This is a genomic window from Clostridioides mangenotii TR (genome assembly GCF_000498755.1).
In the GTDB taxonomy this organism is placed as follows: Bacteria; Bacillota; Clostridia; order Peptostreptococcales; family Peptostreptococcaceae; genus Metaclostridioides; species Metaclostridioides mangenotii_A.
This window is the reverse complement of the sequence record NZ_AXUS01000006.1, coordinates 57,672-115,342: the sequence shown is the minus strand read 5'-3', so window position 1 is coordinate 115,342 and position 57,671 is coordinate 57,672. Positions and strand designations below refer to the sequence as shown.

52 protein-coding genes, 2 pseudogenes and 1 other annotated feature (2 of these 55 cut by a window edge) are annotated in these 57,671 nt (G+C 31.4%); of the genes and pseudogenes, 11 read left to right on the top strand and 43 right to left on the bottom strand.

Annotation, left to right across the window (positions count from 1 at the left end):
- Positions 1 to 3,008: the 5' portion of a cell wall-binding repeat-containing protein gene (locus T473_RS17165; protein WP_024620880.1), read on the bottom strand. Its footprint begins 1,513 nt before the window's first position; the window shows 3,008 of its 4,521 coding nt (coding positions 1-3,008); its start codon is at positions 3,006 to 3,008; its stop codon lies off the left edge, out of view.
- 469 nt (positions 3,009 to 3,477) lie between these two features.
- On the opposite strand from T473_RS17165, the gene T473_RS0104775 reads away from it, so the two are divergent.
- On the top strand, positions 3,478 to 3,936 hold the full coding sequence (locus T473_RS0104775; protein WP_024620879.1) for a DUF2798 domain-containing protein: 459 nt from the start codon (positions 3,478 to 3,480) through the stop codon (positions 3,934 to 3,936).
- Positions 3,937 to 4,162: 226 nt separating this feature from the next.
- On the opposite strand, the gene T473_RS0104770 is transcribed toward T473_RS0104775, so the two are convergent.
- The 9 genes and pseudogenes from T473_RS0104770 to nadE form a co-directional block, all read right to left on the bottom strand.
- The gene (locus tag T473_RS0104770; RefSeq protein WP_024620878.1) at positions 4,163 to 4,951 is read right to left on the bottom strand and encodes an ABC transporter ATP-binding protein; all 789 of its coding nucleotides are present in this window, start codon (positions 4,949 to 4,951) and stop codon (positions 4,163 to 4,165) included.
- 20 nt (positions 4,952 to 4,971) lie between these two features.
- Positions 4,972 to 6,003 (bottom strand): FecCD family ABC transporter permease, encoded by a 1,032-nt coding sequence (locus T473_RS0104765; protein WP_024620877.1) that lies wholly within the window; start codon positions 6,001 to 6,003, stop codon positions 4,972 to 4,974.
- Positions 6,003 to 6,937 (bottom strand): annotated as a pseudogene (locus T473_RS16235) (FecCD family ABC transporter permease). The gene T473_RS0104765 and the pseudogene T473_RS16235 overlap by 1 nt, the downstream one beginning before the upstream one ends.
- Before the next feature lie 236 nt (positions 6,938 to 7,173).
- On the bottom strand, positions 7,174 to 8,139 hold the full coding sequence (locus T473_RS0104755) for an ABC transporter substrate-binding protein (protein WP_024620876.1): 966 nt from the start codon (positions 8,137 to 8,139) through the stop codon (positions 7,174 to 7,176).
- 69 nt (positions 8,140 to 8,208) lie between these two features.
- Positions 8,209 to 9,060, bottom strand: a complete 852-nt coding sequence (locus tag T473_RS0104750; RefSeq protein WP_024620875.1) for a helix-turn-helix domain-containing protein — start codon at positions 9,058 to 9,060, stop codon at positions 8,209 to 8,211.
- Positions 9,061 to 9,401: 341 nt separating this feature from the next.
- Positions 9,402 to 10,037, bottom strand: a complete 636-nt coding sequence (locus T473_RS0104745) for a CPBP family intramembrane glutamic endopeptidase (RefSeq protein WP_024620874.1) — start codon at positions 10,035 to 10,037, stop codon at positions 9,402 to 9,404.
- A 560-nt stretch (positions 10,038 to 10,597) separates the two neighbouring features.
- Positions 10,598 to 10,753 carry a hypothetical protein gene (locus T473_RS18845; RefSeq protein WP_200865877.1) on the bottom strand — a complete coding sequence of 52 codons (156 nt, stop codon included), beginning with the start codon at positions 10,751 to 10,753 and terminating at the stop codon, positions 10,598 to 10,600.
- 472 nt (positions 10,754 to 11,225) lie between these two features.
- Complete coding sequence (locus tag T473_RS0104735) at positions 11,226 to 11,945, bottom strand: YebC/PmpR family DNA-binding transcriptional regulator (protein WP_024620873.1); 720 nt, start codon at positions 11,943 to 11,945, stop codon at positions 11,226 to 11,228.
- Positions 11,946 to 12,042: 97 nt separating this feature from the next.
- Complete coding sequence (gene nadE, locus T473_RS0104730) at positions 12,043 to 12,798, bottom strand: NAD(+) synthase (RefSeq protein ID WP_024620872.1); 756 nt, start codon at positions 12,796 to 12,798, stop codon at positions 12,043 to 12,045.
- A gap of 175 nt (positions 12,799 to 12,973) precedes the next feature.
- Here nadE and T473_RS0104725 point away from each other — a divergent pair, with 175 nt between their 5' ends.
- Positions 12,974 to 13,351 (top strand): sulfite exporter TauE/SafE family protein, encoded by a 378-nt coding sequence (locus T473_RS0104725; protein WP_024620871.1) that lies wholly within the window; start codon positions 12,974 to 12,976, stop codon positions 13,349 to 13,351.
- Positions 13,352 to 13,708, top strand: a complete 357-nt coding sequence (locus T473_RS0104720) for a sulfite exporter TauE/SafE family protein (protein WP_024620870.1) — start codon at positions 13,352 to 13,354, stop codon at positions 13,706 to 13,708. It abuts the gene before it with no gap.
- Between the two features lie 149 nt (positions 13,709 to 13,857).
- Here T473_RS0104720 and T473_RS0104715 read toward each other — a convergent pair whose 3' ends face one another.
- The 4 genes from T473_RS0104715 to hflX form a co-directional block, all read right to left on the bottom strand.
- Positions 13,858 to 14,493 carry a YigZ family protein gene (locus tag T473_RS0104715; RefSeq protein ID WP_024620869.1) on the bottom strand — a complete coding sequence of 212 codons (636 nt, stop codon included), beginning with the start codon at positions 14,491 to 14,493 and terminating at the stop codon, positions 13,858 to 13,860.
- Between the two features lie 73 nt (positions 14,494 to 14,566).
- Entirely contained in the window at positions 14,567 to 15,007 is a 441-nt protein-coding gene (locus tag T473_RS0104710) for an NUDIX domain-containing protein (protein WP_024620868.1), read from the bottom strand.
- Between the two features lie 72 nt (positions 15,008 to 15,079).
- Positions 15,080 to 15,748, bottom strand: coding sequence for a HEAT repeat domain-containing protein (locus tag T473_RS0104705; protein WP_024620867.1), 669 nt, complete (start codon positions 15,746 to 15,748; stop codon positions 15,080 to 15,082).
- Between the two features lie 10 nt (positions 15,749 to 15,758).
- On the bottom strand, positions 15,759 to 17,060 hold the full coding sequence (gene hflX, locus T473_RS0104700; protein ID WP_024620866.1) for a GTPase HflX: 1,302 nt from the start codon (positions 17,058 to 17,060) through the stop codon (positions 15,759 to 15,761).
- 180 nt (positions 17,061 to 17,240) lie between these two features.
- On the opposite strand from hflX, the gene T473_RS0104695 reads away from it, so the two are divergent.
- Positions 17,241 to 17,531 (top strand): cysteine-rich small domain-containing protein, encoded by a 291-nt coding sequence (locus tag T473_RS0104695; protein WP_024620865.1) that lies wholly within the window; start codon positions 17,241 to 17,243, stop codon positions 17,529 to 17,531.
- Between the two features lie 624 nt (positions 17,532 to 18,155).
- Here the strand turns inward: T473_RS0104695 and T473_RS0104685 are convergent.
- The 7 genes and pseudogenes from T473_RS0104685 to T473_RS0104655 all read right to left on the bottom strand — a co-directional run bounded on the left by T473_RS0104685 (position 18,156) and on the right by T473_RS0104655 (position 27,695).
- Positions 18,156 to 18,791, bottom strand: a complete 636-nt coding sequence (locus T473_RS0104685; protein ID WP_024620864.1) for a TIGR01906 family membrane protein — start codon at positions 18,789 to 18,791, stop codon at positions 18,156 to 18,158.
- A 126-nt stretch (positions 18,792 to 18,917) separates the two neighbouring features.
- Positions 18,918 to 20,609, bottom strand: coding sequence for a MutS-related protein (locus T473_RS0104680; RefSeq protein ID WP_024620863.1), 1,692 nt, complete (start codon positions 20,607 to 20,609; stop codon positions 18,918 to 18,920).
- Between the two features lie 357 nt (positions 20,610 to 20,966).
- Positions 20,967 to 23,428, bottom strand: a pseudogene (locus T473_RS16230) (heavy metal translocating P-type ATPase).
- A gap of 16 nt (positions 23,429 to 23,444) precedes the next feature.
- Positions 23,445 to 23,891 carry a CopY/TcrY family copper transport repressor gene (locus T473_RS0104670; protein ID WP_024620862.1) on the bottom strand — a complete coding sequence of 149 codons (447 nt, stop codon included), beginning with the start codon at positions 23,889 to 23,891 and terminating at the stop codon, positions 23,445 to 23,447.
- Positions 23,892 to 24,511: 620 nt separating this feature from the next.
- Positions 24,512 to 25,195 (bottom strand): YcxB family protein, encoded by a 684-nt coding sequence (locus T473_RS0104665; protein WP_024620861.1) that lies wholly within the window; start codon positions 25,193 to 25,195, stop codon positions 24,512 to 24,514.
- A 25-nt stretch (positions 25,196 to 25,220) separates the two neighbouring features.
- Positions 25,221 to 26,771 (bottom strand): ABC-F family ATP-binding cassette domain-containing protein, encoded by a 1,551-nt coding sequence (locus tag T473_RS0104660; RefSeq protein WP_024620860.1) that lies wholly within the window; start codon positions 26,769 to 26,771, stop codon positions 25,221 to 25,223.
- Between the two features lie 174 nt (positions 26,772 to 26,945).
- Positions 26,946 to 27,695, bottom strand: coding sequence for an N-acetylmuramoyl-L-alanine amidase (locus tag T473_RS0104655; RefSeq protein ID WP_024620859.1), 750 nt, complete (start codon positions 27,693 to 27,695; stop codon positions 26,946 to 26,948).
- Between the two features lie 221 nt (positions 27,696 to 27,916).
- On the opposite strand from T473_RS0104655, the gene T473_RS0104650 reads away from it, so the two are divergent.
- On the top strand, positions 27,917 to 28,891 hold the full coding sequence (locus T473_RS0104650; protein ID WP_024620858.1) for a SpoIVB peptidase S55 domain-containing protein: 975 nt from the start codon (positions 27,917 to 27,919) through the stop codon (positions 28,889 to 28,891).
- Between the two features lie 376 nt (positions 28,892 to 29,267).
- On the opposite strand, the gene yunB is transcribed toward T473_RS0104650, so the two are convergent.
- The gene (gene yunB, locus T473_RS0104645; protein WP_024620857.1) at positions 29,268 to 29,987 is read right to left on the bottom strand and encodes a sporulation protein YunB; all 720 of its coding nucleotides are present in this window, start codon (positions 29,985 to 29,987) and stop codon (positions 29,268 to 29,270) included.
- A gap of 230 nt (positions 29,988 to 30,217) precedes the next feature.
- Here yunB and T473_RS0104640 point away from each other — a divergent pair, with 230 nt between their 5' ends.
- On the top strand, positions 30,218 to 32,899 hold the full coding sequence (locus T473_RS0104640; protein ID WP_024620856.1) for a transglycosylase domain-containing protein: 2,682 nt from the start codon (positions 30,218 to 30,220) through the stop codon (positions 32,897 to 32,899).
- Positions 32,900 to 33,236: 337 nt separating this feature from the next.
- Here the strand turns inward: T473_RS0104640 and T473_RS0104635 are convergent, their stop codons facing one another.
- The 8 genes from T473_RS0104635 to T473_RS0104600 form a co-directional block, all read right to left on the bottom strand.
- Positions 33,237 to 33,599, bottom strand: a complete 363-nt coding sequence (locus tag T473_RS0104635; protein ID WP_024620855.1) for a SpoVA/SpoVAEb family sporulation membrane protein — start codon at positions 33,597 to 33,599, stop codon at positions 33,237 to 33,239.
- A gap of 11 nt (positions 33,600 to 33,610) precedes the next feature.
- A complete protein-coding gene (gene spoVAD, locus T473_RS0104630) occupies positions 33,611 to 34,624 on the bottom strand; it encodes a stage V sporulation protein AD (RefSeq protein ID WP_024620854.1) in 1,014 nt (337 codons plus the stop codon).
- 102 nt (positions 34,625 to 34,726) lie between these two features.
- Entirely contained in the window at positions 34,727 to 35,203 is a 477-nt protein-coding gene (gene spoVAC, locus T473_RS0104625; protein WP_024620853.1) for a stage V sporulation protein AC, read from the bottom strand.
- A gap of 142 nt (positions 35,204 to 35,345) precedes the next feature.
- Positions 35,346 to 36,110, bottom strand: coding sequence for an RNA polymerase sporulation sigma factor SigF (sigF, locus tag T473_RS0104620; protein ID WP_024620852.1), 765 nt, complete (start codon positions 36,108 to 36,110; stop codon positions 35,346 to 35,348).
- Positions 36,111 to 36,140: 30 nt separating this feature from the next.
- Positions 36,141 to 36,563 (bottom strand): anti-sigma F factor, encoded by a 423-nt coding sequence (gene spoIIAB / locus T473_RS0104615; protein ID WP_024620851.1) that lies wholly within the window; start codon positions 36,561 to 36,563, stop codon positions 36,141 to 36,143.
- 13 nt (positions 36,564 to 36,576) lie between these two features.
- Positions 36,577 to 36,912: an anti-sigma F factor antagonist gene (gene spoIIAA, locus T473_RS0104610; protein ID WP_024620850.1), complete on the bottom strand. Its 336-nt coding sequence runs from the start codon at positions 36,910 to 36,912 to the stop codon at positions 36,577 to 36,579.
- A 211-nt stretch (positions 36,913 to 37,123) separates the two neighbouring features.
- Positions 37,124 to 38,821, bottom strand: coding sequence for a DEAD/DEAH box helicase (locus tag T473_RS0104605; RefSeq protein WP_024620849.1), 1,698 nt, complete (start codon positions 38,819 to 38,821; stop codon positions 37,124 to 37,126).
- An 89-nt stretch (positions 38,822 to 38,910) separates the two neighbouring features.
- Positions 38,911 to 39,906: a calcium/sodium antiporter gene (locus tag T473_RS0104600; protein WP_024620848.1), complete on the bottom strand. Its 996-nt coding sequence runs from the start codon at positions 39,904 to 39,906 to the stop codon at positions 38,911 to 38,913.
- A gap of 347 nt (positions 39,907 to 40,253) precedes the next feature.
- Between T473_RS0104600 and pflB the strand changes: the two genes are divergently transcribed.
- The 5 genes from pflB to T473_RS20080 all read left to right on the top strand — a co-directional run bounded on the left by pflB (position 40,254) and on the right by T473_RS20080 (position 44,880).
- Positions 40,254 to 42,485, top strand: coding sequence for a formate C-acetyltransferase (gene pflB, locus T473_RS0104595; RefSeq protein WP_024620847.1), 2,232 nt, complete (start codon positions 40,254 to 40,256; stop codon positions 42,483 to 42,485).
- Between the two features lie 2 nt (positions 42,486 to 42,487).
- Positions 42,488 to 43,222 (top strand): pyruvate formate-lyase-activating protein, encoded by a 735-nt coding sequence (gene pflA / locus T473_RS0104590; RefSeq protein ID WP_024620846.1) that lies wholly within the window; start codon positions 42,488 to 42,490, stop codon positions 43,220 to 43,222.
- 236 nt (positions 43,223 to 43,458) lie between these two features.
- Positions 43,459 to 44,184, top strand: coding sequence for a YmaF family protein (locus T473_RS18015; RefSeq protein ID WP_024620845.1), 726 nt, complete (start codon positions 43,459 to 43,461; stop codon positions 44,182 to 44,184).
- Positions 44,185 to 44,383: 199 nt separating this feature from the next.
- Positions 44,384 to 44,752: a YmaF family protein gene (locus tag T473_RS19635; RefSeq protein ID WP_330369373.1), complete on the top strand. Its 369-nt coding sequence runs from the start codon at positions 44,384 to 44,386 to the stop codon at positions 44,750 to 44,752.
- Positions 44,740 to 44,880, top strand: a complete 141-nt coding sequence (locus tag T473_RS20080) for a YmaF family protein (protein ID WP_416386992.1) — start codon at positions 44,740 to 44,742, stop codon at positions 44,878 to 44,880. The genes T473_RS19635 and T473_RS20080 overlap by 13 nt, the downstream gene beginning before the upstream one ends.
- Before the next feature lie 351 nt (positions 44,881 to 45,231).
- On the opposite strand, the gene thiI is transcribed toward T473_RS20080, so the two are convergent.
- The 13 genes from thiI to T473_RS0104520 form a co-directional block, all read right to left on the bottom strand.
- On the bottom strand, positions 45,232 to 46,404 hold the full coding sequence (gene thiI / locus T473_RS0104575; protein ID WP_024620844.1) for a tRNA uracil 4-sulfurtransferase ThiI: 1,173 nt from the start codon (positions 46,402 to 46,404) through the stop codon (positions 45,232 to 45,234).
- A gap of 119 nt (positions 46,405 to 46,523) precedes the next feature.
- Positions 46,524 to 47,672, bottom strand: coding sequence for a cysteine desulfurase family protein (locus T473_RS0104570; RefSeq protein ID WP_024620843.1), 1,149 nt, complete (start codon positions 47,670 to 47,672; stop codon positions 46,524 to 46,526).
- A gap of 818 nt (positions 47,673 to 48,490) precedes the next feature.
- Positions 48,491 to 49,216, bottom strand: coding sequence for an amino acid ABC transporter ATP-binding protein (locus tag T473_RS0104565; protein WP_024620842.1), 726 nt, complete (start codon positions 49,214 to 49,216; stop codon positions 48,491 to 48,493).
- 53 nt (positions 49,217 to 49,269) lie between these two features.
- On the bottom strand, positions 49,270 to 49,923 hold the full coding sequence (locus T473_RS0104560) for an amino acid ABC transporter permease (RefSeq protein WP_024620841.1): 654 nt from the start codon (positions 49,921 to 49,923) through the stop codon (positions 49,270 to 49,272).
- A gap of 27 nt (positions 49,924 to 49,950) precedes the next feature.
- Complete coding sequence (locus tag T473_RS0104555; protein WP_024620840.1) at positions 49,951 to 50,772, bottom strand: transporter substrate-binding domain-containing protein; 822 nt, start codon at positions 50,770 to 50,772, stop codon at positions 49,951 to 49,953.
- A gap of 204 nt (positions 50,773 to 50,976) precedes the next feature.
- Positions 50,977 to 51,186 (bottom strand) — a binding site (T-box leader).
- Positions 51,187 to 51,266: 80 nt separating this feature from the next.
- Entirely contained in the window at positions 51,267 to 51,650 is a 384-nt protein-coding gene (locus tag T473_RS19025) for a 3'-5' exonuclease (RefSeq protein WP_242825862.1), read from the bottom strand.
- A 14-nt stretch (positions 51,651 to 51,664) separates the two neighbouring features.
- The gene (locus T473_RS16220) at positions 51,665 to 53,134 is read right to left on the bottom strand and encodes an ATP-dependent helicase (protein WP_242825861.1); all 1,470 of its coding nucleotides are present in this window, start codon (positions 53,132 to 53,134) and stop codon (positions 51,665 to 51,667) included.
- A 184-nt stretch (positions 53,135 to 53,318) separates the two neighbouring features.
- Positions 53,319 to 53,711: a hypothetical protein gene (locus T473_RS0104545; RefSeq protein ID WP_024620839.1), complete on the bottom strand. Its 393-nt coding sequence runs from the start codon at positions 53,709 to 53,711 to the stop codon at positions 53,319 to 53,321.
- 357 nt (positions 53,712 to 54,068) lie between these two features.
- On the bottom strand, positions 54,069 to 54,611 hold the full coding sequence (locus tag T473_RS0104540) for a cysteine hydrolase family protein (RefSeq protein WP_024620838.1): 543 nt from the start codon (positions 54,609 to 54,611) through the stop codon (positions 54,069 to 54,071).
- Between the two features lie 156 nt (positions 54,612 to 54,767).
- Positions 54,768 to 55,409, bottom strand: a complete 642-nt coding sequence (locus tag T473_RS0104535) for a DUF5105 domain-containing protein (protein WP_024620837.1) — start codon at positions 55,407 to 55,409, stop codon at positions 54,768 to 54,770.
- A gap of 169 nt (positions 55,410 to 55,578) precedes the next feature.
- Positions 55,579 to 56,352, bottom strand: coding sequence for an HpcH/HpaI aldolase family protein (locus T473_RS0104530; protein ID WP_024620836.1), 774 nt, complete (start codon positions 56,350 to 56,352; stop codon positions 55,579 to 55,581).
- A gap of 53 nt (positions 56,353 to 56,405) precedes the next feature.
- The gene (locus T473_RS0104525; protein ID WP_024620835.1) at positions 56,406 to 57,110 is read right to left on the bottom strand and encodes a response regulator; all 705 of its coding nucleotides are present in this window, start codon (positions 57,108 to 57,110) and stop codon (positions 56,406 to 56,408) included.
- Positions 57,107 to 57,671, bottom strand: the 3' end of a protein-coding gene (locus T473_RS0104520; RefSeq protein ID WP_024620834.1) for a sensor histidine kinase. The gene runs 2,153 nt beyond the window's last position; the window shows 565 of its 2,718 coding nt (coding positions 2,154-2,718); its start codon lies off the right edge, out of view; its stop codon occupies positions 57,107 to 57,109. Before T473_RS0104520 ends, T473_RS0104525 begins: the two co-directional genes overlap by 4 nt.

Below are 57,671 nucleotides of genomic sequence, written 5' to 3'. Positions count from 1 at the left end.
AAAGTTATTACTATATTATCATCTACTTTTTCTATGGATGTCTTAGGTGCAAATTTCAGATTTTCTTGAGTATATGATTGCAGTTCACCTAACAGACCATCCTCTAATACATATTTTACGTTATAAGGCTTATTTACATAATCACCTGATTTTTTATTATAATACTCTTTAAATGTCATATATTCTCCACTTACTAACGCTTCATTAAGTGAATTTTTATAATTTTTATAATCTAATACTTTTTCTGATTCATGTATTAGTATTGCATCTTTTGTGACCTGTGACCACCAAGACAATACAGCCTTTGACTCATCTGTCTCCTGACCGATTTTTTCAAGTATCATAGCATTTGATAACAGATCGAAGTCATATATCAGATTAGCTCTAATAACAGTTCCTCCACCAGATTCGCCTCCACCTGTACCAGTGCTCGCACTTGTAATTGCATCTAAAGACTTAGTTTTACTACCGCTAGATTTTGAATTAAACCCTTTTCTACTTGCATCTTCTAAGATAAATTCTCTTTCAAAATTCTCATATCCATGTGCTTTAACTGTTATTTTATGCTTCCCTGGAGTTAATTTCTGTTTGCATTCATTTTCTAAAGTTACTAAATTCGATACTATGTGGTATTCTACTGAATCTCCCTGTAACTTTTCTCCATCCAATAAAACTTCATATATCGGATTTTCTATTGCATAGTTAAAATCTTCTAATTCAAATAGCAAGTCGCTATATGCTATATAATTATAGTTTGGCGATAAATTAATTTTTCCAGCTTCTTTAACTGTCTCAATTTGGATTTTTATATCATCATACCCTGTAGCCTTGATATTTATAATATGTTTACCATTCAACCCATCTATCGCAGTTGATGTACCCTTTATTATTATTTTTCCCTCATCTAAAGAGTACTGTAGCTTTGCAGAAGTGGATCCATTTGAATAAAACTTCTCTACACTATGTATTTTTTCTTTCCAATCAGCTGCATTTTCATGTGCAGTATCATAACTTATAACCACATCTTCGCCAATTTTAGTCTTTTGTGAAGTCAATTTTGGTATAGTGTTATTTGTATAGTCCTTTTCCCCTAAATCAAACGTTGTCTTTTTTGGATCAAATCTTACCTTTCCATATTTATCATAGTTTGTCTGATGATAATCGAATACGCTAATTGGCCCAGATGCTAGTACCTTATCCGGTGATTCATTATTTATAACTCTGCTTGACTTATCTTTGTCCTTATTAAATGTTACAGTGTCTACTATATCTTTAGATGAATTTTCTTGAGTTGCTTTTATATCTATTTTTTCTTTTGGATTTACCTCAAACTTTACTATAGTTCCTTCCGTATCAACAGCTGTAGGAGTTACTTCTTGCCCGTTTAAACTAAACTTTGTGCTATTTATATCTCCCTTTTTTAAGGATACTACTGCATATCCTGTTCCCTCTATATTTAACACTTTGCTTTTCGATTCATTTATAAGTGAATTTTCTGGTGTTACTGGCGGCTTTTCAGTATTTCCGCCTCCGCTATTATTTCCACTATTTGAGCTACTACCACCTGAACCAATAGTTGATGAATTATTTCCTTCAATTACTATTACCTGTGATCCTGTAGGTTTATTATTTACAGTTCCTTTGTTTACTATTTTTACATTGTCAGCATCGTTTACAATATTTTGTATTGTTCCATTATTAATTATAGTAATTCCTTTTGCTGATTCTCCTATTTTTACATCTGTTATACTACCGGTACTATTTATATTAAGCTTGCCAACTCTCTTAAGTGTTAAAGTATTCACTTTACCATTAACATTAATCTCAGTATTTGGCATATTTAACGATATTGATTTATTATTATTATTCTCTATATTTATTTTTATTGCTGCCTCTGTTTCTATAAGTAAATTTTCATCTGCGCCACTTTTAGGTTTAAAATTTACTATATCATTAGCATCACATTTTTTAATAGTTTTTTCTAACTCTTTTGCATCTTCTACAGTATAATTAATAGTATTTTGTGATAATTTTAACTCATCAAATGCAGTCTTGTTACTCCCACCACCTACTTGTGATATTGTTTCAAAACTCTTACTATTTAATACTTTCTTTTGGCTAGTTGATAATTTGTCAGAAACTATCACTACTGGTGATTCATTTTTAGAAGCTAATACCCCTACTGTTAATGCATCTATTAAATGGCCCTCATCTTTTATACCATCTTTTGTTACATAAGCATTTTTTAAATTAGTAGATTTATAAAATTCCTCTACTACTTTTGCATTAGTCTCATTTCTATTTTTACCACCTAACCTTACTGTATTTTGCAAACTATTCATTAAAGAATTTGATATTGCACTTTCTCCACCAATTACATAAGATCTTTTTATATCTTCATTTTTTACAAACTCTTCAACAACTGAACTTTTACTTGCTGACTCTGATAATAATATAGGAATATTTTTTTGTGCTGCCGCTGAACCAACACTTACTGCATCAGCTAAACCTTTATTTCCATTTACTAAAGCTATTTCAGATACATCTTTTATACTATCTAAATTTTTAGCCAATTCTAGTGATGTTTGATATCTATCAGTTCCTGATATTCTCACGATATTGCTTATTCCTGATGTCTTTATCTGAGCTTCTACATCTTTGCTTATCGAGCCTTCTCCACCTATTATGTATACTTTTTTTGCACTTAATCGTCTCAGTTCTGATTTCGTTCTATCATCTAATTTTTCTTTCTGAGTTAATAATATAGGTGCATTTTTAGCTTTTGCAAACGGCGTCGCACATAACGCATCAACTATAGAGCTTTCATTTACAATTATTACTTCATCAGATGTTTTCCATCCATTTTGACTTACTTTAACGGCAGTCTCCCATCTACTTTCACCAACTAAATTTTCTACCTTACTATCTGCATATGAAATATTAGTATTTACAGCCCCTCCGACTAAAGTCATAGTTAATAATAATGCTATTTTTTTTGGAATCTTCATATCTATGTCCCCCTTAATAAATATAGTTTATAACATACATTTCACACAATTGATATTGATTACCATTATCTTCCATTTGTAATATTATCATATTTCATTTACACTGTCTATCATTTTTGATATTAATTTTCATTATCATTTAATAATCAATGATTTATAAGTTTAAACGTTTATAAATCATACTTTTTAAATTTTTATAAATATTCTATACTTCAAATAATAATTAAATTTTTGCATTGTTATTATCATTTACTTTGACTTTTTCTCATTTATCTACATCTATTCTCTGTACACAGTATAGATTAACCTAATTTCAAATCTAATGTTTATTTATATATAAGCACACAAAAAACATCTTGTAATATTTTATTTAACTCATAATTATTAACTTTAGAAAATAAAACTTATGAAAAATTTTATTATATGGTAGAATGATGATTGTTCAAAAAATAAGAAGGAGTGTGTAATAATGCCACAAAATAAGAAAGAAGGTTTGTTTTTCACAACGATAGTTTGTTTTTGTATGGTTTTGGGGATGAGCTCATACAATCTATTGATACATAGCCAATTTACAGTTCAAAATTTAATAATAGGATTTATCCCTGGATTTATAGTTGCATTTTTTATCGATATAGTAATTGTTTCAAGTACTGCTAAAAAAATTGCATTTTCACTATCTATCAAAAAGGATAATAAAATCCATTTAGTCATTGCTATTTCGATATGTATGGTATTAGGAATGGTTACTTTTATGTCTATGTACGGAGTGATTATGCAATTTGGATTTACAAATAATTTTATGCAATTGTATATAGCTACATTTGCTAAAAATGTTGTAGCTGCATTACCGCTGCAATTGATTGTTGTTGGTCCTCTTTGTAGATTTATCTTGTCTAAAGTGCAGGTTAGACAAATTCTCTCAATATAGAAATGTTTACTTATGAAAAAAAACTAACACAATTACATAATTTATTTATTTATCTTACTCTCGCTAAAAAAATAAATAAAAGCCATAGAAATCCCTTATCTAAAGGACTTCTTTGGCTTTATTTTTTATTATCAATTCTTACTATTTAAAACAAAAGATTCTCTTTTATGTCTATCGTATACTCACATTTATTCAATATCTCTTTATATAATTTATTAATTCATTCCTATTCATTTGTTAGATCGTATGAAATGCATGAAGGTTTACCAGTTCGAGGATCTGTTGCAATCATAGCATCTATATTAAAAGTCTCTTTTAAAACCTCCTCAGTCATAACTTCTTTGGGAGTTCCGTGGTGAATAATCTGGCCATCTCTAATAGCTAGCATATAATCCGCAAATCTAGCTGCAAGATTTAAATCATGTAAAACCATAGCCACTGTGCACCCTTCCTCCCTGTTCAACCGATGTAAAAGCTTTAAAACTTCTAGTTGATATGATAAATCTAGGTATGTCGTAGGCTCGTCCAATAAAATCAAATCCGTCTGTTGTGCCAATGCCATTGCAATCCAAACTCTTTGGCGCTGACCTCCCGACAAACTATGGACCATTATGTTTTCTAATTCTGCAAGTTTAGTAGCTTTAAGCGCCCATGCAACTACTTTTTTATCCTCTGAGTCCAATTTTGAAAATCCTTTTTGATGAGGAAATCGTCCATATGACACTAATTCTCCGACAGTAAGTCCTCCTGGAGCTTGGGGTGACTGCGGTAATATCGCCATCTTCTTAGAAACTTCTTTGGTAGTCAAACTCGTTATATCATCTCCATATAAATGCACAATGCCACTCTTTGGTTTTAAAATACGCCCTATCGCTTTTAGTGCTGTAGATTTTCCACATCCATTTGGTCCGATAATTATAGTTATTTCTCCCTTTGGGATTTTTATATTTAAATCTTTAACTATCGTGATTTCATCATAAGCGATAGAAAGATTATTCGTTTCAATACTATACATCTATATCATCTCTTTCATTGTTATTTCCCTTTAATCAGTAGATAAAGTAGGTACGGAGCTCCAATAACTGCAACTGCGATCCCAGTTGGGATTTCTGTAGGTTGTAGTAAAACTCTTGCAATTGCATCCGCTCCAGATACCAATACAGCACCGGTGAGCGCACAAGTAGGAAGCAATATATTGTGTTTAGGTCCTACAATCTTTCGTGCCAAATGTGGTGCTAGTAGTCCTACAAAACTTATACTACCACTCACTGCAACACTTGATGCCGCTAATGCCACCGACGCTGCAAGTAGCCCTCGACGCTCTTTTTCAATATTTACACCAAGCCCTCTAGCTACATCGTTATCTAAATCCAATATATTTAATACATTGGATTTAGACATAACATATGGTATCAACAATAAAAGCCAAGGTAGAAGAGCCCATACAAATTTCCAATTACTTCCCCAAATACTTCCAGCTTGCCATGAAGCTACAAAATCAAACTGAGTTTCATCCAATTTAATCACTAAAACAGTTGTCAATGCAGAAATACCTGCCTGAACAGCAACTCCATTTAATACAAGATTAAACGAAGAACTTCTTCTTCTCTTTCTAAACGCTAGGAAGTAAATTAAAATCGCTGTAAGTCCAGCTCCGATTAATGATAAAAATGGAAGAGTGAATATAGAAAGAAAAGACTGAGATCCAAAGAACATAACATATAGGATGACCACTAAACCAGCCCCTGCATTTATACCTAACAGTCCTGGATCAGCAAGATCATTCTTTGATATATTTTGTATTATGCATCCAGACATTGCTAATCCAACACCAACAAGCATAGAAAGTACTATACGAGGCATTCTGAAACTAAATAAAATCAGCTTCTCCTTCTCTCCCCCTCCACCAAATAAAGTACTTAAAGTATCAAGTGGTGAAAGTTTTACATAACCTGTATTTAAGCTGACGACAATAATAAGTAGAAGTAAAATAGCAAACCCAATAATTACGCTGGTATGAAAAGCAATTTTTTTATCATATTCTTTATTTCTATTTTGCTTTATCATTAGTTCATACTCCTTTGTCTATTTGCCAGATATAAGAAAAATGGAACGCCAATTAGAGAAATAAGAGCCCCTACAGGTGTTTCGAAAGGTGGATTTATCATACGAGCACATAAATCCGCCAACACCATCAAAATTGATCCCAACACTGCCGATGCAGGTATTATCCTTCTATAGTCAATACCTACCAGAAACCGAGATATATGTGGGATTATAAGACCTACAAATCCTACAGCACCCACAACAGATACAGATGCTCCTGCAAGTATAAGTACGACAATGGAACAAATAACATTAGTAAGTACAACATTTAGACCTAATCCTTTTGCAACATCCTCCCCTAGACTCAGCATAGATATACGAGGTGATAGAATAACCGATCCTAATAAAGATGCTACAATACAAGGTGCCATTATTTTTATCTGACCCCAATTGGAGCCAGCAACTCCTCCAACCGTCCAAAACATCATGTTTTGAGCAACATCAAATGTAAGCCCTATCCCTTGGCTAAGAGAGGTTAATAGCGCATTGATAGCTACACCTGCTAAGACTAATCTTGCAGGTGTAGCTCCTGCCCTCCTCATATATACAACTCCATTTACTAGTAATGAGCCAAATGCTGCCCCTAAAAATGAAAGCATTATAATTTCTAAATAACCAACATCAGGATAAAATGCAAAACAAATTGATAAAGCAAACACTGCTCCGGCATTGATTCCCATAATACCGGCTCCGCCAATGGATTTTTTGTCATACCCTGCATTATAGCTCCTGAAACAGCAAAAGCTGAACCCACTAATGCACTTGCAATAACGCGTGGTAGCCTCAAGTCTACTATTGTTAAATGAATAGAATTATCACTGTCAAATGATAATAAAGCATCAAAAATAATATCAACGGATATATTTGTAGACCCCTTAGTTATCGAAAATAACATAATCAGTACCAATAAAATAGATCCGAATAAAACTATCATCCAATATATCATCAATTTATAATTTTTATCTCTATTAATTTCTTTACTATTCTTTACCCCTTGAATTGGCTGCTCTAAATCTTTAATTTCCTTCATTTGATAAACCGTCTCCTTTTACCCTTTTACAGCCTACACATGACTTATATATACTATTTTTCCTTTTATAACTTAGCTCCTAATATATTACTCTAAATGTATTACTCTTGGAACATATTTACTAGTTTTTCAGATGTTAATCTCATTGCAAGGGGCCCAAACGTATTTAATGAATCATCAAAGTAAACAACATTCCCATTTTTAACAGCGTCTAAATTATTCCAAACAGATGAATTTCCTTGAGTTTTTACGAATGTTTTAGCCGTTTCTTCAAAATCCTGGAAAATAATATAATCTGGATTCATCTCAGCAACAGCTTCTAATGACAATGTTTCATAATCATCTGGATATCCCTCTGGCTTACTTATTCCAAAAGTTTCGCAGTAGTTTTTATTTGCGCGCGTTATAAAAGATTTACCATCAGTACGGAAAAGTGCAACTGTTTTATCACTGTATTTGCTTATTTTTTCTTTAGATGAAGAAATTATCGATTCATTTTCTGTTATAAACTCATCTGCTTCTTTTTCTTTTCCTACAATCTCAGCACATGCAAGTATTTGATCTTGCCAAGAGAAAGTGTGGTCTATTTGAACCACTGGTGCAATAGCCGTCAATTGATCGTATATTTTATCCAAATTAATATGTCCTTTAAATGTTACAATAACATCTGGTTTAGATTCTAAAACAGCCTCTATATTTACTTCTCTAGCGCTACCTAAATCAATAATATCAGCTTTTTCACTATATCCTTGTAGCGTCTCCCACTCATCCAAAACCTTCATTGCATTCCCCGTTGTAGAGCCTGCAGATGCTGTAGGCGGTATCCCTAATGCTAAAAAGTGCTCTAAATACATAGTATGAAGGAGTGCAATTCTTTTAGGCTCCTCTTTGAGAACAACTTCATTTCCAGCTGAATCAGTAATTGTCCTAGGCCATGTAGATTCCTCGGTATTACTAGCATTTTTCCCTTCGTTATCCTCATTTGTTACTGAGGGTTTACCAGAGCAACCAGTCAATAAGCCTGTTACAATTATAATTGAGACTAACAGCCCCATTATCTTTTTCATTATACTTACCTCCTATAAATCTATATTTTGTCCTAATAGACGTTATAGATAAGTCTAACAAAATATATTTTATATTTGAATACAAGTATCCTGAAACTTATATGGATTATTCCTGAATTCTTTTCTAAATCCGCTTGGAGAAACCCCATATCTATTTTTAAAAATACGACTAAAATAAAGTGGGTCCGAATAACCAACACTTTCTGATACTCTAGCTATAGATGCATTACACGAAATAAGTAAACCCTTAGCGCGGTTCAAGCGATACTCTATAAGATAGTCTCCAGGTCCCATACCCGCATATTTATTAAAAACATAAAACAGCCTATTCTGATTGACATTATTTTGATCAGCCAATCCTCGAACAGTAAGTGAATCCATATAATTATCCCTAATATACGCAGATACACTATCAAATAAACCTCGTGCAGCATCTTCTCCCTTATTCGATCCACATACAAAAACCTCTTCCAATGCACATCGAAATAACATTTCTGCCTGAAAGGTCGATATAGTACTTCCTTTATTAAAGGCCCTCCACATTCTCCATAATATTTCTATAAGACGTGGACTTTGTCCTATGTTTAGCTCAAAATGCATATTTTGTAGATAAACATTTTTAGCATCAGCTGAATTAATATCGTACAGTACAGAAATGTACTCCCACTTGTCACTTCCGACAACTCTCTTATCAAGCCTCATATTGGCGCCCCCATGAATTACTTTTCCCGAACCTACTATGTATGAGGTACCGTTAAAGTGATACTGTGCCTGACCACTAATCGGAAAAATAAAACCTGGAAAAGGTGCTGATTGTTCTAATCCTGCCATTCCTGGCTCTATTTTATGATGGTATACACCTTTAATTTGAATAGAATTTTTAATATAATGTTCTACAAGTTCTTCTGCTTTTATTTTCATTTTCGCACTCCTTTAATCTAAACATTTCTAGCTATATAAACCAACTAAAATGTATCAAATATCTATTCCATTATATATATAACGATAATCATTATCAAGTTCTTCCTATTTGTAATTATAATTTTGTTATACTTTTGTATAAAATAAAAATATCTTTGATCTATATTTACATAATAATCACATGCTCAGAGATGTATATATTCTAACATTATAAACGTCTATATTATTGTAAAAGATTTGCATACCTCAATAATCCTTACCCCTAATCTCAAATACCTAATAGTTAATTAGAAAAAAGGTTACTATTTATCAAAAAAATAGTAACCTTAAAGTTTAATCAATTATTTCAATAAAATTGGCAAAAATGCAAATACATCAAAAACTATATGGACTGTTAAAGTAACCCAAATCGAATTACTTTTTTTAAATAGGTAATTTAATACTAATCTACTTGGTATAATGGTTACTAAACATTGTAATAAATTAAAATCATAAGAAAATAAATGCCATACTGCGAAGAGTATTGAACAAAATAATGTAGCTTGCCAAAATTCCCAATTCCACTTCTTCCATGCTCCATAAAGAATACTTATACTCAATAGTTCTTCACCTAAGAGCATGAATGGAATGTTTTTGATAACGTATGACCAAGATAATACTCCATTTATACTGTTTGCAGTATGACCGCCGGAAATAGTTGCCCAAAATATACTAGAAACTGTACCCACAATTATTAAAGTAGGAATCCCGACTAATAACCATTTGAAACTAAAATGCATAAACCATTCAAAAAACTTTGTTTTCAACATTAGATATGCGATTATTCCCATAATAACTGCATTGAAAAATGTACCTAAAATTTCGAGTAGAGTTAAATTGGAAATTACAATTGGTAAACTTTGATATAAAATACCAGTTATTATAGCACCCAAAATTAAGATAACCCCTTGCTTTTTATTACTAAGTGAATGGTTCATATTTTATTCCTCCTTTAATACAAATTAAATTAAAACAATATTTGATATGTCAGTATAACATAAAAAATATTTAAATAATATATTGTTTTGATTAAAGATAATAACCGACACCTAATATATACAGTTTCTATTTCACTATTAAGTATCATATTTTATATCGATTCTTGAAACCTCATACTACGTCAAATTAAAATCCTAAAGTGAATCTCTTCAAGCTCGGTCAGCTCAAGCTCTGTTTTACAATATGCAAAAAGCTTATTAAAGTTTTTTATCCTTTAATCGTCCTGAATAACCTTTATATCATAGATATACTCTCTATGTACATCATCTATAAGCACGCAAAAAACACCACCAAGCATATTTTTATAGTAACTCGCTATATAAACATACTTCAGAGGTGTCGTAACCAGCCATTTAACAACTAAATATTAGATTACCTTATAGTAGCTCTTAAACTAACCTTAAGAACCTTGCCTAATCTCTCCCATAATAAATAAAGTTAACCAGTCTATTCCATTATGTAATCAAGTTACTTAGCAACTCTCTTCCCAATTTGAAAGTTATCGAGCTCTAGGTCTACCAGTTGTATTACCTGTTCTTCTAGATACTCTTATACCTTCTTCATCCATTGGCATAACCCCTATAACTAGTATTTCCATTGCACTTTCATTTCCTTTTAGTATCTCTATTATTAGCTTTTCATCAATCTGTGCCAAATTCTCATCCCCCTTTCACTTATATAACGAGTTGCGTTTATAAAAGGTTTTATTTTTTTATAATATATTTTACTATTTACTTTAAAAGGCAGATTGCTCTGCTTTTTTGATTGCCTTTTGTATTCTTTTAATCTTTATATATTTATATCTAATTGCTTATAATCCAAAAACGGTGGGGATTTTAATTTGATAAATGTACTCTCTATAGATATAATCTATAATCACAAAAAACACCTCCAAATCATATTCACATACATTATGCAAACATGATTTGGAGGTGCCGTATATCTTAACTCTCCAACGTACGTCGCAATTAAAGGCATAAATATATACCTTAACTAAACTACCTGTACGTACATCAATACAATTTTAAACACTATCTCAAAAATATACCTTAACAATCGCTTATCTTACATAATTTATCAAAATACAAATCTTTGTGATTATTGCAACTACTAAGTAATATCGACTTCTACTCCATTTCCCAGTTATGGTAGATATCTTGAACATCGTCATCTTCTTCAAGCATCTCTATAAGTTTGTCCATAGCTTTAACTTGACCTTCTTCAGATAATTGAGAAGTCGTTTGAGGGATTAATTTTATATCCGCACTTAAGAATTCGTATCCTTTTGATTTTAATTCATCTCTTACAGCGTTAAAATCTTCTGGAGCTGTCACTACTTCATATCCTTCTTCTTCTGTTAGGAAGTCCTCTGCTCCTGCTTCTAGTGCTGCATCCATAAGTTCGTCTTCACTTACTTCGCCTCCAGATGCTATAAATATTTGACCTTTTTTATCGAACATAAATGAAACACAACCAGAAGTACCTAAATTACCACCGTTTTTATCAAAGTAGAATCTCACGTTTCCAGCTGTTCTATTTTTATTATCAGTTAAAGTGTCTACAATAACTGCTACTCCACCAGGTCCGTATCCCTCATAAACTATGTTTTCATAGTTTTCTCCAGCGCCAGCTCCTGCACCCTTTGCTATTGCTCTATCTATGTTATCATTCGGCATATTGTCTGCCTTAGCTTTATCAATAGCAGTTTTTAGAGTCGCATTGTACTCTGGATCTCCTCCGCCTTCTTTAGCTGCAACAGCTATAGCTCTAGCGTGTTTTGTAAATATTTTAGCTCTTTGGGCATCTTGCTTGCCTTTTCTGTTGATAATATTTCCTATACGTCCCATAATACCACTCCTTATACGTATAATTAATTATTCGAATCGTAAATATTGTATATTTAACTCCATTGTAGATTTTATCACATATCTTATTATTAGTAAATTAGAACTTAGGAGGTTTTGCAGGAGTAGTCCTTTTATGCTCGCTAGTGCTGTGTAACCTATTTATAATATCTAGGTCTTTTTGTGGAATTCCTTCTGTTTTTCCATCAACTATCGCATCTATTTTGTCATATGTTGTTCCCATTTCATTTTCATCAGTTTGACCCTCCCAAAGACCTGCTGATGGTTTTTTATTTATAAGGCTCTCTGGAACACCAAGTTCCACTGCCCACTCGTAAACTTCCGCTTTAGACAGATTTGCAATAGGAAGAATATCCACTCCACCGTCTCCGTACTTAGTGAAGTATCCAGTATATAGCTCAGCTGAATTGTCAGTTCCTACAACTAAATATCCTAGATTATTCGCAACAGCATAAATAGTGCTCATTCTAAGTCTAGCTCTTAAGTTTGCATCAGTAATTCTTAGGTAATCTTCCTTGAATAAATCGTTTTCTTTAAGACTTTCAACAACCATTTGTAAAATATTTTCTTGTGGATCAAGTAAATCTAATTCTAAATGTTTTATATCGCATCCGTTAATTACTTTTAAGGCATCTTCCATATCAACTGCACTATTTTTTATATCCATTATTACTCCTAATGAGTTCTGTGGACATGCCTTTTTTATCAAATAAGCAACCACAGCTGAATCTATTCCACCAGAAACTCCAACAATTAGGCCTTTAGAATGTGATTCCGATACTTTATCTTGAATCCATTTTACAGTACTGTCTATCTGTTCTTTTCTTGTGCTCATCTCTATTCTCCTCTATGATTATCATCTATTTTTATAGTCATATTATATCATAAATTTTGACAATCAATACTATGTATCATCGTTAATATGCTATCAAATAATCATTAATATTTTTATCTATACATAATAGTAATATAATTGTCACTTTTGGGCAATTTAAATAATAGGTGATTAAATGAAAAATATAAAAATTAAGGATACAGAATTTAACCTTAAAAATACACTTATAGGACTTTTTTCTGGATTTGTAAATGGGTTATTTGGTTCGGGAGGCGGAATTTTACTAGTTCCTATATTTAATAATCTAGTAAATACTGAGGAACATAAATCTCATGCCACAGCACTTGCAATAATTTTCTTTTTGACTACTACGAGCTCAATTTTTTATGTGTCGTCTGGAGTTTACGATACAAGCCTGACAATTAAAGTAGGTATCGGAAGTATTATAGGGGGTTATATAGGGGCAAAACTTCTTTGCAAGGTTAACGGTAAGTTTCTTAGAATTACTTTTGGATCAATTATGATTATTGCTGCTTTAAGGATGGTGTTTTAGATGATGTACAGTCTTATAGGTTTTTTTGCTGGAATTATCGGTGGTATGGGTCTTGGAGGAGGAACGATTTTAATTCCAGCATTAGTTCTTTTAGCCGGAATAGATACTAAAATTGCACAGAGCACAAACTTACTTGCATCAATTCCCATGACTATAGTTGCTCTTTTTATTCATATTAAAAATAAAAATGTAATGATAAAACTTGTTGTTCCTATAGCTTTATTCGGAATACTTGGAGCTATGTTTGGATCTTTGCTTTCTACCCATATTAAAGCAGCACTTTTAAAAAAATTATTCGGTATTTTTTTACTTATTGTTGGATTAATGGAAATAAAAAAAGGTTTTTCAAAAACATAAGTTTAAAGTTTATTGAATCTATTTCATACTTTTTGCTAATCTCTAAATTACTATAAAATAAAAAATAGAGTGAGTAAATACAGCTATATAATAAAATTATATATATAACTGTATATGCTCACTCTATTTATATCGGCTCACACGTCTACTTAATTATAACACCATTTCTCTGACAAGAAAAACTCTTCTCCTAGCACTATTTCACATTTATCGCTAGTTATATCCACAATTTTCGTAGTAAATCCTTCAACATCTTCAAGTTTTGAATATACAAGAATGTTTACATTATCCTCATATACGATATCTTTTATGTAAAATCCTAAATTCATTATCTCATTTTGAACTCGCCCTAATAATGTATAATCTAAACCGATCTTGACTTCTTGGTAAAGGACCTTATCTATAATTTTACCTGCTTCTAATCCTATTTTTGCTCCCTTTGTGTAAGCTCTAACAAGACCTCCTGCTCCTAATTTAACACCTCCGAAGTATCTAGTTACAACGATTACTACATCCCTCAGATCTTCTTTTTTTATAACCTCTAAGCTTGGTATTCCCGCTGTTCCCTGTGGCTCTCCATCGTCGCTATAACGTTGAATATTCATGTTTTCTCCAACAGTATAAGCCCATACATTGTGAGTAGCATCTTTATGCTTCTTTTTTATCTCATTTACAAATTCAATCGCTTCTTCTTCAGACTTTACAGGTTTTGCATACCCTATAAATCTTGACCTTTCTATTTCCACTTCATCCATTCCGTATTCGTGTAGAGTTTTGTAAGCCATAGTTAACTCCTATCTTCCATTTTACAAAATAAAAGAGAGGAATAGATCCCTCTCTTTTATTTTGTCTGTATTTTTAGTAAGCTATGTTCTCTTTTTCTGAGACTAGCCTTTTAAGATCTTTATATTTTTTATATGATATTTCAACTAATGCTTTTTCCTTATGGTGAGTAATCATTTCTAACGCATCTTTAAGCTTGTAAAATCCACCTTCACTAAATTCAGGAGCAAGTACACACTTCGTATCTTCCGCTTCCATTACATACCACATAATCGCGTTGCATACCTCTTGTTGTCTACTTCTTGAGAAAAATTCATACATTGTGTCACCAGCAACATCTACCATAAAAGCTGCGATTCCAGTTTCATGTTTAACCCTTTCGACAGCACTTTCATAAGGCAGACCTCCACCGTTGATTTTACCCTTTGGCAAAGTCCACTCTCCTCTGTCGTTTTTTAATAACAGTACTTTATTTGCGTAAAACACTACTCCACCTGCACAACGTCTAACTATCATTTCTAACCCCTCCCAAATAATTAATAGTCTTGATTTTAAGAGACACATTATGATTAGCATTAGTAAGTTATATTAAATTTTATGTTGTTCTAAGGTATTGATTGCTTCATCATATGCTCTCAATACATAATTTTTTTCTGAGTTTCTATTTAGCGACCTCAAACGTTTCAAAATCTTTAAGCTGAGTTCATCGCCAATTTCTGATAATGCTTTAGCTGAGTACTGTCTAGTCTGAGCGTTTGAATCGTAAAGACCCTTTTCTAAAAACTCTTTACTTTCTTTAGATCCTATCTTCCTAAGGGCTGAATAAGTTATTCTTCTAACATCTGAATGTCTATGATCTGTAAGGTGATGAAGCAAATTTAAAAACTTACTGTCTTTAAGTTCACCTGTCGCCCATATCAATGATATAAGATCCTCAGCATTTTTTTCTTCTGTGATTCTTTTAAAGAGCTTTCTCTTAAAGTATAACATTTTTTCATCATCTAAGCTATCCATAAAATCAAGTCTGCTAGATTTATCTAACTTCAAAAACTCATCAAGTATATCCTCTTTAACTTTGTCACTTTCCTTGTGAGATGCTCTAATCATCAGCTTTGCCTCTATTATTTGCTCTTTGACTTCTTCTTGTGATATGTTTCTAATTTTACTAATTTGTGGAACTGTCTTCGATTCTTTGTATAGAAGATATGTTATAAAAAAATCTTCTATTACATCTATATTCTCCCAAGATATTCTCACTTTTCATTACCTACTTCTCTAAAATATAACTTTGGTAAGTATTAAAATCTTTCTCATCTAAACTTACGTTTACTTCTATACCGCTATCAACATATTCGAAGTTGTCTATAGTGTATTTATTTTTAAGTTCACTGAATATATTAGCCTTATCATACGGAAGTAGTAAATTTACTTCATACATATCATCCATTAAAGCTTCTTCTATCATGTTCATCAATTTATCCATATTTATGCCTTGTCTTGCTGAAATATACACTACATCTGGTTGATTTTTTGGATATATATCTAGCTCTAATTTATCTACTTTATTGTATACAAGTATCTGTTTCTTATCTTCTATGTCCAATTCTTTAAGAACTTTATCAGTTGTCTTTTGTTGAATTTCAAAGCTTTCATTCGTAGCATCAATAACATGTAGTATTAAATCCGCATACTGAACCTCTTCAAGAGTCGCTTTAAATGCTTCAATCAGGTCGTGTGGGAGTTTACTTACAAACCCAACTGTATCGACAACTAAATATTCTTTTTTATTTGGCAAACTGGCTTTTCTAAGAGTTACATCTAGTGTTGCAAAGAGCATATTTTTTTGGAAAACTTCTTTATCTTGATGATAATCTTTATGTGTCTTTATTAATTCGTTAAGAAGAGTCGATTTTCCTGCATTAGTATACCCAACTAATGCAACAATTGGCGTTTTTGACTTCTTTCTCTGAATTCTCTGTGTTTCTCTATTTTTTCTGACAAGCTTAAGCTCATTTCTAATATCTGACTGTCTATTTAGTATATGTCTTTTATCTACTTCTAGCTTCTGCTCACCAGGGCCTCTTGTACCTATCCCAGCTCCAGTTCTACTCATTTGTCCTCCCATTCCATAAAGTCTAGGAACTCTGTATCTAAGTTGGGCCAATTCCACTTGAAGTTTACCTTCTTTACTCATCGCTCTCTGTGCAAATATATCTAGAATCAATGTAGTTCTGTCTATAATTTTAACTCCAACAGTATCTTCAATATTTCTTATCTGAGACCCAGATAGCTCGTCATTAAAAATAACAATAGTTGCTTCTAGAGACTTTGAGTAAGCCGCTATCTCCTCGATCTTTCCCTTTCCCATATAAAATGCTGCGTCTATAGATTGTTTATTTTGAATTAAACTCCCTACAACTTCCGCTCCTGCTGCTTTAGCAAGTTCTTCTAGCTCTTTCATAGAATCATTTATATCTATATCATCACTTCTTTTAAGATTTGTAGTCAAATTTAAACCTACAAGCAATGCCTTTTCGTGCTCTTTTTCTAATAACTCCATCTTTTCCATACATTCACCTCTCAGCATTCGTTATTCTTTTACTTATTTGATAATTATAACATTAGATTTATTGTTTTGAATATATATACATATATATCTTGAAATAATTATTGTATAATATTATTATCACCATTAATCGTTTTGCTATAAATCTATTTGGTATATTTTTAAAATAATTTAGGAGGAATTATGACTGATAATTATAAATTTTTTAATCACAAAGACTGTGAGTACTTTCCATGTCACAAAACAGATAAACCAGAAGAGTTTAACTGTCTATTTTGCTACTGTCCATTGTACGCTTTAGGTGAAAAATGTGGAGGTAATCCCAATTTTACAGAAAACGGAATAAAGGACTGTTCAAAATGTATGTTGCCACATAAAAAAAGTAATTACGAGTACATAATGAGCAAATTCCAAGATATTGTTAAAATTGCAAACAAAAAGTTTAGCTTTTTATTACAATCTTTGAATCCTTAATTTTTTATCTTTTTAATTACAATAATAAAAAATCTCTCCTTAATTACAAACTTAAATAAGGAGAGATTACCAAAAAGGGCGAAAAAATTGAACTAGCCATGACGATCTAGTCAATATATTAACCTACTCTCCTTAATTTAAGCATTACAAAATCAAACCTGTTGTATACCACAGATTTAATCCCTAATAATACTTTAAATTAATAAAATAGATTATATATTCATGACCTCAGTTCATCCCTTTCTCTTAACATATTGAATTTCAAACATATTATAGCAGATTTTTAACTATATGTCTAAGTTAATTTGTATTGGGCTTATTTTTTTAGTTAACTGTTAAATTTTATGCTAAATGTAAAAGTAAATACTTACAATGAAAAATTATTCTTGTTCAAAAAACTCTTTTGCGGACACTACTTCACCTTTTACACTGTTTAAAGAATTTTGTTCTAATTACAGTTCTTTTATGTAAGCATTTGAATTTCTAAGTCTACTCACTAAATTGTGCTCATCTCTATCGGCATGTTCAGCTGTTTTAAACGCTCTGTACACTTTCAATCGAACTGTAATCATTGTTTTTTTCTTCTCTTATTGCTATAACCATACATCCTGCTAAGAATAAAATTTAATTTTCTGATTTATTTTTAAGTGATTTATAAGATAAATATAGAAATATACTTGTAAATAATATGAGCGCTAATATCATCATTCCTGCATGAAAGAAAAACTGTTCTGGTAACATTGTAATCACAGGATCTAAGGCAGGATCAAATATCCAATAATTATTGTTAAATAATAGCTCATGGAAAATCACAAAACTTTTTTCAAAATTTATTAAAATAGGGATTGCTACTGCTATAGGCATTACTATCAAAGATATAGATGTTATTTTTAATATATCTATATTTTTATTCTTTATACTGATTATTATTCCGATTATACAAACTACTACACATACGTAGAATAAATTTAAAACATTTTGTATTATATCTCTAACTTCCTCGAAATGGATTTTTCCGAACTCAGATGATGGTAGAGTTGGCAATTCAAAACTACCTACTTTTTTATCGAGGTTGTAATCTATCAGGTAATTGTAGTTTAACTTTATATCGGCTTTAGTCATTCCAGACATCTCTTCTATCTTTAGTTTATCAATATCGTAGTAATAGAGTTCTTTAAAGCCGACAGTAACCCTTACAGCCGCTCCTATTATCAACAAGCTAAAAAATATAGAAAAAACTATATTTAAACCTTTTTTCAACTCTTTCACCATCCTTTCTACTGTATAATTATATCATAAAATATATCTTAGTTCTGGTGAAAGTTGTTCTGCAAACTTGTAACATTTAGTTCAATATTAACTTTATTTAATTTATAATTACCAAGGTTACCATTTACCAGTATTTACGAAGTCAGCAGCTCTATTTGAAGCTTTTTCAACAATATCAGCATCGTATCCCATAAAACTTAGCAACTTTATTGCATTTCTGCTCTGTGCCTTTCCTCTATGTAGTTTATAATCGAACTCAATATCTTTGTCCGTTATATTTTCTTCAAAATGGTAGTTATCAAACTTTCCCTCCAACAGATATGTAAGTTCTATATCATGTGTAGCTGCAAAACACAAACAGTTTCCTAAGCTCAAATATCCGAGAACTTCACAAGAAGATGCTATCCTTTCAATAGTATTAGTCCCCCTAAGTATTTCATCAACAAAACATAGAGTAGGCTTATCATTATTTACATTGTCCACAATTCTCTTTAATGACCTTATTTCAACCATAAAATAACTTTCACTGTTCAAAATATCGTCTTTTAAAGCCATTGAAGTATATATATTATACATAGATGATATGTACTTTTTCGCACATGTCGTGTATATAGTTTGGGCGAGAATCGCATTTACTGCTACCGTTTTTATAAATGTAGATTTTCCAGAAGCATTTGATCCTGTAATCAACGACCCTCTATAAAATTTTCCAGAGTTAACAACTGGATTTTCTATAAGCGGGTGATATAGATCTTCAAACTCTAATCTATTCTTAAATTTACACACACTTATCTCAATATCTGGCTTGACATAATAATTTAAACTATCTCTAAAAGATGCTACTGCTATTAAAGCATCCAGCTCACCTATGTACTCATAGACTCTCATTAAATTGTCCTGATTTTTTATTATCCTCTCTTTTACCATTTCATATATCTTTAACTCTCTCAAAAACATTAAATTTATATATTCATTAAAAATATTTACTTCCGAAAATATATTATTTGGATTCGATTCTATACTTTTTCTTTTTATTATATCTAATTTTTTTAAATCTAATTCTAAATTTTTTATTCCATTATCCAAAATATCTAAATTAAGTTTTTTAATTAAATTTGCAATTTTTATTAGTTTTATCAAATAGCTATACCCATCGACATTTAACTTTTTAACCCTATGCTTTAAACTAATCCCTATATTGACTCCTACAGATAAAATAGCAAGTAACGCAAACCACTTAGATACAAACATCATAAACAACAATGCTATCGGCATATACGATAGTATTCTATAAATAAATAATCTATTTTTACTCTCATCAGGATCATTATATAGACAGCTTGTAGTATACAAATCTTTGCTTATTCCGAGTTTATCGAGAATATATTGAACTTTAAACCGATCCTCTTCATTTTGTCTAAAATATTCAATAACTTTATCTCTTTTTATTAGACTCTTTTTATCTACATTGTTATCTCTTAATATTATGTAAAGCATTTCCCTGCCAGCTGTACTTCGAGTATTGTTAATCGATTTAAATATATCGTCCATATTTAAATCATTCCAAGTTATGTCATCAATGATCCCATCTCCTTCAGATTTGTTTCTGAAAAAGCTCGAAACACTTTTCATATCGATCGTAGTTTCATAAATATCTATCGGCTTTCCATATTGACTTATAATTTGCCTTTTTACCATTTTAAGACGTCTGCTTTCTTGATATATTGCTGATATAAATATTATAAATACAACACATGAAAGCCCTAGTATAAACTTTAAAAACTCTGAACTATTGATATAAGTAAACATAATTGCTCCTTCGATATATTTTTCATTTACTAAAATTATAGTACAACGACAGTAAAAAGCATAGCCAAAATAATCTTGACTATGCTTGTTTAACAAAATTGATAACTAAACTTCTGATGCAACAGAGTATTTTGTGTCTTCTAATGATATCTTTAAATCATCCAAAGTAACATTTTCGCTTCACGCTACAGTAGCTTGCTTGTTTTCCAAATCAATCAATACTTCATCCACTCCTGTAATAGAATCATTTTTCTCTAATTGCATCATCACATACTTGGCATTTCATTCCATCTATTACTACTATTTTTTTCATATAAAAATCTCCTAATATAACTTTTTATTATTCAACTTCTACTGTTATTCAACAGATGAAGGTTTAAACTTTTTTAATCTTAACGCATTTATTAATACTGATACAGAGCTAAAACTCATTGCTGCTCCTGCTATCATAGGATTTAGTAATGGACCTCCAAATAAGTGTAGTACTCCCATAGCTACTGGAATTCCTAATGTATTATAAGCAAATGCCCAGAATAGATTTTGTTTGATATTCTTAATTGTTGCTTTACTTAGTTCAACGGCAGTCGGAACATCCATTAAATCACTTCTCATCAATACAATATCTGCTGATTCTACTGCAACATCAGTACCTGATCCAATAGCTATCCCTATATTTGCTTGAGCTAAAGCTGGAGCATCATTAATTCCATCCCCTACCATAGCTACTTTTTTTCCACCTACTTGAAGTTTCTTAACCTCAGAAGCCTTATCTTCTGGAAGAACTTCACTTAACACTCTATCAATACCAACTTGTTTAGCTATAGCTTGGGCAGTACGTTTGTTGTCGCCAGTAATCATTGCGACTTCTATTCCCATACTGTGTAGTTTCTTAATCGCCTGTTTACTATTTTGCTTAATTGTATCCGCTACGGCTATAATTCCTGCTATATTCCCATCTTTAGATATATACATCGGTGTTTTTCCTTGCTCAGCAAGTTTATCTGAAGCCTTTCCTAAATCTCCTAAAGAAATTTTTCTATCATCCATTAATTTTTTATTACCAAGGAGTAGTGTACTTCCTTCAATTGATACTTCGATTCCATGTCCTGGTATAGCTTCAAAATAATCTGTTTTAACAAGTTTTAAGCCTCTTTCTTCTGCACCATTTACAATTGCTTCACCTAGAGGATGTTCAGAGCCCTTTTCTGCAGATGCGGCTAATCTAAGTAAATCATTTTCTCTAATATTTTTACTAGTAACCACATCTGTTACTTTTGGCTTTCCTTCTGTAATTGTTCCTGTCTTATCGAAAACTATTGTTTTTATTTTATGAGTAGTCTCTAGAGCATCTCCACTTTTTATAAGGACCCCATTTTCAGCACCTTTTCCCGTTCCGACCATAATAGCTGTCGGTGTTGCTAAACCAAGTGCACATGGACAAGCAATCACTAGTATTGATATGGTAATTGTCAATGCGAAAATCCATGATTCCTGCCCCAAGTAGTACCATGCTAATCCTGATAGAAGTGACAATACAATCACAATAGGTACAAATACACCTGAAATTTTATCTGCCATTTTAGCTATTGGCGCCTTAGAACCTTGAGCCTCTTCTACTAATTTAATTATTTGTGATAATGTCGTGTCTTTTCCTACTTTTGTAGCCTTGAATTTAAAGCTTCCATTTTTATTAATACTTGCCCCGATTACATTGTCGCCTATTTTTTTCTCAACTGGAATACTCTCACCAGTTAACATAGATTCATCTATAGATGTACTTCCTTCAATCAAAACACCGTCTACAGGTATTTTCTCTCCTGGCTTAACAATTATTACATCTTCTAACTGTACAGCATCTACTGGAATTTCTATTTCTTTGTTATTTCTTAATACAATCGCATTTTTTGGAGCAAGACCCATTAGCTTTTTAATTGCCTCAGATGTCTTTCCCTTTGAAACTGCTTCAAAATATTTACCTAAAGTAATTAGTGTAAGAATTACAGCAGCAGATTCATAGTATAATGCTTCAGTAAAGCTTGCGTCACCGCTTAATATCATAACAGTTCCATATAAACTGTATACAACGGCTGCACTTGTACCTAAAGCAACTAGAGAATCCATATTTGGATGTCCTTTAAACAAAGTTTTAAATCCTACTGTGAAGAAACTTCTTCCTAAAAATACCACCGGTATTGTTAGTATAAGTTGAAGCAATGCAAAATTATCTGCATACATCATTGGATTAACAGCACTTGGCAATGGTAACCCTATCATATGTCCCATGGATACATAAAGCAGCGGTACTGTAAAAATTGACGATATCCAAAATCTTTTCCACATATATTTAATATGTTTTTGCTTTTTTCTCTATCCTCGTCTATGCTGTTGACAGAATTCACTTCTTCTTTTGCTGAATAACCAGCATCTAATACAGCTTTTGTAATATCTAATACATTTAAAGCTTCTGGATCAAAATCTACCATCATTTTTTCAGTGGCTAGGTTTACAGCTACATTTGAAATTCCCTCTAGTTTGTTAACTGCTTTTTCAATTGTCTGTGCACATGATGCACATGTCATGCCTTCTATTGTAAATACCCTATGCAAAACATTAGTAATTGCTTTATACCCAGCATCGGAAACTGCTTTTTGAATATCTTTTTCAGATATTTTATTTTTATCAAATTGTATATTTAACTTCTCTGTTGCTAAGTTCACAGATGCTTTTGAAACACCAGAGAGCTTTGAAGTAGCTTTTTCAATTGTCAGCGCACATGAAGCACATGTCATACCTTCTATATCATATATTTTAATTCCCATATAATCATCTCCTCACCTAATCTTCAAAACTACATTTACATTGACCCGGTGTACAATTGCACATCACCGTCTCAACTGCAGTCTTTCTTTTTTCCTTCAATAGCTCTTCTATCCTGTCTATATCATCAAAACTAAGATCGCTATCGGCAATTATCGTTTCTATCAAATTACCAACTTTAGTAACACAGAGTTTAGCTAGTAAATCATCGGTTACATTTTGAACACTCTTTTTTTGCTCTACTAATGGCGTATAAATAAATTTATTTCCTACTTTTTCAGTTGTCAGCATATCTTTCTCGACTAATCTTTTCAATAAAGTTTTAACTGTTGTATTTTTCCAGTCAGTTTTTTCATTTAGTATATTAAAGACTTCTTTGCTAGTTGTTTCTCCTTTAGCCCAGACAACCCTCATAATTTCCCACTCAGCAGGAGAAATATTTTGTTTTTTATTATGATCAACCATATAATCAACCCCTTTAAATTAAAGTCAAAATTTTTATTGTTTGCATTATTTATACTAATGCTAGTTCTTATATTTAAAATTTCAGCTATATTGTCTACAATTGTAGTCGTTTTAGCATTGTCTTTATATTATACCCTTATTTTATATTTGTCAATTCTATTTTTCTTTTTTAGTTTTGAAAATTAATTAATTATATAAAAAATAAACAGTCTTATAAATTATATAAAATGTGACTGTTTATTCTAAAACCAATATTTTTTTACTACGCTATTACATATCAGATATTTTTTCTTTATTCAAAGGAACTCCTTTAAAGTAGCTGTAAATTTACTTTGACTTTCATAACAAAATCTTTTCGCTATTTCAGATACGCTGTCCTTTGTCAACCAAAGCATTAAGCATTATACTCGATTGGTGCATTCTATATCATTCTCGGCATCGAAATCAATAGAATTGACTTATTAACTGATTGGAATAATACTAATCTATTTCGGACTAAATAGTGGTTAAATAAAAAATAAGCCTATAAAACGGTTAGGTTATAGGCTTATTTTTATTTAAATATTTCATAGTTTTAAGAACTTATCTGACAAATCTCAGATATAATTTTACATTTTATTTTATTTATCAAAAAACTTCACTTTGTCCGTACAATTATCATTTATAATGTTCATCAAAGTCTCTAAGTCATCTTCATTAATATCTTCTCTTTTTAAGAAATATCCTTGATTTTTAGTAAGCATGATTAAAATAAAATTATTAAATACAAATACATTTTCTACTGCGTCCCATTTATATTCACTGCTAGTAGACTCTCTTTCAGACGTTGTTCCATCATCATCAAGTGTTAATTCACTTTCAGCCATAGCAGCTTTATTTTGGCGATAACTTTTCTTAACTCCTTTTTTATCATCCATAAGGTTCATCCATAGCATCCATATGAAAATTAAGAATAAAATTCCTATATTTACTAAATACTTTCCTAAACTACCGCCAGATTCAAAATATGCTCTATTATTGTTGTATATCTCAAATACTGAATAAGATCTATAAGCAAATAATATGAAAGTCAAAATAGTTATTAACCACAGTATTATCTTTCTCTTTTTACCATATATCTTATAAAATAGTTTATTTATCTCTAACCAATCTTTTTCTGTTATATGGTAAATCATTTTAACTTGTCTTTTTTCTGATATATTTACACCGTCATTTTTATCAGATTTTTCTGATTTAAAATCAACACTTCTCTCGTCTATTTTACATAATTCTTCCTGATCATTGCTTTTATTGATTTTATCCATAGATATTTCCCCCTTCACAATAAGTTTAAACTATCTTAGTAGTAAAGTCTTCTATATTCCATACATCATCAACTATATCCATATAAAATTCAGGCTCATGACAAACTAAAAGTACTGTTCCTTTAAAGTTTTTTATAGCTTTTTTAAGTTCATCTTTAGCCTCTACATCTAAGTGGTTTGTAGGCTCATCTAGTACTAAGAAATTTATCCCCTTTAACATAACCTTACAAAGTCTAACTTTAGCAGCTTCTCCACCGCTTAAAACTCTCATTTGACTGGTTATATGGTCATTAGTAAGTCCACATTTTGCAAGCACTTGTCTAACTTCGAAGTTTGATAATCCCGGGAATTCACTCCATATTTCATCCATAGGAGTCTTTGAATTTTCTCTTGAACTCTCTTGTTCAAAATATCCAAGTTCTATATAATCACCTGGCATTACGTCTCCATCAAATGGCTTTATAATACCGAGCACTGTTTTTAAAAGTGTAGATTTACCTATACCATTCATTCCTTTAAGGGCAATTTTTTTGCCTCTTTCCAACATAAAGTTTAATGGTTTAGTAAGCGCTTCATCGTAACCAAGAACTAGATTTTCAGTTTCAAAGAGTATCTTTCCGGATGCTCTTGTTTCCTTGAAATCAAAAGTTGGTTTTACCTTTTCTCTAGGTCTCTCTAGTATTTCCATTTTATCAAGTTTTTTTTGTCTACTGTTTGCCATTCCACGTGTTGCTACTCTAGCTTTATTTCTGGCAACAAAGTCTTCTAATTTTTTACGCTCTTCTATTTGTTTATCGTATGCCTGCTCTTCTTGACGCTTTTTAATATCGTTAAGTCTTACAAATTCATCATAATTTCCTTTATATCTATTTAACTCACCATTCTCTAAATGATAGATTACATTACAAGTATTGTTTATGAAGTCTATATCATGTGAAACTAGTACAAAACTATTCTCGTACTCTTGAAGATATCTTGTAAGCCAAGTTATATGTTCTTCGTCTAGGTAGTTTGTAGGCTCATCTAGTACAAGTATAGTTGGATTTTCTAAAAGCAACTTTGTAAGTAACACTTTTGTTCTCTGACCACCACTTAAATCTGTAACATCTTTATCAAGTCCTATTTCACCTAATCCAAGACCATTTGCAACTTCTTGTATTTTGGCATCTATTATATAAAAACCACTGTTTTCAAGTATAGTTTGGATCTCGGCTGTATCTTCAAGGTACTTAGCCATTTCTTCGTCAGTAGCTTCACCCATTTTGTCGTATAGCTCTAACATTTCTTTTTCTAAATCGTACATATGCTTAAAAGCTTCTCTAAGCACTTCTCTTATAGTTTTACCTTTGGTAAGCACTGTATGCTGATCTAGATACCCTACAGTTGCTCTAGAGGACCATCTGATCTCTCCTGCATCTGGCATTAATTTATTTGTTATTATATTTAAAAAACTTGATTTACCTTCGCCATTTGCACCCACTAAAGCAATATGCTCGCCTTTTCTAAGTCTAAATGATACGTTCTCAAGTATGGTTCTCGCTCCAAACCCATGGTTTATATTTTCTGCAACTAGCATTTTGACACCCCTCTAAAAAAATTTACTCTTCTATATTATAGTTATTTTCGATTTAATTCAAGGTAAACAGGTGTTTTAACTAAAAATAATGTAAGAACCACGAAAATATACCCAAACTCGTATCAATTCTTACATTATTCTTAGTAATTTATTATATTATAAATATCTATACCCTTATTTAAAATTTTCTTCTAATCCATCTGCTATACTTTGCATTAATTTTCTCTGATAATCTGGATTTGACATCATTTGATCTTCGTTATAGTTGCTTAAAAAACCCATTTCAACAAGCACGACTGGAACTTTTGACCAGTTAAATCCTGTTAAATCATCCCTTTGAAAAATTCCATTAACTTGAATATTTGATTTTTCCATACTCGACTTTATCAACTCAGCACATCTATTACTACTTTCGTATATAGATGAAGTGTATTTTCCATTTTGCTGAGGTATTAAAATTGATGCTCCAGTTTTTCCTGAGTTATCTAAGCTATCTGCATGTATTCTTATTACCATATTGGCATTATCTTTATTTGCAAGAGATGCTCTCTCAGCATTGCTTATATTTACTTCATTAGATTCCCTAGTCATCTTGACTTTAAAACCCTTACTTTCAAGAATGTTTTTTAACACTGTTGAGGCTTCTAAATTCAATATATATTCCGGTTTTTTTGTCGCAACTCCTGTTGCTCCAGAAGAAACTCTAGGTTTTTTATTGGAAGAACCTGGAGCAATTGGTTCTAAATTACTATCCCCTTTTTCCTGATGACCTGGATCGATATAAATCAAAATTTCTTTATTTGAAGAAACTCCTCTATTAATAAAATTAGTAACTTTATCTAGCTTTATAAAAGGATTTGATGTTCCCAATAATATAATTCCAATAGCAACAATAGCAGAAACTAGCAATTTGTAATTTTTCATTTTTTATCCTTTCTTTGATATCAGTGAGTTTATCAACATCAAATTTTGTATATTCTTTTAAAACTCCTATTCAAACTTTATAATTTTGCTTTTTATGAAAACTACGGATTTACTGTGTCAGTTTTCCAAGGATTAAAAGTTCAATCTTGCACATTATAATATCAAGGCATTTAAACAATTTGAATATTTAGCTTAAAATTTTTTAAGAGAGAAGGTGTTTTATGTTAAGTAGAGATAAAATTTCAACTAAAGTAAAAACCTTAATAATTTTTACATTACTATTTTTACTATATTTTTTCTCAAATAATAATATTTATGCAGAAAATCCAGAAAAAGATGATCCAGATTTCTTAATACCAATAGGAAATGTTCTTCAAATTGATGCCGAGTTAAAAAATCTAATTGTCAGTGATGCTATAGAAGGTTCTGCTATTAAAAAAGGAGATCTCCTAATACAAATAGACAATAAAAATTTTGATGGATACAAAAATTTTGAATCGATACTTTTCTCTTTACCAAACGATAAGGAAATAGATCTTACTGTAAATAGAGAAGGTCAGATTATCACTACAAGTTGTACAAAAGAAGTCTTAGAAAAAGTCAGCTTTAACAATCTACTTTCCGGCTTTGCTACACTGACTTATATTGATCCAAAGACTTCAAGATTTGGTGCTGTTGGACATCCAATTAGCATATATAACTCAAGAAAAATACCTATAAAAGATGGTTCTGTATCTACTACTAGAGATATCGATATACAGAAATCAACAAAAGGTAAAGTTGGTTGTATAAATGCAAAGAGACTTGACGTAATAGGAAGCTTCAACGAAAATACCGATTTCGGTATTAAAGGCGATATAGACAATTTTGACTTATCTCAATTTAAGCAGTATAAGGTTGCTTCACTAGACGAGGTTAAACCTGGTAAAGCAGAAATAATCTTGGGAACTACAAATAATAAAACAAAAAAATATGATATAGAAATTTTAAGTATTGAAAATCAAGCTGAACCAAAATGTAAAAGCTTTAAGATCAAGGTGACTGATAAAAATCTTTTAAAACAAACTGGCGGTATTGTTCAAGGAATGAGCGGTACTCCAATTATTCAGGACGATAAGATAATTGGCGCTGTATCTCATGCTGTTGAAAATGATCCTTCAATTGGTTATGGCCTTTATATTAAATGGATGTTTTAGTGCTAGTAAATTTTCAGGTCCCTCAATACAATAAATAAAAAGCAACTGCAACTATATTGATCATTTATAAGGAATTGTATTAAAGTGAATATTTCATTTTAATACAATTCCTATTTATAAGAATTTTTTTATATTATTTACGTTTTATATTTAGTTTTACTACTATTAGAAAATCTTATAGTAAAAATATAAATTAAATTTTTTTATCTTTTTTAATTTTTCTAATTTAATCTATTTTTATTGTATTTTATTTTTTCCTTAATAGTATTATTTCTTATTTTGGATTTTTAATACTAATTTGTTATAAAAAATAGTTCTTTATTTTTTGTACTTTATTTTTAGTTTATTTCAAACTATCAAAATATATCTTTTTTATCTAATTATTTTTTAAATCGCTTTTTGAATCATTAGAATTACTTGGATTACTTGGTATAACTTCTTTTATATCTTGATCTGGAATATTTACATAGCTATTTGGAACATCACCTACGATTATTGTCTCACATATCGGTATTTGCGCTTTGATCTCTTTTGTAGATGTTATAAGCGGAATAATAACTTTTACTTGTGTTTTTGCCTCAAGATATATTCTGTGTCTTGTTTGGTTTATTCCCGATGATTCAAATTTAGTTTTAAAGTTTACTGATATTGTTCCTATTGGTTCTGTCGATACTTCTAATTTAGGCCCGTATTTAGCTAGTATTGGACTTCCTAAAGCTGTTCCTATTGGAATATATGCACTCGACGTTTTTCCTTTTTTAAGCTCATCCTGAATCTCTAATGCTACAGCTGAAGCTAATTCATTCATCATTATAGTATTAGCTTGAATCATTGTTATTTTACCTTGATTATCTAGTTGTACATCCATAAGATCCTCATAATTTATTTTACCTTCTACTAATTCTGCTACTGCTTGGTTTATAGACCTATTTGCTAATTCTAAAGCTTTTGTCTCAGCAAGTACTGTAATTGTCGGTCTAAGTGTTTTATCTATGTATATAAAGCTGCCAATCAACACAGACAATATAAATATTATTATAAATACAAAAATAAGTTTTTTGATGCTTTTATCTTTATTCTCTGATCTTCTAGCCATAAAATCACCCCCTATATTTATTTATATGTTTAAATTAAGTATTTTTGTTTAAAAGGAGTATTTAATCTAAATTTTGGAAAAAATATTTAATAAAACTTTTGACTAGAAGTATGGTAAAATCTTAGTGTACTATTTCACTAAATTATTACAGTGAAGTCATTTTTTCTGATAAAATACACAACTACTTCCGTTTATGTTATAATATTGGATTAAGTAAGGAGGTTAAACTTATGAACAATGATAATGAGAATAGCCAAAATAAGATCAGGAGAAAAAAAGTTAGTTCTTCTGGTAATGGAGGCAATTCAAATGAATTAAAGAAGAAATCTAAGCCTAAAAGGAGAGATAAATTTAGAAATCTAAGAATAGTAGGTATAGTGTTCTTGGTTTTATTTGTTGTTGGTGCTGCTTCAACTGCAGGTCTTGTATTTGCATCTTTAAGAGATGTTCAACCTGTAACAGAAGCTCTTCTTGATAAACAAACGCATCAATCAACAACAATTAAGTACTCTACTGGAGAAAACTTGGCAATTGCTCCAAGTATAAACAAAAGAACACCAGTTGCTCTCGATCAAATATCAAAAAATTTACAAAACGCAGTAATCTCTATTGAAGATGAGCGTTTTTATGAACATAATGGAGTTGATATTAAAGGTTTATCGAGATCAGTACTAAAAACTCTAACTGGTACTAAACAAGGTGGTAGTACAGTACCAATGCAAGTATCAAAGATGTTGCTTACGACAAGTGAGCAAAGTCTTCCGCGTAAAATTAAAGATATCTATTATGCTTATGAAATGAGTAAATCTGTTAAAAAGGATAAAATCCTTGAAATTTACTTAAATACTTTCTTCGTAGGTAAAGGGTTATCCGGCGCTGAAGCTGGTGCTAGAGGATATTTTGATAAATCAGCATCTGATCTTACATTAGCTGAATCAGCTATGCTTGCCGGATCAACTAAAAACCCTTCTAGATTTTCTGCATACAAGACTTCAAAACTAGATGGAAATGAAACCAAATCTGATCTGGAACACAAATTATTGTTATTTATAAATACTCCAGAGGATGATTTAGACGATCCAAATCAACTTGATTTTGATATGGTCGAAAAGCTCGATGATTGGGAACTTATAACAAGTGATGAATATAAACAACTAAAAGCTGGAACTATGGTTGTTAGAAAAGCTATAAACAACCCTGATGCTAAAGAGAGACAAAAAGTTGTACTTGATAAAATGCTTTCTCTTAATAAAATTACCCAAGCTCAATACAATGAGGCTTTAGCTGAAGAAATTAAAATAAAACTTCCAGATAAAGAAGAAAATGTTGCAAACTCTGTTGAAGACTACATCGAGTCAGAAGTTGTCCAAGCTCTTATCGATCAAGGTAATACTGAAGATGAGGCTAAAAACTTATACTACAACGGCGGTCTTACAATTAATACTACTATAGATCCTAAAATACAGGAATCAATAGAAGAAGAGTATGATAAAAAAGGAAACTTCCCAGACAACGTAGTCGGTGAAGATGGAGTTATTCAACCTCAATCTGGTATGGTTATACTAGACTACAAGAATGGTGAAATAAGAGGATTAATCGGCGGTAGAAATATAAAAAACAAAAAAGCATTAAATAGAGCTACTATAGCCCAACAGCCTGGTTCTACTATCAAACCACTTTCTGTATATACACCTGCTATAGATACTCTTGAGATCACTCAGTCTACTAAACTAAGCGACCAAAAAGGTGGATATAAGTTTGATTATGACGGATGGAGCCCTAATACTACTACAAAAGGTGAAGGTTCTATGAGTGTTCGTAAAGCACTAGAGTTTTCTTCAAATACTATAGCGGTTAAAACTGCTGAGATGCTTGGAGATACAAAGGAAGAATGTATCGATATAATGGTAGATTACTTGAGAAATTTCGGTATCACAAGTGTTAGAGATAGCAAGGTTGACACGAGAGATAGATCGTTCCCTGCCCTTACTTTAGGTGGTATGACTAGAGGTATATCTCCACTTGAAATGGCATCAGCATATGGTACTCTAGCTAACGGTGGAGTTTACATTCAGCCAACTGTATTTACTACGATTACGACTTTCGATGGACAGCTTCTTGTAAAGAATACTCCAGAGGAACATAAAGTTGTAGAACCTGAAGTAGCATACGTTATGACAGATATGCTAATGGGTGTTGTAAGTGAAGGTGGAGGTAAAAAAGCTAACATTCCAAATGGAATGCCTGTCGCTGGAAAAACTGGTACAACAAACAGTTCAATCGATGTATGGTTCGTTGGATACACTCCCTACTATGTAGGTGCTACGTACATAGGAGATGATTCACGTAAAGATGAAAATAAAAAATCTATACCTCGTAGAAGTATAAGTGGTGGTAGTGGAACAGCTGCTACATTATGGTCAAAAGTAATGTCTAAAGTACACAAAAACTTAGATGTTGCTGACTTTGAAGTACCAAGCAAGGTTTACTTCGCTAAGATAAATCTTATCGATGGCGGTAGACAATCATCTGGATCTAAAGCTGCATTTATTGAAGGAACATCTCCAACAAGATACAGCTCTCAACCTTCTCCAACACAAACTAACCAAAACAGACCTAATACTGATGAGAATCAAGGTAATAATGGTCAAGGTAATGGAAATGGCGATGGAGACGGAGGAAATCCACCAACTGGTGGTGGTAATACTGGCGGTGATGGCAATACTGGCGGTGGTGGTAACACTGGCGGTGGCAATACTGGTGGTGGTAATACTGGCGGTGATGGTAACACTGGCGGCGGCAATACTGGCGGTGGTGGTAATACCGGCGGTGGCAATACTGGTGGTGGTAATACTGGCGGTGGTGACGGCGGCACTGGTGGTGGCAATACTGGCGGCGGCGTAACTGAATAGTTTACTCAAAAAAGGCACTCGAAAGAGTGCCTTTTTTAATCTTAAATAATTTTATTTTTATGTTTTGAGAATATATTTTAATATTATCTCTTCAGCTAATTAGAAAAAACACCAGTTATAAAGTAAATATACCAAAGCAACAGGCGTTTTGGCAGTAGTACAACGTATATTTTACCTGGCTCTGCTAAAATCTAAACGTCATAAAATATAATTTAATATAAGTATTTTTACGACAAATAATATAATTAATTTTATTTATATAAAAGATCCCCTTAGAGCACAATTTTTATATCGTCTACTTTAAGGGGATCTAACTTTTATTTTAATTATTAAATATTTATGGCTTAGGTTTTGATTTAAATAAGACTGCCATAGTATAACCAAAGAATATTGCAGCTGCAATACCACCAGCGGTTGCTATGGTTCCACCTGTAAATATACCAATAAACCCATCTGTATCAATAGCTTTTTTAACTCCTTCTGCTAAAGAATATCCAAATCCTATTATTGGTACTGTCGCGCCAGCCTCTCCGAATTTTACTAAAGGTTCATATATACCTAGAAATGCCAAAACAACTCCACTAGTCACATAACTAACAAGTACATAAGGAGACTGTACATTAAATTGATCCATCATAATCTGGGCTATCAAACAAATGATTCCACCTACAAAAAATACTCTTAAATACTCCATCAACATAATATCACTTCCTATTCATTAACTACTACCACCGCATGTGCCACACATGGTATAGTCTCTTTCTGTAGTGTACTCGTTGGAGATAACAAAGCTCCTGTAGACACCAACATTACTTTATTGAACTCTTTATTTTTTAGTTTTTGATAAATATAACCTGTAAATACTGTAGCAGAACATCCACATCCACTACCGCCACAGTGTACATCTTGCTTTTCTAGATCGAATATTTCTATACCGCAATCAATATGTGTTTTAGATATATCTACGCCTTTCTCTTTGAGTATATCCACCAATATTTGTTTGCCAAATGTTCCTAGATCCCCTGTTGCAATTACATCGAAACTATCTGGGTCGTCATTTGTATCTTTAAAGTAAGAGTATATTGTATCTATTGCAGATGGAGCCATTGCTGCTCCCATATTGTTTCCATCTTTAATTCCTTTGTCTACAACTTTTCCTATAGTAATATATTTCACTTTTGGACCGTCTCCATTTGAAGCTATCAAAACACTTCCTGAACCTGTTACTGTCCACTGCGCTGTCATAGGTTTCTGATTCCCAAGCTCTAGCGGAAATCTAAACTGTCTCTCCGCAGTACAATAGTGACTTGAAGTTCCTGCTAGTACTAAATCAGAAAAACCTCCATCAACTATCATCGAAGCTAAACTAATTCCCTCAGACATAGTAGAACACGCACCGTATATTCCTAAAAATGGTATATCTAACTCTCTTGCTGCAAAGGATGCTGGAGTAATCTGATTTATTAAATCACCAGCAAACATGTACTCTACATCTTTTAGCTCTTTTCCAGATTTTTTAACTGTATTTTCCATTGAAGTTTTGAGCATTTTACTCTCTGCCTTTTCCCAACTCTTCTCTCCGTACATATCGTCAGTAAGTACAAGATCAAAATACTCATTTAAAGGCCCTTCTCCCTCTTTTTTACCGACAATTGAAGATGCTGATATTATTGTCGGATTGTTTTCTAATTTAACTGTTCTGCTACCAATTCTCTTGTTTTTCATAACACACACACCTTTAAAATTACATTTTAAGTATTTCACCTTAATTTATTTCTTTGAAATTAAGCAAATAGACATATAAATAGATTACTTTAGCTTTATCATTTACTTTATCATTAAAAAAATGTAATAAACAAAACCGCAAAGTATAGATGAACCTATGCCGTAAACAAGTACAGGACCAGCTACTTTAAATAAATTTGCACCAACACCCATTACATAGCCTTCTTGTTTATGCTCCATGGCTGGTGAAACTATTGAGTTTGCAAACCCAGTTATCGGAACAATAGAACCTGCTCCAGCTCTTTTTCCCAACAGGTCGTACACTCCAAGCCCTGTCAAAAAAGCACCTATAAATATTAGCGTAATAGATGTTGAAGTTGCCGCTGCAAGCTTATCTAAGCCAAAGGTATCTGTCCAAATATTATTTATAAACTGGCCTAGTACGCAAATCAGCCCTCCTACAACAAACGCATTTATATAGTTTTTTGCAAATGTAGGCTTTGGACTGATCTTTTCCACATATTCTTGATATTTTTTATTATTATCAAGGTAAACTTCTTTATATTTTTTATTTTCCATATAAACACCTCTCATAACTATTATCTGTAAAAAGCAAAAAATAAACCCTTAATTTCTAATATTTAGAATTAAGAGTTTAAATCTTATAAAGTATTCTTTATTATACTACTTTTCAGTTTGATTAATCGCTTATACTTAAAATTTAACTTATGTACTCTTTTAACTTTGAAAGTACCTTTTTTTCGATTCTTGAAACTTGCACCTGTGATATATTAAGCATCTGACCTATTTCGCTCTGAGTCAGATCTTCAAAATATCTAAGTACTATTATCTGTCTCTCACGTTTTTCCAATTTATTTAGAATATCTTTTAAAAGTATATTGTCTATCGCTTTTTCTTCTTCACACTCGCCCTGCATGCTTATTTTGTCTATTAAACATATAGGAGCGCCTTCTTCTTCGTGTATAACTGTATGCAAATACTCAACACTGAAATTAGCTTCAAGAGCCATAACTAAATCTTCTTTTTCTATTTCTAAAATCTTCGCAAGCTCTTCAATACTAGGCTCGCGTCCAAGTTTCTTTGTCATAATCTCACTTTGCATTTTAGCTTTTACAGCAATTTGCTTAAGAGATCTAGAAACTTTTATCATTCCATCATCTCTCAAATACCTTTTTATTTCTCCTAAAATCATCGGAACGGCATATGTAGAAAACTTAACGTTAAATTTGGGATCAAATTTATATATAGATTTAATCAGTCCAATAGATCCAAGCTGAAATAAATCATCTCTATCGTACCCTATATTTAAAAACTTTGAAACCACACTTCTAACTAAACCTAAATTACTTGATATTAATATTTCCTTAGCTTCTTCATCTCCATTTTGAACTCTCTCAATCAGCTCAAGAGTCTCTTCATGGGTAAGAAGTCTCTTTTTTTCTTCTCTCGTAGCAGTTGTCCCCATAATAAAACCTCAATTCTCTTCGGACTTTATTTAGGCATTTATCTTTTTAGCCATCTCAATTCTAGTTCCTTGTCCTTTAATAGAACTAACATTTACATCATCCATAAAGCTCTTCATCACGGTAAAGCCCATACCTGATCTGTCAAGCTCTGGTTTAGATGTATAGAGTGGTTCCATAGCTTGTTCAAGATTTTCTATACCATATCCTTCATCTTCAACTGTAATTTTTATCGTATTTCCATCAATTATACATTTTAAATAAACAAATTTTTCTTCATCTTCTTCATAGCCATGAATAATCGAGTTTGTTACAGCTTCTGAAACAGCTGTTTTAATATCAACTAGTTCATCTAGGGTAGGATCCAGCTTTGCTGCAAATGATGCTACTATAACTCTTGCCAAACTTTCGTTTTCAGATTTAGCAGAAAATTTTACTTCCATAATATTACTCATAATCCACTCCTCCTTACAAAGAACTTACTGCTTCTTCATACGTTTCGTAAATGCTAATAATTTTATTTAACCCCGACAGATCAAAGATTTTTTTTACTCTGTCATTAATATTTATAACTGAAACTTTTCCGCCTTCATTAGATATTTTTTTATACCTACCGATTATTACACCTATGCCTGAAGAATCCATAAAATTGATTTTTTCAAAATCAAACACGATATTTCTGACTTGATTGGCATTTAACAGAGAATCCAACTCTTCCCTGATCTCACTCGCAATGTGATGATCAAGCTCAGAACAATCAAACTCTATAAAAAGATTCTTGTCTTGAAAAGAATATGTAAACATCGATGTCCCTCCTTAAAATAAAAATATAGTAACTTTTAATTAGTTCTATAAGCTAGTTGTTTATCCTTCAGTGAAAAATGACTAGTTTTGTCTCCTAAAAATTACTATATTTATAAGCGGGCATCGACCCAATATTTAAATGTCTTTTTGACAAATGCTACGAGTTTTTTATTTTTAATATAACTAGTATTCTTTACTATTTTATACTAGCTTATTGTTGGTATCTTTTTTTTCCTTCTTTTTTGTAATCTTTAATATCTTTATTTTCTTTTTTGTTATCTCTTTTATTTGCTTTTTCTATATTAATTTTATTTCCTTTGATCTTGATATCTTTCATCTTTTCAAGAACAGTCATTGCATTTTTCTTTGGTACTTCAACAAAAGTATACTTATCGTAAATATCTATTGATCCAACTACTCTTCCTGGAATTCCAGCTTCTCCAGCTATAGCTCCAACTATATCTTTGGCTTGAACTCTTTGGTTTTTACCTACATTTATAAATAGTCTGATCATACCACTCTGAGCTACAACTTTTTTGTCACCACGAGGTCTATCACTGCGTTCACCACGATCACGATCTCTTCTAGGTTTTTCTTCTATTATTTCTTTACTTAATTCATCTCCAAGAGATAATTTAAGTAGAGCTGCTGCAACATCTACTGTTGAATAATCAACATTTTCACAGTATTCTTCTATCCATTTTAATTGCTTAGTTAAGTTTCCTTTTTCTAATGTTTCATTAACATTTTTAAAGAAAGCACTTACCTTCTTCTCTTCAACGTCAGAAATAGTAGGTATTTCATGTTTAACTAATTTAGATTTAGTATATCTCTCAATATCCTTCATCTTTCTTACTTCTTTACCAAACACGAAACTGAAAGACATTCCTTCACGTCCGGCTCTACCAGTTCTACCGATTCTATGAACGTAGTATTCTTCATCTTGTGGTAAATCGTAGTTAAATACACATTCTACATCGTCTACGTCTATTCCTCTAGCAGCAACATCAGTCGCAACAAGAATATCTATTGTACCATGTCTAAATTTATCCATCACTATATCTCTTTGGGCTTGTTTTAAGTCACCGTGAAGTGCATCTGCAAAGTATCCTCTAGCTTGTAAATCTCCAACTATCTCATCTGCTTTTCTCTTAGTGTTACAGAAAACAACTGATAGCTTTGGATTATATACATCTACAAGTCTACATAATATTTCTAATTTATTTGCTGCTCTAGTCTCAATATAGTACTGTTTTATATTTGGAACTGTAAGCTCTCTTCTAACCACTTTTATGTGAGTTGGATCTTTTTGGTATCTCTTAGTAAGATCTAAGATACCCTTTGGCATAGTTGCTGAGAAGAAAGTTGTTTGTCTATCTTCAGGAGTTTTGCTAAGAATCATCTCGATATCTTCTCTGAATCCCATGTCTAGCATTTCATCTGCTTCATCAAGAACAACCATCTTTACCTTGTCCATTTTTAACGTTCTACGATTGATATGATCTATTGTACGTCCTGGTGTCCCTATTATTATCTGTACACCGGATTTTAATGACTTTATCTGTCTATCTATAGCTTGACCACCGTAAATAGGTAAAGCTTTAATTCCAGGACAATATTTAGCTAACTTGCTTATTTCTGTAGAAACTTGTATTGCAAGCTCTCTTGTCGGGCAAAGCACTACAGCTTGTAGGCTTCTATCATTTGGATTAATCATCTCTAATATTGGAATACTAAAAGCCGCAGTTTTTCCCGTACCAGTTTGGGCTTGTCCAATTATATCTTGCCCTGCTAGAACAGCAGGTATAGATTGAGCCTGAATAGGAGATGGTTCCTCAAATCCCATTTCAGAGATAGCTTTCTTTATCCCTTCGTTTATTTGTAAATCTTCAAATTTTGTTATATTCATATATTATTCCTCTCCGTTTTAAATTATCTTAACCTATCCATTATATACTTTAAAATACTATTCTGCAATTTATATTTTATGTATTGATGTTACATAATATACATAACATACAAAGTTCCTAGATAAATTACATATGTAGAGAGCATGGCTATACCTTGAATTCTGTACATTTTGTTCTTCAACAATGTTGGAATTACGAGTATAAAAATAAGTAAAATCATGAAAGGAAAATCTAAAAGTCTATTTTGGGATAAAATTGGCAAACTATTTGGAATGGCTGATACCCCTATAACACAGAGTAAATTAAGCGTATTTGCACCAATGATATTTCCTACAGATATAGAATGGTGATTCTTCCTTATAGCAGTTATAGATGACACAAGCTCTGGAAGCGATGTGCCAAGTGCTATTACTGTTAAACTAACTATTGCGTGGGGAATTCCCATAAAAGTAGCTATCTTAACCCCACTATTTATAAGGAGTCTAGATCCAATAATCATCATAATTAACCCAATAATAAATAAACTTCCTATTCTTATAATATCTTTTATACAAAATTCTTCATTAATTTTATTTTCACTTCTTTTTAAATGTCTAGTATATCTATCCATCATTTCTCTGCTTTTAATTCCATTTGGCTTTTTAACTCCTTTATAATTGCTGTACATATAGTATGCAAATATTAATAATAAAATAGCTGAATCTCCTCTACTTATCTCTCCATCTATTCCTAACACTAAAAAAACAACTAAAGATAATATAAGTAAAACTGCCCTATGAACAAACATATCTCTATCTACTTTAAATGGGCTTAATAATAATACCAATCCCAAAGCAAGACCAGTATTGCATATAATAGAGCCAACTGCATTTCCTAAACTCATAGTTGTGTGCCCGTCTAGTGATGCAAATACAGAAACAGTAAACTCAGGAAGTGTTGTTGCAAAACTAACTATGGTTGCTCCTAAAACTATTTCAGATATATTCGTTCTCCTGCCAATTTCCACCGTACAGTTGATAAAAATATCCGCTCCTTTGGTAATTAATACAAATCCAACTATAAATATAACTACTATTAAAAACAAATAATCACCCCTAAAATATATTTCTTCGCGCAATCTCGCAATGTATGTGTATTATATATTTTATGATACCGTTTACATTTTTATGATACCGTTTACATTTTTAAAGTTTTTATAAATTCTGTTTAAATAAATAATATATATGGTATAATTTACTTAGATAACAAAAGATGTTTTTGCGTATTATTCAATGAAACAATATTTTCATTAAGTTTTCCAATTCGATATTTTTTTGAAAATTCAATCGTATCGAAATTCATTCTCAGCTATTACGGATCATTTAATCAAAATATCATTATATAATTCGTATTTATAGCATCTTTAATATAGAATCTAAGGAGGCAATTTACATGAGTGCATGGCAAGGATTTATCCAAGGAAGATGGAACAAAGAAGTAGATGTTAGAGAATTTATTCAGTTAAACTACACACCTTACGAGAGTGATGATTCATTTTTAGCTGGAGTAACAAATGACACAAAAGAGCTATGGAATGAAGTTACAGCCTTATTTAAAAAAGAAAGAGAAAACAACGGTACATTAGATATAGACACTGAGACTATATCAGCAATAGACGCTTACGAGCCAGGATATATACACCAAGAGTTTGAAAGAATTGTTGGTTTACAAACAGATGCTCCACTTAAAAGAGCTGTAATGCCATACGGTGGTATAAGAATAGTAGAAGGTTCTTGTGAAGCTTTTGGATACACTCTTGATTCAAAAATAAAAGATATATTTACAAAATATAGAAAAACTCACAACCAAGGAGTATTCGATGCTTATACACCTGAAATGAAGATGGCTAGAAAATCTGGTATAATAACTGGTCTTCCAGACGCTTACGGAAGAGGTAGAATAATCGGTGATTATAGAAGAGTTGCTCTATACGGAGTTGATAGACTAATAGAAGATAAAGAAGATCAAAAAAGATCTTTAGAAGTATCTTGCATAGATGAAGAAATAATCAGACTTAGAGAAGAGATAAGCGAGCAAATAGTTGCTTTAAATAGATTAAAAACTATGGCCAATTCATACGGATTTGACATATCAAAACCAGCTACAAATTCAAAAGAAGCAGTACAATGGTTATACTTTGGATATTTAGCAGCAGTAAAAGATCAAAACGGAGCTGCGATGTCACTTGGTAGAACATCAACTTTCCTAGATATATACTTTGAAAGAGATTTAAAAAATGGAACAATAACAGAAGATGGAGTTCAAGAATTAATGGACCACTTCGTTATGAAATTAAGAATGGTTAAGTTCCTTAGAACACCAGAATACAACAACCTATTCTCTGGTGATCCAACATGGGTTACAGAATGCGTAGGAGGTATGGGTATTGATGGGAGAACTTTAGTAACTAAAAACTCATTCAGAGTTTTAAATACACTTTACACATTAGGACCATCACCGGAACCAAACTTAACAGTGCTTTGGTCTACTAGCTTACCAAAAGGATTTAAAGACTTCTGCTCTAAAGTTTCAATAGATTCAAGTTCAGTCCAGTACGAAAATGACGACCTAATGAGACCATACTGGGGAGATGACTACGGTATAGCTTGTTGTGTGTCTGCAATGAAGATAGGTAAGCAAATGCAGTTCTTCGGAGCTAGAGTTAACCTTGCAAAAACTCTTCTTTACGCTATAAACGGTGGTAAAGATGAATTATCTGGAATGCAAGTAGGACCAAGATTTGAGCCAATAACTTCAGAGTACTTAGACTTCGATGAAGTTATGAATAAATTCGAACCATTCGCTGATTGGTTAGCTACATTATATGTAAACACATTGAATGTGATCCACTATATGCACGATAAATACTCTTACGAATCATTAGAAATGGCTCTTCACGATAGAGACGTATTTAGAACTATGGCTTGCGGAATGGCTGGATTATCAGTTTGCGCTGATTCATTATCAGCTATAAAACATGCAAAAGTTAAAACTATTAGAAATGAAAATGGACTAGCTGTAGATTTTGAGATCGAAGGAGATTATCCTAAATACGGAAACAATGACGACAGAGTAGACGATATAGCAGTAGAATTAGTTGAAAGCTTTATGAACAAAATTAAGAAAAACAAAACTTACAGAAATGCCTACCCTACACAATCAATACTTACAATAACATCAAATGTTGTGTACGGCAAAAAGACTGGTAATACTCCAGATGGAAGAAAAGCTGGTGCGCCATTTGCTCCAGGGGCTAACCCAATGCACGGTAGAGATACTAGCGGTGCATTAGCATCACTATCATCAGTAGCTAAATTACCATACGAGTACTCTCAAGATGGTATATCTAATACATTCTCAATAATACCTGGTGCTTTAGGTAAAAATATGGACGAAAGAATTTCAAATCTTTCTTCTATGTTAGATGGATACTTTGATCAAAAAGCTCATCATCTAAACGTAAACGTATTTGACAGAGCCACTTTAGAAGATGCTATGGAGCATCCAGAAGAATATCCACAACTTACTATAAGAGTTTCTGGTTACGCTGTTAACTTTATCAAACTTACTAGAGAGCAACAACAAGACGTTATAAACAGAACATTCCACGGAAAAATGTGCTAATTATGACAACAGGAAGAATTCACTCTATAGAAACATTTGGTACAGTTGACGGACCAGGAATCAGATATATAATATTTTTTCAAGGTTGCCCATTGAGATGTAAGTACTGCCACAATAGAGATACATGGAATCCAAGCCTCGGCAAAGAATATACAGCTGATGAAATAATTACTGATGCACTTAAATACTCTTCATACAGAAAATTCTCTGGGGGCGGAATTACCGCTTCTGGAGGAGAACCAACTTTACAACCAGAGTTTTTAAATGAGTTATTTAAGAAAGCTAAAGAGAATTCTATCCACACTTGTCTTGATACTTCTGGTTTTGTAGATATAGATGTTATTAATCCTATTTTAGACAATACTGATCTTGTCTTACTAGATCTAAAGCATATGATCGACGATGGATCAAAAGATCTTACTGGCGTTAGTATAAATAAAGCTATTGCTCTAGCAAAACATCTAGATAAACGCGGAATTCCTGTTTGGATAAAACAAGTACTTGTTCCAGGAATTACCGACACTATTGAAAACTTAGAAGCTCTTGGGAAATTTGTTTCGTCACTGTCTAATGTCGAGAGGGTTGAACTACTTCCCTACCACACCATGGGAATCCATAAGTGGGAAAACTTAGGTATAGATTACGAGCTGAAAGGTATCCCTGATGCTACTATAGAAGATGTTAAAAAAGCTAGTAAAATAGTTTCTAAGTTTGGCGTTCAAGTTTACAACGCTTAAGAATTATTCGTAAGATTGTAATAAAATTGATAATTTACTTTAAAATCTTTGATTTAAATTAAAATTAGACATAATAAAAACACTAAAAGCAATTTAGATAATTGAGTTAGATTACTCATTTCTAAATTGCTTTTTTATTTTTCTACCTTTTATGATATTTATTATTATAAAAACTTATATTTAATCACAATTCTCTATTTTTAGACATATATTTATATAGAAAGGAGAATGAATTAATGATTTATTACAATAGAAAGTATTATAGGATGTTTAATGAAGATAAGTACTACAAAAGTATTGTAAAAGATGAACCTAAGTACGCTTATAAAGAAACAAAAAATAAAAATGATCTTACCTATTTAGATAATAAATATTATTCTGGTAAACATCAATTAAGTTACGTTCTTATGGAAGATAACGAAATTAGCCCTATCGAACAAATAGACTTATATAAATACTTCGATTACGATGATGACGACCAATATGAATCTAATTATTACAGTCGTGAGATCTATATAGATGAGTACAGAGATCATGAAGAATATATTGATTCTAATATTTATGATGAAGAAAACAGCTTTGATGAAACTATTACTGAGAATATAAATTCTGAAGAAGATGAAACTATCAGAAACTCAAATATAGATGAGCAAGTTCATACTCATGAATATGACATAAGTGTTAAAGCTTATGGTACTGAAGGCGAATTACACAGACATCATCTGGCAGGAACTACAAGCGAATCAAAATATTCATCTGATGGTAGCCATTATCATGAGATTAAAAATAAAACAGATAATTTTAATGATCATTACCATTACATTAATGATGTGACTGGACCTTCTATTCCAGTTGGCAACGGTAAACATATACACTTAGTTGAAGGTTTTACAAATGTTTATAAAGATCATAAACATGAATATCAATTCTCAACTTTGGTAGGCGATCATATAAGTGAATAGATTATATAAAGGCTACCTTATTTATTTGGATAAGGTAGCCTTTGATTAGTTTTATAATATATATTAAGTATATTTAGTATGACTCATCAATATGTAATAACTTTACGTCAATGCGACAAAATAATCTATAATAAGTTATATTTACACACAAATTTTCATAAATTTACATATAGTTATATAGAGAGGAGGTTAAAATTTTATGAGTTTTTACGGTAAATATAATAATGTAAACCACAATTCGAAAAGAAATAATGATAGAGAATGCTCTTATAACAACAATGAAACAGACGAATATTCAAATTATAGCGACTACGGTGACTATAATAGATATAACTCTGATAAATATATGGAATACAACCAATCCAATTGGAATTGTTCCAATGATCAAACTCATACTCATGAGTATAAAGGAAGCGTGAAAATAGCAGAAGCGCAGGAAGATCCACATAATCATCGTTTTGCATGTGTGACTGGAGAGGCAATTTTTCATCAGATGGAAGCCATTTTCATAAGCTTCAAAACAATACAGATTTTTATGAAGAACATTTCCACAAAATGTGCGATGTAACAGGTCCTGCTATTCCCGTTGGAAATGGCAGACATGTCCACTTTGTTAGTGGAGATACTACTATCAATGATGGTCATCAACACGAGTTCCAATTTGCTACTTTAATAGATGATCCTATAGGAGACTAAATTTTCAAAGAGTTGGTGTAGAGATTATTTAATATAATTTTTGTGCCAGCTTTTTTAATTAATATTAATAGTCAAAGCATCAAAATAGCTACTTCATTGACCATTTTAATATAACCTCTCTTTAATGTAGAAAAGCTACCCTAAAAAATCAGGCAGATCTTAACTAATCATATTCATCTTTTTACAAAAATATTAAATTACAACTATATTTACAATACAAACAGCTCAAAAGGATATGTTATGACTCCAACTATACAAACATAAAATCCCCCGTTTTATACAAATAGTTTTAATTATACACAAAAAAGCACATACCTATCTCTAGATACATGCTCAAATCTACATAAAAAATTAAAATTCAATATCCTCAACCTCTATATTATCAATCGCGTCTTGGATCAACTTCTCAACATCAAGCTTGCTCTCTTCAGCTTCAATTCTATCAAGTTTGGGCTTAGTAGTAGGCTTTTTAGGAGCAAACAAACTACAGCAATCTTCTTCTGGGATTACAGAAGTTTCAAAAGTTCCAATTTCCTCAGCCACCTTAACTATATCCGACTTATCCATCGCGATAAGTGGTCTGAAAATTGGTATATCTACAACAGCATTAGTACATGTAAGGCCGTGTATAGTCTGTGATGCAACTTGTCCTATACTTTCTCCTGTAATAAGAGCATCACAGTATCTCTTCTCTGCAAGCTCCTGTGCAATTCTCATCATAAACCTTCTAGATAAAATAGTTGTATCAGAATCATTACAGTGAGTGGCTATTGCCTTTTGTATCTCTAGTATATTTACTTTGTGAAGTCTAACTCTTCCACAGTACTTTGCTAATATTTTTGTTAAATCTCTTACTTTTTCCTGAGATCTTTCATTTGTAAATGGATAACTGTGGAAATGAACTGCCTCAACATCCACACCTCTCTTTGCTACCATCCAAGTTGCAACTGGGCTGTCTATACCTCCAGATAAAAGCGACATAGCCTTGCCATTAGTTCCAAGAGGTAATCCTCCGTATCCAGCTATAGTATCACTGTAAACCATTGTGTGGTTTTCTCTGTACTCACAAGAAATTTTAACTTCTGGATTTCTAATATCTACTTTGATTCTTCCATCCACCTTTGCTAGTAAGTATCCACCTATATCTATACTCATCTCTTGAGATGTAAGTTTAAAGCTCTTATCGCCTCTTCTGGAGTCTACTTTAAACGATTTATATCCCTCATCTATTTTCTCTTCTAACATAGTTAGAGCTATTTCTTTCAACTTATCGTAGTCTTTTTCAGCTCTTATTGCTGGGCAAACTCCGACTATACCAAAAACTTTTCTAACTTCTTCTATTATTTCTTCGTAATCGTAGTCTTCTAAATCTACATAGATTCTTCCGTATTCTTTGTATACTCTAAATTTACCTATTGGCTTTAGCATATTCTTTATATTTTTTATAAGTTTATTTTCAAAGACGTATCTATTCTTTCCTTTTACACCTATTTCACCGTATTTAACTATTAAAATATTGTACATTTTTAACTCCCATCCATTTACTAACTTTTACATTATATTTTTGTCATTAATATTTTTTTCTTCATCTATTTTCTTTATATACTTCTTTATATACGTTCTTCTACTTTATATAAAACTAACTATCTTTTTATTATATTTCTTAAATCATCAACTGACTCTTTGATTATTTTAGCAGCCTCAAGTATCTCTTCCTCTGTATTCATATCAGACAAACTAAATCTTATTGTACCCTCTACTTCTTTTGGATTAAGCCCTATTGCATTTAGAACATGGCTGCCTTTCTTTTTTGCGGAACAAGCAGATCCTGTCGATACATAAACACCTTTTTGCTCTAAATAGTGAAGCAATACCTCACCTTTTGCTCCAATAAAGGATATATTTAGCACGTGACACACTCCATCTTCTGGTGAGTTTACTTTTATATTGTCTATTTTTTTAAGTAACTCTGTTTTTAGGAGTTCTTTTAGAGAGTTTATCTTTTTAATATTAGCGTTCAGATCATCAAATAAAACTTTTACTGCCTCTCCGATCCCGTATATTCCTGGAACATTTTCTGTTCCTGATCTGACTCCAGACTCTTGTCCACCTCCAAACAACATTGGCTTAATTCTGCTATTTGATTTTACGTACATAAATCCAATGCCCTTTGGTCCATGAAACTTATGTCCACTCACACTCATAAAATCTATATTGTACTTTGAAGGTCTAAAATCAATCTTTCCAAAAGACTGAATAGCATCTACATGGAAGTAAATTTTTTCATCGAGAGACTTAAGATACTTTCCTATCTCTTTAACTGGTTGTATACTTCCTATCTCATTATTTACATGCATTATAGTTACTAGACATGTAGTTGGCTTTATAGCATGTTTAAACTCCTCAAAATCTATTACACCATTTTTATCTACTTCTAAATAAGTTACTTCAAATCCATCTTCTTCTAAATCTTTTAATGTATTTAAAACTGATGGATGCTCTATATTAGTAGAAATTATATGATTCTTTCTCTTTTTATTTAAATTAGCTACACCTCTAATTACGGTATTATTGCTTTCTGTTCCTCCAGATGTGAAGTAAATCTCTTTATCATTTGCTCCAACAGCTCTGGCTATATGTTGTCTAATCACTTTTATTTCTTTTTCTACATCTACTCCTTTTCTATGAGCTGCTGATGGATTTGCATAATCTTCTGTCAAAGATTGCACCATTTTGTCTACAACTTGCGGATAAGGTTTAGTTGTCGAACTGTTATCTAAATATATTTCCATATCTATTTCACCTACTTTAAATATTTTATCTTTATATTAAATTCACGAAATTAATTTAAAATTCAGAAGTATAATAAAATGCGAACAATTCTAACATGATTTTCTTATAAATTCGTTCAAATTACAATAAATCATATCTTTTTATTATATCATTTTTAATTTGCTTTTACACTATCGATTATTAAAAGATATTTTGTTCACAAAAATTAGCATACCTTTGCAATATCTACGTTTGAAGAGAAAAATAATTTTTTAATAATAAATCGCTAATATCATTGCATTTTTTGTCCTTTTTTATTATAATATAAGAAGGTTATCCCCCTGGTAACCCTAGTTAGTTAATATATCTATTCCCAATCCCCTTTTTATAAAGATATATTTTATATTTATTATAATAAGATTAATTACGGGAATTAATCTAACGCTGAAAAAAGAGCTTACCCCAAGCTCTTTTTCGTTTTTATAAACATATTTTTTTATCTTTGTTATGTATATGACAGAAATATAAAATAGAAAATCGAACATTTTCACAAAATTAATAATCTTAATACTAACAAATATATGCGTTCTATTCGGTTAGTTTATACCAATTTTTTCCTATATCCTTACCAATAACTAGTAGATTTTATATCACTTCTTTAGCTTTATTTCTATATTTATTTATATTTATTCATCTAATTTTGTCGAAATATTTGCATTAATTATAAATATACTTGTAATTTTTTTATAATTATATAATCTCCATAAATAAATAAGCTATCCCAATACTCAAGGATAGCTTATTTACTATATCTAATTTCGATTCATTTTAACTCATATTAAGAAATCACTTTTCTTAAAAAATCTTTTGTTCTTTCATTTTTAGGATTGTTAAATACATCCTCTGGACTTCCATCTTCTAGTATTTTTCCTTCATCGATAAATATCACTCTATCTGCTACTTCTTTAGCAAATCCCATCTCATGAGTTACTATTGCCATAGTCATTCCTTCTTCTGCAAGCTCTTTTATAACGTCTAGAACTTCTCCAACCATCTCTGGGTCAAGCGCTGAAGTAGGCTCATCAAATAACATCATATCGGGCTCCATAGCTAAAGCTCTAGCTATAGCTATTCTCTGCTTTTGCCCTCCTGATAGCTGCGATGGATAGGCATCCTTTTTATCGATTAAACCTACTCTTGTCAGCAAATACTCAGCTTTATCAGTAGCTTCTTTGTTAGACATCTTTTTTAACTTTACAGGCGCTAGTTTTATATTATCTATAATAGATTTATGTGGAAACAGGTTAAAGTTTTGGAAAACCATCCCTATTCTTTGTCTTGTTTTATCTATATCTGCCTTTTTATCTAATATATTTTGGCCTTCAAATACTATCTGTCCGCCTGTTGGAACTTCCAATAAATTCATACATCTTAAAAGTGTACTTTTACCAGAACCACTTGGACCAATTATAACAACTATTTCACCTTTAGCTATTTTTAGATCAATATTTTTTAATACTTTTAAATTGCCAAAATTTTTATCTAAATTTTTTATACTAATCATATTATCACTTTCCCTTACATAACTTTATTCTTTGTAGCTAATTAGATTAGATACTAATTAGACACAGACATTTTCTTTTCTAAAAGTCCAACAAGTCTTGACAATGTAAATGTTAAGACAAAGTAGATAGCCGCTGCAACTAAGAATGGTTCTAATGCTATAAACGATGAATTTCTAACCATTCCTGCTACGAACATCAACTCTACAACTCCTATTATAGAAATTATTGATGACTCTTTAACAAGAGATATAAACTCATTGGCTAAAGCTGGCAATACATTTTTTACAGCTTGAGGAACTATTACATATCTCATAGTGCTCCAGTAACTAAGACCAAGAGATCTACTTGCTTCCGTCTGTCCTTTGTCAACTGCTTGAATCCCTGATCTAAGTATTTCTGCTACATATGCACCTGAATTCACAGAAAGAGTAAATGCAGCTGCGGCAAATTCACTCGGGAAATCTATTCCTATTTGAGGCAGACCAAAGTATACTATAGAAATTTGAACCATTATCGGTGTTCCCCTTATAACTTCAATGTATATTGAAGCTAAAATATTAAACAATTTATTTTTTGATATTTTAGCGAGACATACTATCAAACCTATGATCACACCAAAGAATAATGCTACAAATGATATTGTTATTGTCGTAATTGTCCCGTCGATAAACATCGGGTAATACTTACCTAAAAAACTAAAATCCATAATTACATCTCCTACTTATTCATTAAATTAATTTCCGCCTTTTGCTGCTAAATTAGTAGCATCTTCTAACATTTTATCTATATCACCGCTATCTTTTAAATCTTTTATTACTTTATTTATTAACTCTAAATACTCTTTATTGTTATCATCTTTTTTAATTGCTGCTGCCATTCCTTCTTCTACATTATCACCTAATCCTGAAGTGGCTAACTTGATACCATCGTACTGCTTAGTATTTATCATTCCAACAGTTTCATTTACAACAATTGCATCTATTTTTCCATTTTTAAGGTCTAATACTAAATCAGGTACATTAGTTAAAGACTTCATACTTTCCATTTTCAAAGTATCTCTTACATACTCTTCTTGTATTGTTCCTTTTTGAACACCAACATTAAGTTTCTTTAAATCATCTTCAGTTTTTACTTTTCCTTCGTCACCTTCTCTAACTATAACTGCGTTTTTAGTAACATAGTATAATTCTGAGAAATCAACACTCTTCTTTCTTTCATCCGTTGGCGACATACCTGATAGTATAATATCTATCTTATTTGCATTTAATGCTCCTATAAGTCCATCAAAGCCCATCTTTTTTATTTCTACTTCTACACCAATTTCTTTTGATATTTTATTTGCTAGCTCTACATCAAATCCAGCAACCTCGTCTTTTCCATTTTCAACTTTTGGAAACTCAAATGGTGGATAATCTGGATTTAATCCAACTATTAACTTTCCATTCTCCTTTATTTGATCTAATTTAGTAGCATTACTTTTTGATGAACATCCAACGACACCTACTGCCAATGCCAATACTAACCCCAAACTCAATAATTTCTTTAATCCCTTCATATTTACTTCCCCTCTCATTTTTTTATTTTTATTTCTAAATTATTTTTTATTTCAAATACAAAAAAGTCCCTTAGCCATACGACTAAGAGACGAATTTACCGCGTTACCACTCTTATTGACAAGTAATAGTTAATTCAAGAAAATGTTCAGCCACTCGACTTGGATACTAAATTTTTGTATTAAAAAAGTCCCTTAGTCAAACGACTAAGAGACGAAAATATCCGCGTTACCACTCTTCTTGATAAGTAATTACTTATCCTCTCAAACCCTTAAGGCGGGCTACCTATTATCATACTAATTTTCTGATAATCTTCTCCAAAGCTCTATTCACATAACACTTCATTACTGGGCTCACACCAATACCCCAACTCGCTGAAAATCCATATTAGTTACTTTCTTTATCATAGAATTTATTTATTAAAATTATTAATACGATTATACTCAATTAATCTATCTTTGTCAATAAGTTTTTAAAAAATATTTTTATTTAGTTTTTAGTTCTTACTTTCTACAATAAACACCGACTCCCGAACCTTTTTGTTGTGCTTAAGTGTAGGATAACTTATACACACACTCTCTTTAGCTCTAGTAATACCAACATATAGCAGTCTTCTCTCTTCTTCAATATGCTTTTCTAACTCAGTAGGATCTTTTTCTTTCTCAGTCTTGTATGGAATAGTATTCTCATCGACTCCAACTACGTAAACATGCTTAAATTCAAGCCCTTTAGAACTGTGCATAGTTGTAAGCATAATACCACTTCCATCATCTTTACCCTTTTTTGATATTTCAGATTTAACTTCTTCAATATGTCTTAAAAACTCTTCAATTGTCTTGTACTTTTTGGCAGAATCTCCAAAATCAATAAGTATATTCATAATATCTTTTACTTTTATTTTTTACTAGTACAGTAGTCAAGAATATATCTGTCGTAATCTAATGTTTCACGAATGTAAGAGATTGCGTACTCTGGACTTAATCCCTTTATGTAATTCATATCTATATCCAAATCTTCCAATGTTTCTATCTGTTTTTTATGCAGTTCACATTTATTTAGAAGTGCAAATAGGAAATCCTCTGCATCCTTAACCATATTGATACTATCTCTAGAAATATATCTAAAAGGCTTATTTATTATTTTTATCCAATCATTATTGCTACCTTTTTCGATCCCTATTTTAAGATAAGAAATTAAATCTCTACAAGCCCAGTGATCGTAAATCGTCATAGGGATATCCTTTACAGAGAAGTTTATTCTCCTGTCTATAAGTATGTCAACAAAGGCTCTTGACTGAATATTATTTCTGTAAATTATAGCAAAATCGCTGTAGTCAGCTTTTCTATTTTCGACTTGTATGACAATTTCATCGATAATTTTATTTGCCTCATCATCAGAATCTTTTGCAGTAATGTACTTTACACTTCCTCCTGAACCAATCTCTGATTTTATTACCTTTTTATATCTATTTTTATTTTTTTCTATAAGTCTATTTGAAGTGTTTAAAATCTCACTGTAAGATCTGTAATTCGAATCTAGTACTACCTTTTGACTTTTTCCAAAATACTCTTCAAATTTAACTAAAAAATCGGGTCTTGCCCCTCTAAAACCGTAAATACTCTGGTCTTCATCTCCAACTACAAATATATTATTTTCTGGAGTACTTATAAGTTTAAGTACTTCAAATTGCACCTTATTAATATCCTGAAACTCATCTACAAGAATGTATTTGTACTTATTTCTAACTACATTAAGTGCATTTTTCTCCCTATTTAAAAGCTCATATGTTTTTATAAGCATATCATCAAAGTCAATCTTATTTATCTCATGTTTCAAGTTTTCGTACATATTATATAAGGTTGCAAAATCGCCTTTCTCAACAATATTTGAATTAAAACTCCTAGGGTCCATCAATTCATTTTTAACATATGAAATTTCATTGATCACTTCTCCAATAACATCATTGTCATCAGCATCTTCAACATTTAAACTCTTCATTATTCCTTTAATAGCAGTTACTTTAGTTTTATCATCGATCAAACTCTTTAAATCATACCCTTCAAAATATCTAAGTATCCTAAAAAATACAGAATGGAAAGTCCCAAAGTTGACTCTACCCATCCTGTGATCGTCGCTAAGCAATATAGTTCTATTTTTCATTTCTGTAGAAGATGCTTTTGTGAAACTTATTGCTAAAATCTTCTTTGGAGATATATTTTCGTTTATTACTAAATTTACTATTCTATGTGAAATAACTCTAGTCTTACCTGATCCTGGGCCTGCTACAACTAGACAGGGACCATTAACATGTTTTGCAGCTAGTTTTTGCTCATTATTGAGCTCGTTTAACAAAGAACTTCCCATCTATAGCATTCACCATCCTAATTTATAGCTACTCTATTATGTAATTATGCACATAAAAGATATCCATAATCATAAATCACAGATATACTATTATTTTTTAACTATTTGTATATAAATTTTTTATTTCCTAAATATACTTCTGATTTTCACATATAAGTATATTTTTATCTCCTAAAACTTACTTTTACTTTTTAGACATATTTAGTAGATCGCCTATGGAGCTTATATCTATCTTCCCTATAACAATTAAGTATCCGATAACTATTAGTACAACCATAGCAATTGAATAAACTAATTTGTAGTAATTTTTCTGCTTGTATGAACCATAACCAACAAGTAATTGTTGAAATACCAAGGAAAGAAGCATTACAGTAGCAATTATACTAAATGGTATAATATCAGTAAATGTAAGTGCTGCACAGACAAGCAAAATAACTGCCACAACTATATGTGATCTAGCTATAATAATTGTTAGTGGATCAACTTGCTTTTCTTTAACTTCTTTTTTTGTATTTAATACATTGTTTCTATAATTCTGTTTATTTTTTCTAATTTTTTTAGACTTTTTTTTGCTCATGTCATCACCTTTTCTTTAAATTCTACCTCTTAATTATACACACTTTACCAAGTATAATCCATAGCCTACTTATTTGACCAAACGAGTTCTCATATTTATTTTATATTACTATGATTATCCTATAATAATTACTATTATATATTACTTTTTCTTGACTCTACCGTGTAGGGTATGCTTATACTAAAATTGGAGGTGAATCGATGTATAGAATTGGCCAGTTGTTTAATTTCTTAACATCATAACAATATTTGTACAGTGGACATTTATCAAATCCTATATAAGGAGACCAGACCAACTCACTTCTCTTCTCCTTGTATTACAGTGCATCCCTATTTAAAGACGACTATTGAAATTTGTTTATTTCACATTAACCCCAAGTACTTGCTCCATATATTCAAGAGACCACTTTTCTCGATTCGGGTTAAAAGAAGCACATGCTTTTGGATCTACATTTATATTTATCTTCTCTCCTAAATTTACTGCAACTGTGTACAATCCTATTACAGTTTGAAATACACATATGTCAGTTACCACTCCAACCACAGTTACATCATTATATTTTTTAATTATTCCCTCCAAAAAAGTTTGCTTCGGACAATAAGCTTTTTTATTTACATGGTTTTCGATATTGTCTTTTCCTTTTATATCCCCATATATTTGATATCCTTTAGTTCCATTTATGCAATGCTCATTGAATACACTTGCTTCTGGAGTCTTTTTATTTTTCCAATCATCAAAATCATGATCATCAAAAGTAAAAAATATATCTTCCTCTTCATAATCTCTAGCTAAATTTTTTAGATGAGCTTGAATATCTTGAGCTAATTTTCCCACAGTTAACGCTCCATCATCTGCTACAAAGTCATATTGATAATCTACTATTATTAAAGCTTTTTTCATCTTAATCTCTCCTATAGTATTTAATATTGAACTTATTACATTTGATATTATTTTATAGTTTATTATATCTTAATTCAAGTTAAATACTCTGGTCCAAAGTAATTAAATGTTCATATAATGATCAACTTTTTGTAAAAGACTTGTATCTATAAATTTTTATTGTCCAAGTAAAAATGCAGTTGCTATTTTACTAGTTGTCTGGATTTCATCAACTATTTGCCATTTATTTTTGCTATCTTTATTTGGCTCAAGTTTAACTGGTATTGTTACCTCTGTATCACTTGCTTCAATATTTTTTATAGCGTCTTTCATAACACTTATAAGTAATTTAGTTCTTTTTGCTTTATCTTGCGCTATTGTTGGATCTTTTTGAACTGCTTCCTTAATTTCGGATTGATTTGTAGTAGTTATTGATGTCATTCTTATTCCTTTTATCTTAATAATTATTTCTGGATTAGTTTTGTCGTTTTTAACTACCTCTACTGTATATGTAGCTTTATCATTCATCTGTTTAAGAATCATATTCCATAAATCTGTAACCTCTTTATCGCTAAATCCTAAATCTGGAGACGTAGAAAATCCAGCTTTAAACAAATTTTCTGCCCCTTCTTTTAATTGAGTTGCATCTTTGTTAAATACAGATTCATATTTCTTTATATCCTCATCTTTTTGATATATCATTGTATTTACTAATACTTCTGCCGCCTCTTTTGGAGTTGGTTTTTTAGCTCCACAAGCTGCTACCACTACCATAACTGTTATTATTAACATTAGGTATAATATTCTTTTAAATTTCATTTTATTTCCCCTTCCCCTTATATTGCCAACTAACTTTAAGATTAGTACATTTCAATATCTACCTTATTATATATTTTAATTATATAATAAATATCACATCTGTATTTTGTATTGCTGCTTCAGTAAAATACATACAGATGTGCTATTTTATTTATATATAGTTAAGATATTACAATTTTAGTTTTGAAACAATATCTCTGTAGGCATTTATGTAAACTACCGTATCTAGTCCAACCCCTACACAATCAAACCCCTCATCCAAATATTGGTTTGCATCGTCTACACTTCCTGTAAATATAAAAGCTATTTTTCCAGCTGCTTTACAGGCATTTAGTATGCGTTTTATGGCTCCTTTTACTTCAGGATCATCAAATTTAGCTGGCTTATTCATTGCAATAGATAGATCAAAAGGCCCAATTAAAATACCATCAACTCCATCTATATTTACTATCTCATCAATATTTTCTAAACAACCTATTGTCTCACATTGAGGAATTAATAGAGTATTTTTATTGCAATACTCCATATAATTTTCTAGTCCAGAAGCCGCATGGTCAGCAAATCCCCATCCTCCGTCTCTAGTTGGACAAAATCCTCTCGATCCTAATGGCGTATATTTTGCATATTGCACAATCTCTTTAACATCTTCAACTGTATTTATACATGGAACTACAAGTGCCTGTGCCCCTGCATCTAGTAATCTTAGTATTGGACTTCTAGAAACTTCATTTACTCTTACCATCGGAGTTAGACCTGCATTTTGAGCTGCTGATATATACTCTACTGCACTCTCTACACCCACAGAAGTATGTTCTGTATCTATCACAACAAAATCAAAATCAGTGTATCCAAGTGCCTCTACAGCTGTTGCACTTTTTAGTAGTGTAAATGTTCCAATAGTTTTCTCGCCTTTTTTAAACTTTTCAAGAATTGCATTTTTCATGATTATCTCTCCTCACAATTAGATTTAATAAATTGTTTAATATATAAATTAATTTATATTTCATCAACCATCCTATAACCTACACCCATCTCGGTCAGAATATATTTTGGTTCGCCTGGATTGGTTTCTATTTTTCGGCGAATATTTGCCATATTTACTCTGAGTGTTTGGCTCTCATTTGTATACGGACCCCATATTTCTTTTATTATAAAATCATGGGTAAGTACCTTTCCAGCATTTTTAAATAATAGAACTATTATTTTATACTCAATAGGAGTTAAATGTATTTTTTCATCTTCTAATGTTACTAAACGCTTGTCATAATCTATTTCGAGATCGCCAATACTTACTTTATCTTTAATTTCAAAACTTCCTACTACTTGCTGCTTTGTGCTATGTCTAATAGCTGTACGTATTCTAGCGAGTAGTTCTGATGTTCCAAAAGGTTTGACAATATAATCATCTGCTTCTAAATCAAGAGCTTCTACTTTTTCTCTTTCATGCCCTCTAGCAGAAATAACTATTATTGGAACTTTTGACCACTGTCTTATATTTTTTAATACATCTATACCATCCATATCTGGAAGACCTAAATCTAAAAGTATTAAATCAGGAACACGTGAAGCATTCATTTCTAGAGCTTCTCTTCCCTTCCCAGTTTTAACTACACTATAATTATTTGATGTAAGTACAGCTGATATAAAATTGCATATAGTCTCATCATCTTCTACAATTAAAATAACTGGATCCATACTCATAATAATTTGCCCCCTTCAAGTGGCAATGCGAATCTAAAAATAGCGCCACCGTCTTTTCTGTTCTCTGCTTCTATTTTACCATTATGTGCTTTAATTATTGACATGCAAATTGATAATCCTATGCCCATACCTCTAGTTGAATCAGATGAATTATGTTCATTAGGCATATAACTTTCAAACAAGTGAGGAAAATCCTCTTTAGAAATTCCCTTTCCATTATCTATGACTTCAAACATTGCAAACTTTCCAATTTTCTTCAGATTTACTTCAATTGCCTTATCATCTTTTGAATGTATAACAGCATTCTCTAACAAATTCATAAGTACTTGAGCAATCAAAGTTCCATCCATAGGTACAATCAACAATTCCTCAGGAACATTTACGGTTATATTTAGATCCCTAAATCTATTTTTTATCCTGCCTATAGCTTCTGCAACTATTTCTTCTGCAGCTTCCGGATGCTTAGAAACATTCATAGTCCCTTCATTTATTCGTGTAACTGAGAGAATGTTTTCTACCAAGCGAATTAACCACTGTGAATCTTCTTTTATATTTGAAATT

What these genes read in the sequence shown, in the direction of transcription:
- T473_RS20080 (WP_416386992.1), top strand. Translation starts at nt 44,740, where the DNA reads ATGTGCGATGTAACAGGTCCTGCTATTCCCGTTGGAAATGGCAGACAT.
- sigF (WP_024620852.1), bottom strand. Translation starts at nt 36,110, where the DNA reads ATGGGGACAACTGCTACGAGAGAAGAAAAAAAGAGACTTCTTACCCAT.
- T473_RS0104695 (WP_024620865.1), top strand. Translation starts at nt 17,241, where the DNA reads ATGACTGATAATTATAAATTTTTTAATCACAAAGACTGTGAGTACTTT.
- pflB (WP_024620847.1), top strand. Translation starts at nt 40,254, where the DNA reads ATGAGTGCATGGCAAGGATTTATCCAAGGAAGATGGAACAAAGAAGTA.
- T473_RS0104720 (WP_024620870.1), top strand. Translation starts at nt 13,352, where the DNA reads ATGATGTACAGTCTTATAGGTTTTTTTGCTGGAATTATCGGTGGTATG.
- pflA (WP_024620846.1), top strand. Translation starts at nt 42,488, where the DNA reads ATGACAACAGGAAGAATTCACTCTATAGAAACATTTGGTACAGTTGAC.
- T473_RS0104570 (WP_024620843.1), bottom strand. Translation starts at nt 47,672, where the DNA reads ATGGAAATATATTTAGATAACAGTTCGACAACTAAACCTTATCCGCAA.
- T473_RS16220 (WP_242825861.1), bottom strand. Translation starts at nt 53,134, where the DNA reads ATGGGAAGTTCTTTGTTAAACGAGCTCAATAATGAGCAAAAACTAGCT.
- T473_RS0104715 (WP_024620869.1), bottom strand. Translation starts at nt 14,493, where the DNA reads ATGGCTTACAAAACTCTACACGAATACGGAATGGATGAAGTGGAAATA.
- T473_RS0104745 (WP_024620874.1), bottom strand. Translation starts at nt 10,037, where the DNA reads ATGAACCATTCACTTAGTAATAAAAAGCAAGGGGTTATCTTAATTTTG.
- T473_RS0104650 (WP_024620858.1), top strand. Translation starts at nt 27,917, where the DNA reads ATGTTAAGTAGAGATAAAATTTCAACTAAAGTAAAAACCTTAATAATT.
- T473_RS0104565 (WP_024620842.1), bottom strand. Translation starts at nt 49,216, where the DNA reads ATGATTAGTATAAAAAATTTAGATAAAAATTTTGGCAATTTAAAAGTA.
- T473_RS0104530 (WP_024620836.1), bottom strand. Translation starts at nt 56,352, where the DNA reads ATGAAAAATGCAATTCTTGAAAAGTTTAAAAAAGGCGAGAAAACTATT.
- T473_RS19635 (WP_330369373.1), top strand. Translation starts at nt 44,384, where the DNA reads ATGAGTTTTTACGGTAAATATAATAATGTAAACCACAATTCGAAAAGA.
- T473_RS0104770 (WP_024620878.1), bottom strand. Translation starts at nt 4,951, where the DNA reads ATGTATAGTATTGAAACGAATAATCTTTCTATCGCTTATGATGAAATC.
- T473_RS0104765 (WP_024620877.1), bottom strand. Translation starts at nt 6,003, where the DNA reads ATGATAAAGCAAAATAGAAATAAAGAATATGATAAAAAAATTGCTTTT.
- T473_RS0104735 (WP_024620873.1), bottom strand. Translation starts at nt 11,945, where the DNA reads ATGGGACGTATAGGAAATATTATCAACAGAAAAGGCAAGCAAGATGCC.
- T473_RS0104670 (WP_024620862.1), bottom strand. Translation starts at nt 23,891, where the DNA reads ATGGTTGATCATAATAAAAAACAAAATATTTCTCCTGCTGAGTGGGAA.
- hflX (WP_024620866.1), bottom strand. Translation starts at nt 17,060, where the DNA reads ATGGAAAAGATGGAGTTATTAGAAAAAGAGCACGAAAAGGCATTGCTT.
- T473_RS0104640 (WP_024620856.1), top strand. Translation starts at nt 30,218, where the DNA reads ATGAACAATGATAATGAGAATAGCCAAAATAAGATCAGGAGAAAAAAA.
- T473_RS0104665 (WP_024620861.1), bottom strand. Translation starts at nt 25,195, where the DNA reads ATGGATAAAATCAATAAAAGCAATGATCAGGAAGAATTATGTAAAATA.
- T473_RS0104660 (WP_024620860.1), bottom strand. Translation starts at nt 26,771, where the DNA reads ATGCTAGTTGCAGAAAATATAAACCATGGGTTTGGAGCGAGAACCATA.
- spoVAC (WP_024620853.1), bottom strand. Translation starts at nt 35,203, where the DNA reads ATGGAAAATAAAAAATATAAAGAAGTTTACCTTGATAATAATAAAAAA.
- nadE (WP_024620872.1), bottom strand. Translation starts at nt 12,798, where the DNA reads ATGAGCACAAGAAAAGAACAGATAGACAGTACTGTAAAATGGATTCAA.
- T473_RS0104635 (WP_024620855.1), bottom strand. Translation starts at nt 33,599, where the DNA reads ATGTTGATGGAGTATTTAAGAGTATTTTTTGTAGGTGGAATCATTTGT.
- T473_RS0104545 (WP_024620839.1), bottom strand. Translation starts at nt 53,711, where the DNA reads ATGAGCAAAAAAAAGTCTAAAAAAATTAGAAAAAATAAACAGAATTAT.
- T473_RS0104775 (WP_024620879.1), top strand. Translation starts at nt 3,478, where the DNA reads ATGCCACAAAATAAGAAAGAAGGTTTGTTTTTCACAACGATAGTTTGT.
- T473_RS0104535 (WP_024620837.1), bottom strand. Translation starts at nt 55,409, where the DNA reads ATGAAATTTAAAAGAATATTATACCTAATGTTAATAATAACAGTTATG.
- spoIIAA (WP_024620850.1), bottom strand. Translation starts at nt 36,912, where the DNA reads ATGTTTACATATTCTTTTCAAGACAAGAATCTTTTTATAGAGTTTGAT.
- T473_RS0104750 (WP_024620875.1), bottom strand. Translation starts at nt 9,060, where the DNA reads ATGAAAATAAAAGCAGAAGAACTTGTAGAACATTATATTAAAAATTCT.
- T473_RS18015 (WP_024620845.1), top strand. Translation starts at nt 43,459, where the DNA reads ATGATTTATTACAATAGAAAGTATTATAGGATGTTTAATGAAGATAAG.
- thiI (WP_024620844.1), bottom strand. Translation starts at nt 46,404, where the DNA reads ATGTACAATATTTTAATAGTTAAATACGGTGAAATAGGTGTAAAAGGA.
- T473_RS19025 (WP_242825862.1), bottom strand. Translation starts at nt 51,650, where the DNA reads ATGAATATACTTATTGATTTTGGAGATTCTGCCAAAAAGTACAAGACA.
- T473_RS0104555 (WP_024620840.1), bottom strand. Translation starts at nt 50,772, where the DNA reads ATGAAGGGATTAAAGAAATTATTGAGTTTGGGGTTAGTATTGGCATTG.
- T473_RS0104725 (WP_024620871.1), top strand. Translation starts at nt 12,974, where the DNA reads ATGAAAAATATAAAAATTAAGGATACAGAATTTAACCTTAAAAATACA.
- T473_RS0104680 (WP_024620863.1), bottom strand. Translation starts at nt 20,609, where the DNA reads ATGTTTACTTATATCAATAGTTCAGAGTTTTTAAAGTTTATACTAGGG.
- spoVAD (WP_024620854.1), bottom strand. Translation starts at nt 34,624, where the DNA reads ATGAAAAACAAGAGAATTGGTAGCAGAACAGTTAAATTAGAAAACAAT.
- T473_RS0104560 (WP_024620841.1), bottom strand. Translation starts at nt 49,923, where the DNA reads ATGGATTTTAGTTTTTTAGGTAAGTATTACCCGATGTTTATCGACGGG.
- T473_RS0104605 (WP_024620849.1), bottom strand. Translation starts at nt 38,821, where the DNA reads ATGAATATAACAAAATTTGAAGATTTACAAATAAACGAAGGGATAAAG.
- T473_RS0104710 (WP_024620868.1), bottom strand. Translation starts at nt 15,007, where the DNA reads ATGATAGTTAGACGTTGTGCAGGTGGAGTAGTGTTTTACGCAAATAAA.
- spoIIAB (WP_024620851.1), bottom strand. Translation starts at nt 36,563, where the DNA reads ATGAGTAATATTATGGAAGTAAAATTTTCTGCTAAATCTGAAAACGAA.
- yunB (WP_024620857.1), bottom strand. Translation starts at nt 29,987, where the DNA reads ATGGCTAGAAGATCAGAGAATAAAGATAAAAGCATCAAAAAACTTATT.
- T473_RS0104655 (WP_024620859.1), bottom strand. Translation starts at nt 27,695, where the DNA reads ATGAAAAATTACAAATTGCTAGTTTCTGCTATTGTTGCTATTGGAATT.
- T473_RS0104525 (WP_024620835.1), bottom strand. Translation starts at nt 57,110, where the DNA reads ATGAGTATGGATCCAGTTATTTTAATTGTAGAAGATGATGAGACTATA.
- T473_RS0104540 (WP_024620838.1), bottom strand. Translation starts at nt 54,611, where the DNA reads ATGAAAAAAGCTTTAATAATAGTAGATTATCAATATGACTTTGTAGCA.
- T473_RS0104755 (WP_024620876.1), bottom strand. Translation starts at nt 8,139, where the DNA reads ATGAAAAAGATAATGGGGCTGTTAGTCTCAATTATAATTGTAACAGGC.